Origin of the sequence: Vibrio cionasavignyae (genome assembly GCF_050337155.1) — a bacterium.
Classification (GTDB): domain Bacteria; phylum Pseudomonadota; class Gammaproteobacteria; order Enterobacterales; family Vibrionaceae; genus Vibrio; species Vibrio nomapromontoriensis.
In genome coordinates, this window is record NZ_JAKJSR010000031.1 from 1 (window position 1) to 57,671 (window position 57,671).

Consider the following 57,671-nt stretch of genomic DNA (forward strand, 5'->3'; position numbering starts at 1 on the left):
TTGGTTATAACCAGATAAACGGTTATAACCAGATAAACACACTTGAGTCGCCGCGTTGGGAAAACAGCGAAACAAGTATAAAACACCCTGGAGGGGTTCCCGAGTGGCCAAAGGGATCAGACTGTAAATCTGACGGCTCTGCCTTCGATGGTTCGAATCCGTCCCCCTCCACCATATTTAGTTTATTTGGTTATAACCAGATAAACACACTTGAGTCGCCGCGTTGGGAAAACAGCGAAACAAGTATAAAACACCCTGGAGGGGTTCCCGAGTGGCCAAAGGGATCAGACTGTAAATCTGACGGCTCTGCCTTCGATGGTTCGAATCCGTCCCCCTCCACCATATTTAGTTTATTTGGTTATGACCAAATAAACGCACTTGAGTTACTGCTTTGGGAAAACAGTGAAACAAGTATAAAACACCCTGGAGGGGTTCCCGAGTGGCCAAAGGGATCAGACTGTAAATCTGACGGCTCTGCCTTCGATGGTTCGAATCCGTCCCCCTCCACCATATAAAAAAAACCGACTCTTTGAGTCGGTTTTTTTTCGTCTGAACCTTTTAATATAAATACTGCCGAATATCATCACAAACCTAGAGCGGAGTGCTACATAGAACAACTCGCCTTACATTGTAAGAAATGTAAACTAATACAATAAGTTAACTTACTCCCGCTTACAGCAACTCTTGAATGTTCGATGATAAGATCTCTCATGTCCTAATAACAATATCCAATGAGAAATCAGAATGAAAAAAACACTATTAGCACTTTCCTTGATCATAAGCTCTGTGTCTGCATCATCCATGGCGAGCGAAGGCTTTTATCTTGGCGCCGCCTACTCAAAGATGAATTATGACGCAGCGTTTGTGGCCAGCAATGAGGTCGAAAATGGCTACGCCGTAAATGGTGGATACGACTTCCCTATCGGCAGCTTTTTCGTGATTGGTACTGAAGTTGAGTACAAGAACTTAGGCTCGACAACAGAATCCATCGGCAGCGACTACTATAAGCTGTCTATGACCTCTTATGGCGTTAACGTGCTGCCAAAGCTCTACATCGGTGACCACTTCTACGCGCTGGCTAAATTCGGTTTTCATAAAATCAATTCCGAAATAAGCACTAACGTTACGACTGATGCTACCGCGGTATCTGACACCGCTTCGGTATATGGATTGGGCGCAGGATACGATATTTCCCCAAACTTTGCTATTCAAGCAAGCTACGAGATCCACAATATTGCTGTCTACAATACGTCTTCCGCCAACATTGGTGCAAAGTTTAACTTTTAATTCTTAATGGTTAACAACGCCTCACAAGTAGGCCATCAACGAATGGGCTACTTGTGATTTTTTAAAACAAAGGACCGTAAGTAACTTTAAAAATACAGGGGCGTGTAAGTAAATTTGAGGCTATTCACTTACCACACGTTCAGACAGCGGCTGGTAATACTCAATCACATCGACATCTATGCCGTTTAATTGAGTAAAGGCATTAATTTCTCGAACTGGACGAAAGCCATTACTCTCCAATACCTTTCTAGAGCCTAGGTTAGTGGTTACCGCGTGTGCACGAACCTCTGTCAGTAAACTTGATTCACGTAATTGCTGGAGCAATAACCTCAGAGCCGATGAAGCAATACCTTGCTTAAGGTAATTGTGTCCGATTCGATATCCAATCTCTGCCTGAGTGGGTGTGGACTCTTTAACATTGACATTAATACGACCGCAAATAGCGCCTGACGGTGTCTTGATTAACATAGGAAACATTAAACCAGCGCGATGATATAGAAGGAACTCTTGTGTCTGAGCTCTAACACCCTCGAGAGAATAAAAGCCATCCTCACGGGGAGGAACATGTTGTTCAAACCACGCTTGATTTTCTGTTTCGAATGCCAGCAACGCCGCGCAATCATTAAGGTGAAGCAAGGTTACCTGTATGCCTTCCATCGCTTATCCCTCGTCAATACAGTATTAACATAGACAGGTTGGGTAGTCCGTCTAAAAGACCTCATTGACATGGAAGTAAAAAGTACCACCATGCTCACCATAACCGATGTCGGCACGAACATTCACCGTATCTTTAATCTTCAATCGAAAGCCTGTCCCTGCGCTCGCGAGGGTATTGTCCCATAAGCCTGACACATCATTGGAAACCGTACCTGCCGCCCCCCAGAATACGACTCCGACACGCCAATAGACAGGCAATCTGTATTCAACTTGCCCCATCATCATTTGGTTGTCACGGTAACGCCCAAGAATGTACCCACGCATCGCATCTGAGCCGCCGAGATCCGGAAGATGATTCCATGGTACTTCACCCGACGTTAAATTGGCCTGAACTTGCCACGCAAGCAGGCCTGGCATCGGCGCCAATGCCAAATACTGCGATGCCTTTAATGAATACTTGCCAAAGTTTTCTGAGTTGGTGGTGTCGTGATACAAGCCAATATCAGCCTGCAATAACGTGCCTCGAGAAGCATTGGTGACGTTATCGCGTGAGTCATACACATTCGAAACAAACAGCCCATAGCTGGTGTTATCGGTAAGCTCTGATGCGACCCCCTCTTGAGTAGGCGTGTCAGACTTTATTTCATGCGGCTTGACCGATTTGATGTTACCGCCAAAGCCAATAAAGTAATCACCAGAAACACGGTTAAGCCAAGTCGGCTTAATGTCTATGACCTGTTCTTTAAAGTTGACGAGATTACCGTCTTGCTGACCATTGTCGTAGCCTTGGCCGTAGTATGTGGCCGCATCATCAAAGATTTTAAGATCTGTATAAAGACGATTATCGCCGCCATTATAAAAATGCTTATTACTTAGCGTGATCCCAGCAGAGCCGTTTGAAGAGGCATACGGATTCACAACCAAAGATGAAGGTTGCCCTGTGCCATCCGTTTCATCACCGTATAAGCCAACGTACAGTAACCCTAACCCTAGCCCTTGTTCTGGTTTGTAGAATACCGCGGGAATATAACTGGAATTTAATCCTTTTGATGAATCATATTCCGACTCGGCACCGAACACATCCAGCACTTTATCTAGTGCGTCAGTGGTTGCATTGGGCTCTGCCTCAAAAAGGGGGACAACGTCTTTAGAAGCTGCGGTAGCCTGACTGATGCCGATAAAGGAGAATCCAAAAAGAAGAGTAGAAAATAGATTGCGCATAAATTGAGTTCTTAAATTCATCACTGATTGAGACAAACGAATGTGTCGAAGTATACGGGAAAATAATCCAAGACGTGCAAATATCCAGTCAATTGCGGCAACGATGCGCAAATGACTGCTGCCAGATATAAAAAAACCGTGGCCTTTGCCACGGTTTCATTCGGGTAATAGCAATGACAGAAACGCTAAACTCTAGGGGTTGCGTTATGAGCCAATGCTTACCTTAACCTTGAATACCCACTATCAACCATGGTGCATTCGGCGCTGTCAGATCACGCTCTAGATGCCAGATATCCTCGATATCTTCCTCAACACCCTCGGCAGCATCACGGTAACGACCTGAGAACTGTAGGCTTAGTTGAGCTTTATTTGCATCATAGTCACCACGTACAATTTCAACATCCACGTACATAACGTCAGTGTGTTGTTCACCTTCAAGTTTCGCACGCTCTGCCATTAAGTCTTGTAGCAAGCTTGGCGATACATACTCTTCAATAGTATGCAGTTCATTATGGTTCCACGCACCTTGTAGGATTCGGTAGTGCTCACGAGCACCATTTAAGAACGCCGCAGAATCAAAGCCTGGTGGGTAATTATGAGGAATATCACTTTGTCCAGCCGCACCAAAACCACTGCCTGTTGCCGCGCCCTGAGGCTGCTCAAAGCTTTGGAAGTTTTGTTGTGTTTGCTGCTTTTGCTCAAACGGATTGCGTGCGCCGTTGCCGCCAAATGCTGGCTGCTGTCGCTGCTGGTTCATACTACCCTGCTTAGCGCCGAGCATGCCTCTCATTAATTTGAAGATAACAAAAGCAATCAGACCCATAATCAAAATATCCATAAATTGGATACCTTCAAACGCGCCGCCAAAGAATGCTGCCAATAAACCGCCAGCGAGAAGACCACCTAATAGTCCTCCCATCAGCCCTTTCTTACTGCCTGCTTTATTTTGATCCTGTCTTACCGTATTGGTGTTCTGCTTTTGTTGTTTTGGCGCTGGCGCCGTTTTAAAGCTTTTACCAAACGATTTGCCGCCACCGAATTTCTTCGCTTCAGCAACAGGATTCACCGTTACTGCAAGTACGAGTAACGCGATGAAAGAGAATAAACGTTTCATTCTGTACCTTTTTTATTATTACGCAAAATCGTAGACTCTACGGTAGGGAATACGATGGTTAACGAATCATATACTGAGCTTAGCACTAAAGGAAAGCATCATATGATCCGACTTGTTTCAGAATATTGCACGTTTGTTGCAAACATCGTAGAAATTACTGAACGATTTAGCGATGATCTCTTCTTATACAAGGCTTCATCAGTTGACGCTGGTAGTGCCTCACTCTAAAATAGTGAACTGTGTTCAATTCGATTATCACTATCATGGCCCGTAGAAACGATCATACAAGGGAAGAGCTTGTCCAGCTAACACTTAGCACGGTCAAAGACTACCTTAGCGAAAACTCACATCACACGCTTAGCCTGCGAAAAATCGCCACGCTGATCGGCTATGTGCCAAGCACCTTGGTCAACGTTTTTGGTAGCTATAACCTTCTATTGTTACGAGCCGTTGCCGAAACACTCGATGACTTATCAAGTGAAGCAAAAAATGTGGTTGAGAATGCTCAAAATCCAGAAGAAGCGCTTTATGCTTTAGCGGCTTGCTATCACGATTTTGCCAAGCAATCGCCTTATCGTTGGCAATTGATTTTTGAACATAATATGAACGGTGATCGTCTACCAGAATGGCAAGCACAACGTATCGATGGAATGACCGCTATGCTTGAAGGTTTACTCTCTGTTCATAGACCCGATAAATCTCACTCTGAGGTACTAAAAGCCAGTCGTGTGTTATGGGCTGGCGTACACGGTATTACATTACTGAGTGTTGATGATAAATTTTTCTCTGCCGAACCTATCGACGGCAACGAGCTTATTCGAGATCTGATCTCGAAATACCTACAAAGCTGGTAACACCACAAGGAACGGCAATGCCACACTCGAAATCAGGCTCTTTGCTCTCGCAAAGGCGCTTTTTACCCTATTTCATTACTCAATTTTTTGGCGCTTTCAATGACAACATTTTTAAAAATGTATTGCTATTGTTCGTTGCGTTTGCCGGTCCCCAAGTACTACCGGTATCGAGTAACTTATTTATTAACCTAGCGGCGGGTCTATTCATTCTGCCCTTTTTCCTATTCTCTGCCTCTGCGGGGGTGCTTGCAGATAAATACGAAAAATCATGGTTTATTCGTAAAGTTAAGCTCATTGAAATCGCCATCATGTGCTTGGGTGCCATCGGTTTTATCACACAAAGCTACGGTATTTTGCTCTTTTTGCTGTTCCTTATGGGGACACAATCGGCATTTTTTGGTCCAGTGAAATACGCATTGTTACCTCAACAGCTAAAGCCTAATGAGCTCCTTTCTGGCAACGCCCTCGTTGAAACGGGAACATTTATTGCCATTCTTGTAGGGACACTAGGTGCTGGGATTATTGCTTCGGCTGAGCATGCCAACTATGTCGCGGCAGCGAGTGTCGTTATTTTTGCTATCGCAGGTTACCTATCAAGTCGCTACATTCCAGAAGCCGCCGCCAGTGCTCCTAACTTGAAGTTTCGTTGGCAGCCAATTAAACACACCAAAGAAACGCTGAAAATTGCTCATCAAGATCGTGTGGTATTTCAGTGCATCATGGCGATCAGTTGGTTCTGGTTTTTAGGGGCCACTTATCTAACCCAATTCCCCAATTTCACTAAAAACCATCTCATGGGTAACGAAGCGGCCGTGTCTTTTCTACTGGCCCTATTTTCTGTTGGCATCGCGTTAGGCTCTATGCTGTGTGACAAGATGTCTAGAAACCGCATTGATATTGGTATCGTGCCAATCGGTAGCCTTGGCATCACCATTTTTGGGGCGCTCATGGCCTATGCTGTTCCAAGCCATTTACCGCAGTTTGATACGTTTTCCATGTTTGTTGCACACTCCGAATTATGGCCTGTTTTTGGTTTCTTGCTGATGCTAGGTATTTCTGGTGGCCTCTTCATTGTGCCGCTTTACGCACTAATGCAACAACAAGCGAAAGAAACAGAACGCGCTCGAGTGATTGCCGCCCTTAATATCTACAACTCGCTGTTTATGGTAGGCAGCGCCGTTTTAGGTATCGTCACCTTGTCAGTGCTTGAATTAACAATCGTGCAGCTGTTTCTTGTTCTGGCATTATTGAATTTTGCAATGGCGGTTTACTTGTTTCGACAAGCGCCTGTTTTTGTCGTTTGCTCTATCGTCCGAGGTTTAACGGCATTGCTTTACCGAGTCAATCTAAAGAACCTTCACCACATACCTAAAGAAGGCGGTGCATTGATCGTTTGCAATCACGTCAGCTATATGGATGCGGTGGTGGTAACCGCTGCCTGTCCACGCCCAATGCGCTTTGTTATGGAAGAAGATTACGCCAACTTTAAACCAGCACGTCGCTTCTTTAAGGGCTTAGGTGTCATCCCAATTTCTGCGACCAAACAAGGCTCCATTCGCCGAGCCTTTGGTGAAATTGAAGAAGCATTACGTCAAGGTGAAGTCGTGTGTATTTTCCCAGAAGGACGCCTTACCCCAGACGGTGAAATGAACGAATTTATGCGTGGTGTTAACTTGATTATGAAACGCTCTCCCGTTCCCGTCATTCCAATGGCGCTTAAAGGACTATGGGGTAGCTATTTCAGTCGCCACAAAGGGCGTGCTTGCAAAGGTCTACCAAATCGATTCAGAGCCAAACTGGAAGTTGAAACGGGTGAACCGGTAGAACCTAGAGAGGCAAGCTGCCAAGTAATGTTTGAAAAAGTGTCTACGCTGCGTGGCCAATATCGCTGATTAACGCGCTACATGTTCAGTATTATTGAACGCTAGTTCACTAATATTAGATTTTTCTATCCAGTCAATAACGATAGGATGGCAATACTTATATTCGCCATCCTATTTATTTACGGTTACCCATGCTGACCTTGCTTCGATCATCTCCGCTGTTTTTTCTAGCCTTACTTGTTTGCCTCACCCCTTGGGTCTCATCACCAATCGCATTGATTCTGGGTTTTCTGCTCACAACCTTCAGCTTAGTTCCACGTGGGTTGCCATTGGCAAAATTCACCAAAACGCTGCTCGCCTACTCTATTGTCGGACTGGGGTTTGGGATCCATCTCGATCAGGCCATTCAAGCCACTAGCCATGGTATCGGCATTATTGTAACGACTATTTTCGGCACGCTAATCATTGGTTGGTTTCTTGCCAAACGTATGGGTGTTGAAAAACAAACCGGATATTTAATTGCTTCCGGGACGGCGATATGTGGCGGAAGCGCCATCGCCGCTGTCGCGCCCGCGATTAATGCCGATGACGAAAAGATTGGCATTGCGCTCGCCACCGTATTTGTGCTTAATTCTGTGGCTCTGTTTGTATTTCCAGTCATTGGTCATGCGTTACAGCTTGATCAGCACACCTTTGGTACATGGGCGGCCATCGCCATCCACGATACCTCTTCTGTTGTAGGGGCAGCATCGGCGTATGGTGAAGAAGCCCTGACAACCGCAACCACGCTTAAATTAGCTCGCGCGCTATGGATTGTGCCTGTCGCTTTTATTAGCGCACTGATTTTTAGCAGTAAGCAAAAGAAAATCACCATCCCTTACTTCATTGTGTTTTATTGCGCCGCGATTTTAGTTAGTGACTACTTTCCACAATTTGACGTCGCCTACCAAAGCATCTTCGCACTTTCGAAACAGTTATTGGTGGTGTGCTTATTTTTGATTGGCTGCAGCATTTCTGTTGATAAACTCAAGCAAGCCGGAAGTAAACCCATGATCTTTGGTGTTACTCTGTGGCTATTGATTTCGACGATTTCGTTGGGTTGGCTGATGACCGGTTTTGCGTAGTTAATCAGAAGTTACACCGCAAAGATAACCCGCGTCTTTGTTAGCTATGTCGAAATCATCACACGATAGCCAAGGTATCGTGTGATCCAATTCTGAGTCTAAACGCTTAAAAAAGAACTCATATACTTTAGGGTTGGTTACCGGTTTACCCAATGCGATTGATTCTATCGAAACAAAATCCCCCTCCGATGTGATAGCGGGCATCGTTGCGCCTTCTTGACGTCCAATGCTCACTTTCACATCCACTCCCCCATTGGCTTCATACGCCTTTACTATCCAGTTATCCGCCCCGTTTTGCGTCGACAAAATAACATATCTCCACCACTCTCGGCTCGCAGACAATTGGTCATCAGGGTACGTAAATTCGAAATCATGATCAGATTTTTCTAAAACCGATCGGGCGGCATCAAGTGCTTGGTTTTTTGTCACTCCATCATAATGACGCGTCGTGACTTGGTGCCACTCCGAACGAGACAACTGGGGTGCGGTTGCACAACCTGTCATAATAATTGCGGTCACAGCCAAGATAAAAATGGTTCTAGAGTGCATTCTTGTTACCTATTGATTTATTGCGATTGTTTTCAATTGGTACCACTGAAGTCTGAACGACTCCCGATACTGGGAGTCTTCACTTTTTTGGGGTACCATCCATCTTTTTGCCACTATGCCGTCGGCTCTCTATCTCTCATTATCTAAATCTCTAAAATTGATAACCAACATCGACCAACCATTGACCAGACTTGAATCCGTTCGTTTCTTTTGAGTAACTAACACCAGTCATAATGTGCTCGTTGAATTCCCCTTTCACTCCGACTGAAGCAACAAAGCTATTATTAGTTTCGTTTTGTCCGCTTCCTTTTATCTTATCCCACGACCAACCTGCAGTAACATAAGGCTTAACCACGACAGAGTTTGAAACGTGATAGGGCATCCCATAACCGATAGCAGCTTGATATCGGTCTAAATCAACCGAGTGACCATACTTTTTCTCAGCATCGGAGTTAGAGTTCAAATTTCCTGATGTTGTTGTGACTCGAAAATCAGTAAATAGGCTCTCTTTTAGCGAGGGGACGAGATAGCCTTGAGAGAAAACCGAGTAGCCTTGTAACGTACTTCCATGGCTGTTGTCGGTTGCATACCCTGCGCCTACCGTGATGCCTGAAAAAAAATCTTTCATTGTGGCCGCTTGGCTAAGCGTTGATACAACAGAGAGTGATAAAAAAGCAACGGTTGCTTTGTTCATGTTACATACCTCATTTTATTGGCTTCCCCTAGTATTTCGCAGGGCGAACGATTAAAAGAGGACCATCTACTTTTTGACTATTCACCTTTTTTATTTTGATCTACACTTTTGCCTACATTCCGTATTATTCGAGGTATTTTGTGGACAAGTCTGGCAACGTCATTCAATTACAACGCCTTAAGCAATTGGAGCAACGGTTTCATCTCACCCGCGCCATTGTAGATAAAAATCAGCTATCAGACGTGTTCGTATGTTCAACGCGGAATGTCACTAAGATAATGAATAACCTAGCGTCTTTAGGTTGGGTAGAGTGGCACCCGGGGAAAGGTCGTGGCAATAAATCTACGCTGTTAATTCTGTGCTCGTTTCAGGACCTACTCACTGAGCAATTGAAAATAATGATACAAAATGGCGGGCTAAACGAAGCTTTTAAGTACGCGACTATTTTTCACTATCAACATATTTTCAAACAAAAACTGCCAGAATGGTTAAAAGTATATTCTGATGACCTTGAGCGCTCTGATGAACTCAATGGATTGGTGGGTTATTCATTACCTCCTTGCCACCCTATGACGATGACAGAACTTCAGTCTGGGATATACGTGAATGCGATGTTTGATACGTTAATCCGATTCAACTCTGTAAGCGATACCTTTATTCCTCACTTAGCACACCAGTTCTACCAATCGAATAACACTTACTTTTTTCGAATTCGTCCGGACGTCTATTTCCATAATGGCGAGTTACTGACACCAGAACATGTAAAGAGCCACATGATCAAACTCACCAAACATACACCGTTATTCACGAGTGTAAAATCGGTGTCAGTCAACAAACGTTGGCTTGAAGTCACTTTGCATCATGATGACCCGATATTTTTGCATGCGTTAGCTGACATTCATTGTAGTGTTTATTTGGATAATGAGCGTGACCCAGAGTTTCCATTTGGCACAGGATGCTATCGCTGGGAGACTCGCCTTCCTGAACACTGGTCGCTAATTAAGAACGAGCAATACTTTGGGGTACACGGGATACTAAAACGAGCGGATTTCTGGGTGGCGGATTCGAATATGACTGACCAGCTTGAACAAAATAATATCAGTGTTCAAACCGAGGTTGCAATGCACAGTGAAAAGGAACGACAAGCCCACTCAAAGCGTACCACCCATTACCGACTAAAAGGGTGCCAAGCGGTGTGTATTGCTCACCATGTTCCCGTTCATGTCCGAGAACAACTGGCATCAAGGTTAAAACGTACCTCACATCAGCACTTTTCTACCTCTCAATCAACCCAACTGTCGTGTCAGAATCTGTTTGGCGACGACTTTAATACATCAACATATTTGGCAACGAGTGATCTAGACTCAAATGAACACTCCGCATTAGGGGGGGAAACAATAACCTATTGGAATAATGAAAATAGTGCCTTAGCGGCAATGTTAGAGAGCCTATCAAGTACTGGGGCGACTCTAAAACCCACCAATGAATTAAGCGAAGCGGATGTCTGGCTAAACGACTATTTGTTTGGTCATGACATATTACTTGACCAGTTTTATTGGTTGCTTGCTAATAAAATGACTGAGCAATTACTTCCTCCCGTTCTTCATAAGCAATGGAAAGATGCGATTGCACATTCCAGCCACTTATCTCAGCTATTTTTAGATATTGAAGAAGTATGTAAGCAGAAACACTTCATTGTTCCTCTGTGGGGGAAAACCGTTTCGTTCACCACCCATGAGTCACTTCGAGGAGAAAGTACGGATTCGCTCGGTCTGATGAATTTATCTCACCTATGGTTTGATAAGCGCGATCATCAGCGTTAAAAGTATGTCATTACAATGGATGAGCAACATGGCATGCATCGTACCGTTTAAATGCCGAATTGATTGCGAATAACCGACTAACATACATGCGAAAAAAGTATCGTTTTTTTATTCATTTACTGCTGAGCATTGATTGAGGCGGTTTAGTCGACGATGTTGTACGGCGCTTTACACTAACGAACAACACAACGGTGAGAATGAATGCGGTGAGCTCCGCCATTGCCCGTGGCAGCCCTTCCGTGGAGAGTGCCAGTAAAATCTGCAGCACAATTGCTATTCCAAGAGTTATATTCATTCCATTTGCTCACGTCATTATCCTAGAGACATTATGGTGAGCAATGACCAAAGAGAAAATTCCGTTTTGGACTATGAAATAACCACATAGTCAGACTGCGCGCTTGATAGCCAGATTTTAACTTGTGCCCTTGATATTTTAATACCTGACGACGCCAATGATTCTGGTAGATGATAATACGCGACAGGATATTTAAACGTCTCTAAACCAGTGCCTTTAAGTCGTTGGTTCATTACTAACTTTTCATCTGAGCTCCATTCGCATGGACTCATTTCTGAGTCATCACTATTAATATTTGCGCTTTGTATTACGGCAACGGGACGCGCACCAAACTCATCGCAGCCAACAGGTACGATAATGGCCTGAATAATATTGGGAAGTCGATTTAATACCGCTTCTATCTCTTCACAGTGGATATTTTCCCCACCTGAGATAAACAAATTGTCTGCTCGTCCAGTCACAAGCAGCTCATGATTTTCACTCCAGCGCCCCAGATCCCCGGTATCAAACCACCCATCCGTTAATGCCAGCGCTCGAAGGTGTCCTTGATAGAAGTAGCCTTGAGACAATACTGCCCCTCTGACCTGTATGCGCTGATCTTGTAACTTAACTTGTCGATTGGGTAAGGCGGTACCAGAAGAATACTGTTGGTCAACGAGCTTGGCCGTGACGGTTGATGCGGTTTCTGTCATGCCGTACCCCATCCACATTTCAATGCCCAAAGCTTGAGCTTGTTGGATCAAATCTGCAGGGATATGACTGCCACCCAGTAACACGCGTTTAAGCTGATTGGGAATACGCTGATCGATAATTCGTTTCAGCTGCGTGACAACCAAAGACGCATGACTGACATCCACGATGTCTTGGCTAAATACACCACTGGCAAGTTTTAACTGTGCACCGACGGATAGCCAACGCCAGATAATCGCCAAACCGGAGACGTGAAACATAGGTAGGCTAAGCAGCCAGCTGTCGGTGTCACGATACGTAAACCGCTCTAACAATCCTCTTGCGGATGCTAGGTGCTGCTCAACCGTGTGAACGACCGCTTTAGGTTGACCGGTCGATCCTGAGGTAAAAATAATCGAGGCGCGTTGGTTTAGATCAGTATCGCTGAACACCTCAAGTGACGGCCTTTTCTCAAGGTGCGATTTATTCTTGAGTGAATGTAGACGTATTGAACAACAATCTCTTGTGAGATTCTGCGCAGTAAAATCGATACCAGAATCTGAGCAGTCCCATAGGTAGGCTTTCTCGTTCGCTTTGTATAGCGTCTCTAGCCTGTCATTAATATTTGATGATGCTGACACCAATGCCGGTATCGCACTATGAGCGATACACGCCAGATAAGCGAACACAAAATCAACTTCTGATCGCCCTACTAGGCATACCACGTCGTGAGCTTGTACGCCTTCGTCAATTAAGTATTGTTGGTATTCCTGCACCGTATTCTGGATCTGCTGCCAAGTGTAAGGGCGATTCACCGTCACTAACGCAGTATCATTGGGCTTATGCTTCGCCCACGTTGTCCACAAATTCACGCGCTCATGGTCTCCATAGCCTGCCACTTGGTTACGACTGCCAGTACAACGTCTGCTCATCGAGTGTTACGACCGGAAGCCGACATTTTGGCCACGTCACTTCAAGTTGGGCGGCGAATAACTGCATTGTATCAAGCCCCGGCGTTTCGTTTGGAAGTTGCCATTGAGAAAAACGAGCCAGGTGATTAAGACCGATACTGCTTTCTAAACTCGAGCTAATGACGACTTGGATACCTTGCTGATGCGCCGCTTCAATCAGAGCGATGCACTTCTCTAAGCTACCGACCAAAGTAGGTTTAATAATCAGCGTTTTTACGCCGGTTAACGATTGGACCGAAAAATCCGATGCTCTCACTGCTTCTTGTAACGTTTCATCCCACGCAATCGCTATTCCGGTATCAATAGCAAAAGACAGACTATCTCCCGGTGTCTTGCAAGGTTCTTCGATAAAGTCGATACGCTGGCGCAGAGATGGGGCGATATAAGAGGCAAATTTGGTCGCTTTTTCAACGCTCCACGCTCGATTAGCATCCAGTCTCAACGTCAAATCTGGTATGGATTCTAAGAATAGGCTGACGATCATACCATCACGGATCGCTTCATACATACCTACTTTAATCTTTGCGACTTTACGACCGGGCATCGTATTGAGGATAGGAAGAAGGTCATCGGGATCACCAGAACACAACGGCGCCGCCTGATAGTTGCCACTGATCGGTAAACGATTAGACAGCTCCATGGCTGCGCAAGATAAGCCAAATGCCACTGAAGGAAAGCACTCGTCAAGGTCAAAGTCGGGATGGTCTTCTTTCACCCATGATTCAAGGTATTGCTGCGCTTGAGTGCCAGCTTCTTGTATCGATTCCTGACTAAAACCCGGTAGCGGTGCGATCTCGCCCAACGCCTGTTTGCCGCTTTCAATCAGTTCAACAACCCACCCTTCACGTGAGGTAAGTTTGGTATCTCGTAAGATCACGCCACTGTCCATAGGTAGCGTGTAGCGATAAAGCTTTGCTTGTCTCATGGTCAACATCCCGCGTTTAAATAGTAGTTTTGATCAATTTAGAAGTATTGAAGGTAGCGGTCGTCGGCCGCTCTTCCTATCAAAAAGAGCGGCATAACTACCGTTGTCGCTTAAGGGTTACGTGGAAATTTATGGAAATCAGGACGACGTTTCTCATTAAACGCATTGCGCCCTTCTTGTCCTTCTTCCGTCATATAGAACATCATCGTTGCGTTGCCTGCAAGCTCTTGCAGACCAGCTTGACCATCGCAATCGGCATTTAATGCCGCTTTAAGGCAACGTAGTGCCATTGGGCTGTGTTGCAGCACTTCACGAGACCAACGGATCGATTCTTTCTCTAGATCAGCAACCGGCACCACCGTGTTAACCAGCCCCATCTCCACGGCTTCTTGAGCATCATAAAAACGACACAAGAACCAGATTTCACGCGCTTTCTTTTGGCCAACGATACGCGCCATATAAGAAGCGCCCCAACCGCCATCGAACGACCCTACTTTCGGGCCAGTCTGACCAAACTGAGCGTTGTCTGCGGCAATAGTTAAATCACACATCATATGTAATACGTGACCGCCACCCACAGCCCAACCTGCTACAGCAGCAATCACTGGCTTAGGACAGGTGCGGATCTGACGCTGAAAGTCGAGAACATTTAAGTGGTGCGTCCCCGTATCATCTTGGTAACCACCGTAGTCACCACGAACGGACTGGTCCCCACCGGAACAAAATGCCTTTTCACCCAAGCCCGTTAAGATAATTACACCAACATTTTCATCATAGCGCGCATCGGCTAACGCACGGATCATTTCTTGAACGGTACGAGGCGTGAATGCATTGTGAACTTGTGGTCGTGCAATAGTAATTTTCGCAATACCATCTTCAGATTTGTGATATTGAATATCTTCAAAGTCACAAGTAACGTCAGCCCAATTTACGGGTGCATAAAGTTCTTCTTCGGTTAATCCAACTGTTTTTGCCATGGTATGTTCCAATGTTAGCCACCGTTTAGTTCGGTGTGTTTATATACTTGAGCAGAGCTGAGGTAAACGCCTTAGGGTGCTCTTTATGAACGTTATGTCCCGCATGCGGAACCACGTGATGATTTAGGCCGCTAAGCCTTGCCAGTGCAGTGAACTTAGTATCATTTGCACCACTGATGAATAACGGCGTATGACCGGAGTCAAAACTCAGTTGTTGCACTTTGTCTAGTAAGTACGGCTGCCGCCCTAATGAGGTGCTATCAAGCATCGCACTTAATTTGTTGCCTAGGTTAACACTTCGCTTCACGATCAAAAGTTGTCTTTGCTCATGATTTAATGAAGAAAACACCGGCTGTTGGTACCAGTCGGCTAAAACCTCTGCAATTTTTTCATTCTGAAAGCGTCTTGCCCAGACTTGATCCGCCATTAGGCGTTGCTGACGCTCATCATGGCTTTGCAGGCCAAAATTGCCGCCTTCAATGACCAGCCCTAAAATTGGGTTTGTACACCATGTCTCTGGATGGTCCATCGTTAAGCGATACATCAGCAATCGCGCCCCCAATGAATAGCCAATTAGACACACGGGGGTCACTGGGTCAATTTGGTATTCATCTAAAGCACGTTGAATTGCCATACCCAGTAACGAACTTGCCTCTTCAAACCCAGAGCATGTGACGTGGGCACTTAAGCCATGTCCTGGCAAGTCTAGGAGCAAACGTGGGTAATCCGTCAGCTCATCGGTGACGTTACACCAATCATCGGTCGAACCAAGAAAGCCATGCACAAAGACCAATATAGGTCGATGCGTGTGCGGTTGGCATCCCGGCAGGAACCGCGTGCTCAGTAAATGAGAGTTTAGTAAATGATCGTTATTCGGCATGATGCAAGTGCGGGAGTTTCAACGCTTTCACCTGCTGGGCAAGCGAACGAATGTGACCGCCGACTTCTTCGCTAGGCGTGTTCACTTCCACTAAGAGCGTCTTTGTACCGTTCGCTAAGTGATTAAGCAGCGTCGACTCAAGCTCATCACTTGATTGAGGCTGGCAATACTGCAACCCAAATTGCGCAGCCGCATGCTGGAACGTGAAACCATGAGGCATTTGATAGCAAGCGACTTTTTGCTCCACAGGAACCGGAAGTAAATCAAAAATCGCGCCACCATCATTGTTCGTGACCACTATGACGTTCGGCTTCGTTGAATGACTAAACAACGCTAACGAATTCAAATCATATAAGAGCGAGGTATCACCGAGATACATCACAATTGGCGACTCTTCGGCACGAGCAACACCACTCGCCGTCGCCACTAGCCCATCAATTCCTGACGCGCCGCGATTGCTATAAGTACGACGTCCATGAATCGAAGACACCATATCAACAAGCCGAACAATAAGGCTATTACCCAAGAACAACGGTATCCCTTCGGGTAAACCCTGCGTACTTTTCGCGACATCCAATTCACTTATTGTTTCACTCGGAGCCGATAAATGTTGGGTCGCAGAGGCAAACCGAGTCAAATCATCTCCCCAGTGTGCATATTGAGGTGACGTTAACATCGCCAATGCATCCCCTAGCCACTGCTTTATATTCACCGACAAATGTGTCATCGGCAAATGGTCAGGGTTGATACGATCCCAATGCTCACTGAGCAAGACGCAGCGGGTGCCGCTGGTCACTTGTTCCTTTAACCATTGGTTAAGCCTTTTAGACACAAACCTGGCACCAACTTGCAAGACAAAATCGGCTTGTGAAAGATGCTGATGTGCTACTTGATTTTGCAACCAAAGATCATAATGTTGCCAATCGCCACCTTGACCCGATTGAGGGTCAAACAAAATCGGCCACCCCAACGATTGAGCCAACGCGGCCGCCTGATTGGCGATAGTCAAGCTCGTATTCCCAACAAGAATGACCCCTTTTTTCGCCTCTAGACCCAGCCTATTTACGCTCTCACTATAATCACCAACGACAGGTAATTCATATCGCACATAAACATCATCACTTGCCAGCCAGCTTTTGATTGAGCCTCGATACGCCTCAAACATCGATTGGTCTTCCCCGCCGTACAATGGCTCTGGGTAAGGACAGTTGATGTGAATGCTTCCACCATTTTGCTGTTGCGAGACAAACGCCGAATCAATGGTGGTTAGCAGCCAATTTAATGAAACAGCGGTATTAGGAGAAGGCAACCCGACATATTTGGTCACGTGATGAGAAAAAATACCCGTTTGCACTATGGCTTGGTTTGCGCCGCACTCCACCAGCTCGATCGGACGGTCAGACGTCAGCAATATCAGCGGTTCTTTGGTCAGCATAGACTCGGCAACAGCAGGCAGTAGATTAGCCACCGCAGTGCCTGACGTGACAATAACCGCGACCGCGTTATTGGTCGCTTTTGCTAGCCCCAGCGCGAGAAAACCCAACCCACGTTCATCAAAATGGGTATGCAAGGTAAAACCACCGTGTGCGACCGCTTCTAATGTTAACGGTGTGGAGCGAGAGCCGGGAGCAATGCAAAGGTGGCGTACCCCTTGTCGATACAGCGCCTCCAACATGACCTTTGTCCACACCCGATTTAATGCGGCTTGGTGTGCCATCATGATGCCACTCCAAGTAACGGATGCTCTGTAATCAGGCTAAGCAAGGTCGACATTTTTTTATCCAGCTCTTGCCATTCGTGCTCAGCAACAGAACCGGGAACAATGCCTGCGCCCGCAAACAGTTGCAATTGGTCTTCAACGATCAGTGCACTACGAATCGCCACACAAAACTCGGCACCATCGTGACTAAGATACCCGACAGAGCCGGCATACCAGCCACGAGCAAAAGGTTCATTTTGCTCTATGTACTGCATCGCAGCCTGACGCGGTAAACCCGCCACCGCCGCCGTTGGTTGCAACGCTTGCAACAACTGCACGCCATTAATTCCGGCCTTAAGTTGGGCATGAATGTTACGTTTCAGATGCTGAACTTTTCGCAGACGAACCAAACGAAGCTCTTCTTCTATCGCAACCATGCGTGAATGCGGCGCCAAGCTTTGCTGAATATCATCCACGACATACTGATTTTCATTAATATTTTTAACGTCTTGGGTTAGCCAGTTAGATAATTGCATGTCATGAGAGGCATTCCCTCCTCGACCTATCGTTCCAGCTAATGCTTCCGTCTCCAGCTCTTGCCCGCGGCGTCGATACAAACGTTCGGGTGTTGACCCAACAAAGCTATGCTTGGGAGACAGCGCCATTAAAAAGTGAAAGCTATGATGGTTGTTCAAATAACTGGCTTTTAACAGTTGAGCGGGAGAAATTGGCGTTTGCAGATCAATTGACGTTTTGCGTGCCAGTACCACTTTTTTAAATTTATTGTGCTGAATTCCCTGCAACACATCATCAACTAACTGACCCCATTTTTCTTCTGTAGGGGTGTGCGTCATCGCTACTACCGAGGTAGAAATAGGAGGCAAGTCCTGATGGGAAACAATCAGCCGCTGGAGAGCTCGTATTGATATATCAACGTTTGTCCCGATATTGACTGCTAAGCGCCAGCCTTTATCAAAACGAATCAATTCAATTTGCGGTAAAAAGAAGAAAGCAGGCATGCAACGGCGGTTCTTGGCCGTATGACCATCAAAAGAACGTCCACCCCATACACGCTGATTGTGGCCTAAAATCGCATACGCAGGAGCTGGTTCAGAAAACGTATGCAACTGACCTAACGCCACGACTTCTTCACGGGTGTCTCGCGACTGCCAATAGAATTTTGGGTAATGAGGTTGCACATCTAACCAGTCAATACTTGATGACTTGGGTTTACCATCCAATGGTTGCTCGAGACGCTTTGTACCCGGCGGTACACTCTTCAACTTATCAAGAAGCTGGATAATAGCTGGTTCTAAATGAGACAAATCAACCTCAAAACGATTTCTTTAATTTAATCAGTAATACAGAAGCTACTGTATTTATACCTACAGGATAGATCAAGCGCCATTACCCTAATTTGCTAGCCACGTGTTGTAGCACGTCACAACCAGATTTATATCAACACTTTATTTGTGCGTTTTCTTAGATTTTTATTCTAAAAAAACGCAATCTGGTGTAATTTGGTAAAGAAATTATCGGATTTTTAGGAACATAACAATGAAAAATATCGAGATGTCGTCAAAACTCGATAATGTCTGCTACGACATTCGAGGACCAGTACTCAAACATGCTAAGCGCATGGAGGAAGAGGGGCATAAAATCCTGAAACTCAATATTGGAAACCCCGCCCCTTTTGGTTTTGACGCCCCCGATGAAATCTTAGTCGATGTGATAAGAAATTTACCAACATCGCAAGGTTATTGTGATTCCAAAGGTATTTACTCCGCTCGTAAAGCTGTGGTGCAGCACTATCAAAAGAAAGGCATTCACAGCCTCGACGTTGAAGACGTCTATATCGGCAATGGCGTATCTGAGCTTATTGTAATGGCGATGCAAGCTCTGTTAAACAACGGAGATGAAATGTTAGTTCCCGCTCCTGACTATCCTTTATGGACAGCAGCGGTTTCTCTGTCTGGTGGCACGCCCGTTCACTACCTCTGCGATGAGGAAGCCGATTGGTACCCAGACCTAGATGATATTAAGAAAAAGATTACACCGAAAACACGCGGTATTGTGCTTATCAACCCGAACAACCCTACGGGTGCAGTGTACAGTCGCGACTTTTTGCTTGAAGTGATCGAAATTGCTCGCCAGCATAAGCTGATTATTTTTGCTGACGAGATTTATGACAAAGTTCTTTATGATGGCGCAACACATATTCCAGTAGCAACGCTTGCTGAAGATGTACTGGTTCTAACCTTTAATGGCTTGTCTAAATCGTACCGTGTTTGTGGCTTCCGTGGCGGTTGGATGTTTTTAACAGGACCAAAAGAACATGCGGTTGGTTACATCGCCGGTTTAGAAATGCTCGCTTCCATGCGACTTTGTGCCAACGTGCCTATGCAACACGCCATACAAACAGCGCTTGGTGGATACCAAAGTATTAATGAGCTCATTCTTCCCGGCGGTCGATTACTTGAGCAGCGAGATCGTGCGTACGATCTTATTACGCAAATTCCGGGTATTTCTTGTGTGAAACCGAAAGGTGCCATGTACCTGTTCCCAAAAATTGACACTAAGATGTACAACATCAAAGATGATCAACGCATGGTACTCGACTTTCTCAAACAAGAAAAAGTACTGCTAGTACAAGGCACTGGCTTTAACTGGCCAAAGCCCGATCACTTCCGCATTGTGACACTACCACATGTCGAAGACCTTGAATTGGCCATTGGGCGATTTGAAAAATTCCTGACAACATATAGCCAGTAACTCTTTCATATTATTATTAATAAGCCTATTCTTATTGAATGCCGCACTGTGAGGTGCGGCGTTTTATTAGGGAGTATGTGCAATGGAAGACAGTTGTATCAAAGAAAGCCATTTTTTTGCCCACTTAGCGCGGATGAAGCTCATACAACGCTGGCCTTTAATGCGTTCCGTATCCAACGAAAACATCTCCGAGCATAGCCTTCAAGTCGCGTTTGTCGCGCATGCACTGGCGATAATAAAAAACAAAAAGTTTGGCGGAAAAACCAACCCTGAACGCATCGCGATCTTAGCGATGTATCACGATACTAGTGAAGTGTTAACCGGCGATCTCCCCACCCCAGTAAAATACTACAATCCTGAAATCGCCAAAGAATATAAAAAAATAGAAGCTGCGGCCGAATTAAAACTTCTGTCCATGCTGCCTGAAGAATTTCAAGATGATTTTAAGCCTTTTCTTGTCTCCACTAGTGCTTACGAAGAAGACACAAAAATCGTCAAACAAGCCGATTCTCTTTGTGCTTACCTCAAATGTCTTGAAGAACTCAGTGCGGGCAATCACGAATTTGCATTGGCGAAAAAGCGACTCGATCAAACGCTTAAGTCCATAGCGACCGAGGAAATGAATTACTTCCTATATACCTTTGCCCCGAGCTTTGAATTGTCACTCGATGAAATCAGTTAATCTGCCTCAAAATTAGGTGCGAAAACGACAAGACAAAACGAACAAGCAAACAAACAAACAAACAAACAAAAACACAATAACTCCATCGCTGACCGCTTGAAAATAGCATGATGGAGCGTAATGAGAGTGGTAACCCTATGCAGCTAGAACAACCGTTGATTTGGCAATCCAGGCACAGTGATGAGCACAAGCTACGCCGTAATGACCATAGGGACCCTTACCAAAGAGATAGAGCCCGAGTCCTGCATTCCGCCGCTTTTCGTCGCCTACAAGCTAAAACACAGGTGCATGGTACTGGAGGCAATGACTTTCATCGAACCCGCCTGACGCACTCACTTGAAGCGGCACAAATTGGCTCTGGTATCGTTTCACAGTTGCGACAAAAACAGCCTGAATACGTAGCCATTTTACCCAGCGATGCATTGATTGAAACCCTATGTCTGGCGCATGATATTGGCCACCCCCCATACGGGCATGGTGGCGAAGTTGCACTAAATTATATGATGAGAAACTTTGGCGGTTTTGAAGGTAACGCGCAAACATTCCGCATCGTGTCCCAACTCGAACCTTATACCGAACATAACGGGATGAATTTAACTCGTCGAACGTTACTTGGTTTACTTAAGTACCCCGCATATTTGAGCCAAACCTGCGCAAGAATTCAGCCAGAGCCAGTCGCACATCAACGTCAGCTTAAAGCCAAAGACTGGTCACCCGCTAAAGGCATTTATGACCAAGATAACGCGCAATTTGAATGGGTCACACAGCCACTCAGCCAAGGTGACCAATCGCAGTTACAACAAATGCGTACACCACTACCGAAATGTCACCAGCACCACAAAACCAAATTCAAATCTCTAGACTGCTCTATCATGGAATTGGCCGATGATATTGCCTATGGCGTTCACGACCTCGAAGACGCCATTGTGCTTGAGTTAATCAGTAAAGAAACTTGGCGAGCGAGTATTGAAGGTCAACTTTCCCTACAAGCTAATTCATGGTTTGCTCAGCATTTTGATGCCATTACTGAGTTGCTATTTTCTGGCAAACACTACCAAAGAAAAGACGCTATTGGGGGCATTGTAAACGCGTTACTCACGAGCATTTGTATCACACCGCACGCTGATATTGCCTTTGATTCGCCTTTGCTTCAGTTCAATGCCTACTTAGAGCCTGAAATGGCGCATGTACTCGCCATCCTCAAGCAATTTGTTAGTGAGCACGTCATACAAGTGCCACGGGTTCAGATTTTCGAATATAAAGGTCAGCAGATTATTATGGATCTTTTTGAAGCGTTCAGTGCGGATCCAACACGCTTGCTACCAGAGTCCACAAAAGAGGTTTGGCTGAGTACCGAAGGGAACAAGGCAAAAGAAATGCGTGTGATCGCTGATTATATCTCTGCAATGACCGACGGCTATGCACAAAAAATGCACCTACAATTGTTTGCGGCGCATTCGCATTGATCACGGCCATTTATCGGCGTTGGCAGACTAGTCGTAGTTTCGCTCAAAAACACCCGGTGGCATCTGCGAGATATGAAACTCAATCATTTGGTTAAAAGCAAAGATTAGCGTGGAAAAATCTCGTTCGGGTTCGAGTATAGACAAAATATGGTAGCCAGCTTCCACTGTTGACAAGGCATTACTCGTTGGGGCTTTTCTGATACGATAATCACCCTCAAGATCGGTCGGCAATTGCACCAATGGCAGCTTATGAAGGTTCTTCGATAGGGTCCAAATCTTATAGGCCTTTTTCCATGTACCATCTAATAAAATAATACGAAACGGTCGAGTATCATGGATTTGATCAAGCTGCTCTAGTGGCTGAGATTGCTCACCGAGAAATAACACGCAACTTCGAAAACTCTCGTCTGCCAATAATGCATTAAGTGCAGTATCATCTGAAAAGTCTTCACCGATGAATACCTGTGTCGAAGGTAAGGACAACTGCAATATTTTAGCCGTACCCAGTGGGCGTTTTTCCTCAGTTGAGTGCTGTAAAATAATCAATTCAGATCGGCTGTTAATCGATGTAATCCATTGACAGATACAGGCACGCTTTGCCTTAAAACATTTAGGACAATATCGCAACATGACCTTTTCTTTCGTCATAAGACTGGCTCTCATCTTACTACTTTGCATGGTGTTACAAATACCCGAGATCCAAAATTGGGCAATGTGGCATCGTGAAGCTATTTGTAACGGTGAATGGTGGCGGATAGTAACAGGAAACTTCTCTCACACCAACCTTGCCCATTTAGCAATGAATATGGCAGGTCTCATCGTCATTTGCTATTTGTTTAGACCTTCCGAAAAAGCACTGTATGCTCTGTTAGCACTATTATCCGTCTCGGTTGGTGCAGGATTACTGTTAACGAGCCTTGACGCTTATCTAGGTCTCTCTGGCGTCTTACATGGCTTATTTGCTTACTGGGCATTAACCGAATGGCTATCAGGAAAAAAGAGCAGTGTTTGGCTGGTACTGGGCGTTTGCATCAAGGTCGGCTGGGAAGCGGTGTTTGGTGCATCGGCCTCGACCAAAGACTTGATTGCTGCCAATGTGGCAACCGAGGCCCACGCTATCGGCATGGGCGCTGGTTTTACGTTCGCGTTATTGTACTGGTTGTATCAAAAACGTCATTTACAATAAGATTCTGGCACGGTTTTTTTCAACCGTTGCAGGCCCCACGCCTTTCACTTGCGTCAGATCATCAATGGTTTTGAAGTCACCGTGCGTATCGCGATACTCAACAATACTTTTTGCTTTTTCAATACCAATGCCGTTAAGCAACGCCGCAATTTCTTCTGGTGTTGCTTGATTCACATTAACGGTAATTTCGATACCTTCTAACTTATCGGCTTTGGCGGCGAAGCTCGTTGATAGCGGACTCAATGCACACAATACAATAAGCCAAACTGACAGCAATAATTTCATTTCTGATCCCTCTCTGATTAGTGATTCCTCAAAATACACTCAGTATCAAGAATAACCAGATGACAATACGTAAAATAAAACGGGCCGCTTTCGCGACCCGTTTTTATTCTACTATCAGTTGCATTGTTTTCGTGATCTCACAAGGGTTTCTCATGAATTCAACGAGATACTCAGCAACATTTACTCAGAAACAATGAAGTACTCAATCTCTGTGTTTTTACGCAGAATCGTTAGCACTGATGCTAAGTCTTGTTGAGTTGCAGCACGCTCCATCTGAGCACTAATTTGCTCGTTATACATAGGATCAGCATTTGACGCCACTTTACTCAGCTCTACCACTACGACATTGCCGTCCGCGTCTTTCGCTTGAGCAAAGGTCAACGCGCCTTCTGCTGGTTTCGTCATTGCAAAGACGGTACCAGCCAGTGGTGAACTACGATCAATCGTTTCAAGCTCACCAAAGCTTAACTGGTTCGCCGTCAGAGCGTCAGTGTTGCCTTCTTTGAGTTCGTTAACGAGTTGAACGCCAAGCTCCATTGCCGCTTGCTCACCTTTCACGCTTGCTAGCTGTGAGGTCACTTGTGCTTTCACTTCCTCAAGAGGTAATACTGTTTCAGCACGAATGTCTTCTACACGAACAACCACAATATGTTCTGGAGCGACTTCCATTGCCTCAGAATTCAAGCCGTCTTCCTTCACTTCAGGTGATTGAAGAGCTTGTACTACTGACTGGTTCTGTAGAACGTCTGGCAATTCTGATAGTGAGATAAAGTCTGTTGTTACTACATTTTGCTTAATTGCAGCAGCAGCATCATCAAGTGAATCTGGGTATTCAAAGGCGATTTTTTCCAACTCGTTTTGTAAGTTATAAAAATCATCAACCGCAAGTTGATCAACCAACTCTGCAGAAATTTCATCTTTGACTTCAGTTAAAGGCTTAGACTCTGAAGCTTTGATTTCATCAAGTTTAATGATGTGATAACCAAAGTCAGATTTCACTAACGCTGTCACGTCACCGACATTTTTAAGCCCAAACGCGGCTTCTTCAAATGCAGGGTCCATAACGTCACGCTCGATCCAACCTAAAGAACCGCCTTCTTCAGCACTGCCGATGTCTTCAGATTTCTCTTGCGCCAACGTTGCAAAGTCAGCCCCTGCATTCAATTCATCTAAGAGAGCTTGTGCTTTAGCTTCGTCATCACCTTGAACCAAGATGTGACTCACTTTACGCTGCTCCGACGTAGAGTACTTATCTAGGTGCTCATCGTAGTACTGCTGAATTTGCTCGTCTGAAATTTCAACGTTGTCTTTTAGGGCTTGAGCAGATAATTCAACGTAAGACACTTTTAGCTGTTCAGGGCGAGTAAATTGCGCTGGGTTAGCATCGTAGTACTGCTGAATTTCTTCGTCAGTAATCTGCGCTTGCTGTGCAAACTCTGCAAGAGAGAGCGTCAACGTCTTAATGTCTCGAGTTTGAGTCAATAGCTGGCTTTGTAACTCGATTTCGCTAGGAAGCGTGAATTCACTGCCTTGTAAAGCAGAGAGAAGTTGGTTACGCACTAAATCTGTACGTAGGTATTCAGCAAAGCTATCTGCACTAAAACCTGCACGGCGTAGCGTTGCTTGATAAATATCTTGGTCAAACTTTCCGTTACTTTGGAATTGAGGCATTTCTAAAATCATTTGGCGAATCTGATCGTCACCAATTCGAAGGCCCAAAGACTCTGCGTGTTGCTCAAGTAGCACATCGTTAATCATGCGATCAAGAACAGACTTGCGGAACGATTCCACATAATTTGGATCAGCCAAGAGCGTCGAGAAATAGTCGCCCATTTGAGATTGCATTCGATTACGCTCATTTTGGTAAGCTTGCTCGAATTCGCCACGACCGATCTCAACATTGCCAACTTTTGCTGCGGTGTTACCACTGCCACCCGCGATGTAGCTGCCTACGCCCGCAAATACAAAAGATAGGATGATGAGTCCAAGGATAATCTTAACAGCGATACTGTTCACGCCTTCGCGCATTCGCTCCATCATAATTTTATTACTCTCCAGATAGGAAGGTTTATCTTCTACTGAATAGGATAATATCAGAAAAAGAAATGCGCATCAGTAAGATGCGCATATTTAACAAAGGTTGGCCTTTTTAGCCAATCAAACCCCAAAAAGGTTCGATTTTTGCTCAGTTGGTAATCAATTTGCTTCCAACTGTAACAATTGATTAGTTACAAGCGTCTTTCAGCGCTTTACCAGCTTTAAACGCTGGCACTTTTGCTTCTGCGATTTGGATTTCATCACCCGTCTTAGGGTTACGACCAGTACGTGCTGCACGAGTACGCACGCTGAAAGTACCAAAGCCAACTAGCGCAACTTGGTCACCATCTTCTAGCGTTGTGCTTACTGCTTCAATAAATGCATCTAGCGCACGTCCAGCTGAAGCTTTAGATAGGTCTGCGTTCTCTGCGATTTTTTCTACTAATTGAGTTTTGTTCACTGTGTTTCCCCTTAGTGTTACCGAGTTATTATTTTGAAAAAGGTAACGTTAGTTCCGTTCTAGTAATAAAAGACCCTAAGCCTTGTCTATCAAGGGTTCAGAGTTACATAGCTAAAGTTAGTGCGACAAAAAAACGCTGACAAGCTTTTTTTACTTATCAGCGTATTTCTTTTACCTAAATTTGGAGCACATCACTATTTTACAGGCTCAAATGCGACACCAAGTGGTGAACGCTCTAGCGCAACTTCCAATACATCATCAATCCATTGCACTGGAATGACTTTCAAATCGGCAATAACGTTGTCAGGAATCTCTTCTAGATCACGTTCATTATCCTTAGGAATCAGCACGGTTTTAATACCGCCTCGGTGCGCTGCAAGTAATTTTTCTTTCAAACCACCAATCGGAAGTACTTCGCCACGAAGGGTAATTTCACCCGTCATTGCCACTTCAGCTTTTACCGGGTTACCCGTTAAGCTAGACACTAAAGCGGTACACATTGCGATACCCGCACTTGGTCCATCTTTAGGCGTCGCCCCTTCCGGAACGTGTACGTGAATATCACGTTTTTCATAAAAATCGGTATTAATACCCAATTTTTCTGCACGAGCACGTACTACTGTCATTGCTGCCTGAATAGACTCTTGCATGACATCACCCAGCGAACCGGTTTGCGTCAACTTGCCTTTACCTACCATGGACTCAGTTTCAATCGTAAGTAGATCGCCACCAACCTCCGTCCAAGCAAGACCCGTTACCTGACCAATACGATTGCTGTCGTCAGCTTTACCAAAGTCGCAACGTTGTACACCAAGGAACTCTTTCAAGTTATCTTGATTAACGACGACTTTCTTCAGGTCCTTGTTAAGCAGAATATTCTTCACCGCTTTGCGACAGATTTTTGAAATCTCGCGCTCCAGACTACGTACACCAGCTTCACGGGTGTAGTAACGAATAATGCCGATAATCGCCGAGTCTTCAATCTCGATTTCGTGTGGTTTTAAACCATTACGCTGTACCTGCTTCTCCACCAAGTGACGACGAGCAATATTTAGCTTCTCGTCTTCGGTGTAGCCTGACAAACGAATTACTTCCATACGATCAAGCAAAGGACCAGGAATGTTCATTGAGTTCGACGTTGCAACAAACATCACATCGGACAGATCGTAATCCACTTCTAGATAGTGGTCATTAAAGGCATTATTTTGTTCTGGGTCGAGTACTTCAAGCAATGCCGATGAAGGGTCGCCTCTCATGTCAGATGCCATCTTGTCGATTTCATCTAACAGGAACAATGGGTTTTTCACGCCCACTTTTGACATCTTCTGAATCAGCTTACCTGGCATTGAGCCAATGTACGTGCGTCTATGGCCGCGTATCTCTGCTTCATCTCGAACCCCGCCTAATGCCATACGTGTATACTTACGGCCTGTAGCTGACGCAATAGAGCGCCCTAGCGATGTTTTACCAACGCCCGGAGGACCAACTAGGCAAAGGATTGGTCCTTTAAGCTTGTTGATACGGTTTTGCACCGCAAGATACTCAAGAATGCGCTCTTTAACACGTTCCAAACCGTAATGGTCTTCGTTAAGCGTTTCCTCAGCTTTCGCCAAATTCTTTTTCACTTTAGAGCGTTTCGCCCAAGGTACGCCGACCATCCAATCAATATAGCTACGAACCACTGTCGCTTCAGCCGACATTGGTGACATCATTTTAAGCTTTTGCAGCTCTTGTTCTGTCTTTTCTTTCGCTTCCTGAGGCATTTTAGATTCTTCAATCTTTGCCTTCAGCGCTTCAAATTCATCCGGTGCATCATCTAAATCACCAAGCTCTTTCTGAATCGCTTTCATTTGCTCATTCAGATAGTACTCACGTTGTGATTTTTCCATCTGCTTTTTAACGCGGCCGCGAATACGCTTCTCAACTTGCAGCAAGTCTATTTCAGACTCCATCTGCCCCATTAAGAACTCTAGACGCTCGGATACGTCAAGTAACTCAAGCACTTGTTGCTTATCCACTAATTTCAGTGGCATATGCGCAGCAATCGTATCCGCTAGACGTGCAGCCTCATCGATACCACTCAATGACGTTAGCACTTCTGGTGGGATCTTTTTGTTTAGCTTAATAAACCCTTCGAACTGATCAATAGCACTGCGAACGATAACTTCTTCTTCGCGTTCTTCAAGCTCTGGGGTAATGAGAAATTCAGCGTCCGCCATGAAGAATTCTTCATCACGGTATTGGTTAATTTTGGCTCTTTGCTGACCTTCGACAAGGACTTTTACCGTGCCGTCTGGAAGTTTTAATAATTGAAGAATAGTGGCAACGGTGCCAGTGGTGAAAAGATCTTCAATGGTGGGTTCTTCAGTATCTGCTTCTTTTTGAGCGACGAGTAGGACTTGTTTGTCATTATCCATTGCCGCTTCTAAGCAACTAATGGACTTTTCGCGGCCAACAAACAAAGGAATTACCATGTGTGGGTAGACCACAACGTCGCGCAGAGGCAATACCGGGATTTCGATACGCTCGGAACGTTCCAAGTTCATATTATTCTCTCTTCCGCTTAGTATTATTTTCTGTATATGGGGGCGTATTCGTTGGATTCAATAAAAGAATAAAAAAAAGGAGGTATCAAATACCTCCTTTCTTTATCACTCTTGCAAATTAGTCTGCACTTGCGACCTGATTATCATTATTGCTGTAAATAAGCAGTGGTTCTGACTCACCATTTATTACACTTTCATCAATAACAACTTTGCTCACACCTGTTGCAGATGGTAGCTCATACATCGTTTCTAAAAGGACACCTTCTAGAATAGAACGTAAGCCACGAGCACCCGTTTTACGCTCCATTGCTTTTTTCGCAATCGCACGCAAAGCGTCTTCACGGAATTCAAGCTCAGCACCTTCAAGGTCAAATAATGCACCGTATTGTTTCGTCAGCGCATTCTTTGGTTCATTCAGTATCTGAATCAACGCTTCTTCATCAAGTTCCGTCAATGTAGTTGTAACGGGTAGACGACCGATGAATTCAGGTATAAGACCGTACTTCACCAAATCTTCAGGTTCTACCTGCTTGAACAACTCACCCGCCGTTTTGGTTTCATCTTTAGAGCGTACTTCTGCTCCAAAGCCAATACCAGCTCCCGTCGCAACACGCTGGTCGATAACTTTATCAAGACCAGCAAACGCACCACCACAAATAAACAGAATCTTCGATGTGTCTACTTGTAGGAATTCTTGTTGCGGGTGCTTACGACCACCTTGTGGTGGAACGGAAGCGATGGTGCCTTCAACGAGCTTGAGTAGTGCTTGCTGAACACCCTCACCTGATACATCACGGGTGATCGATGGGTTTTCTGCTTTACGCGAGATTTTATCAATCTCATCGATATAAACGATGCCGCGCTCAGCTTTGGCTACGTCGTAATCACACTTTTGAAGAAGTTTTTGAATGATATTCTCAACATCTTCACCCACATAACCCGCTTCGGTTAATGTGGTGGCATCAGCCATTGTAAATGGTACGTCTAGGAAACGAGCAAGCGTTTCAGCAAGTAGCGTTTTACCACTACCCGTTGGACCGATAAGCAGAATGTTACTCTTACCTAGTTCAACACCATCAGCTGTCGTATCACCATTGCGAAGACGCTTATAGTGATTATATACCGCAACTGAAAGCACTTTTTTTGCGTAGTCTTGACCGATTACATAATCATCGAGGTGCGCGCGAATATCTTTTGGCGTTGGTAACGCTTCAGATTCTTTTTTCGGCAACACATCTTTAATTTCTTCACGAATGATGTCGTTGCATAAATCAACGCATTCGTCGCAGACGTAAACAGAAGGGCCCGCAATTAGCTTGCGAACTTCGTGCTGACTTTTGCCACAGAAAGAGCAGTAAAGCAGTTTACCACTACCACTCTCTTTGCTTTTATCTGTCATTCGCTAACCTCTTAGCCTGTACTTTCTATGATTTGAGTGTATATCAATTTGGACCAAAATGCGCCCGAGAATTAATCATTCTAGGCGAACAATTTGGTCTATTTACAATCAAACCGTTATGGATCAACCTCGTTGGGTCAATACCTCATCAATAATGCCGTATTCAGCCGCTTGTGCCGCTGACATGAAATTATCGCGATCCGTATCTTTTTCAATCACTTCTAGTGGCTGACCTGAGTGCTCAGCGAGTAGCTTATTCAGCTTCTCTTTAATCGTCAGGATTTCTTGTGCGTGGATTTGAATATCCGACGCTTGCCCTTGGAAACCACCAAGTGGCTGGTGAATCATGACGCGAGAATTTGGCAGAGCAAAACGCTTACCTGGTGCACCACCCGCCAATAGGAATGCACCCATTGAACAAGCTTGACCAGTACATAACGTACTTACATTCGGTTTAATGAACTGCATCGTGTCGTAAATCGACATACCCGCCGTCACACTACCACCAGGTGAATTGATGTATAGGAAGATGTCTTTGTCAGGATTTTCTGATTCTAAGAAAAGCAGTTGGGCAACCACAAGGTTTGCCATGTTGTCTTCCACTTGACCCGTCAAGAAAATGATTCGTTCTTTTAGTAATCGCGAGAAAATATCATAAGAGCGTTCACCACGGGAAGTTTGCTCAACAACCATAGGTACTAGCGCGTTCATAATTGGCGACATTGCATTTTTTTCTTGGTAGCTCATATTCTTATGTCCCTAAAATAAATGGCCCGGATGATAAACATCATACGGACCATTGTTAGCAGAGAAGTCGACTCTAAGTCAACCTTCTATACAAGATATTGCTTATTGAGCTGGTTGCTGATTCATTAGCTCGTTGAAGCTAACTGCTTTATCAGAAACTTGTGCTTTAGCAAGAATCGCATCAATCGCTTGCTCTTCTAGTGCAACGTTGCGCATGTTGTTCATCATTTGCTCGTTTTGCTCGTAGTAAGCGATAACTTCTGTTGGATCTTCGTATGCTGTTGCCATTTCAGCGATAAGTGCTTTCACTTTCTCGTCGCTTGCTTCTAGCTTCTCAGACTTGATTACTTCACCAAGAAGAAGACCAACAACTACGCGACGCTTAGCTTGCTCTTCGAACAATTCACGTGGAAGTTGCTCAGCTGCTTCAGGGTTGCCACCGAAACGCTGTGCTGCTTGTTGACGTAGGCCAACAATTTCTTGGTCGATAAGTGCAGAAGGAACGTCCATTTCGTTCTCTTTTACTAGACCGTCAAGTGCTTGCTCTTTGATGCGGTTTTTGATCGCTTGCTTAAGCTCACGTTCCATGTTCTTACGAACTTCAGCTTTAAGTGCTTCAACGCCACCTTCAGCTACACCGAACTTAGATACGAACTCGTCAGTTAGCTCAGGAAGCTCACGCGCTTCAACTTTGCTTACTTTGATTGCGAATTTCGCCGCTTTACCTTTTAGGTTTTCAGCGTGGTAATCTTCTGGGAAGTTTACGTCGATTTCAAATTCCATGCCGGCAGTCTTGCCTTTAACACCGTCTTCAAAACCAGGGATCATGCGACCAGCGCCCATCTCTAGTGGGAAGTTCTCAGCTTTACCGCCTTCGAATTCTTCGCCATCGATAGAACCAACGAAATCGATAGTTACGCGCTTACCGTCTTCTGCAGCTTCTTCAACTTCAGCCCACGTAGCTTGTTGCTTACGTAGAGTGTCGATCATTTCTTCAACGTCAGAGTCGTTAACTTCAGTTGCTGGCTTTTCAACAACGATGTTTTCTAGGCCTGCTAGTTCAACTTCTGGGTAAACTTCAAACGTTGCAGCAAAAACAAGGTCTTTACCCGCTTCATTTTCAACAGGAGCGAATGTAGGTGCGCCCGCTGGGTTGATTTTTTCAGAAACGATTGCTTCGATGAAGTGGCGTTGCATTACTTCGCCCATTACGTCTTGACGTACTGCTTGGCCGTACATTTTCGCAACCATTTTCATCGGCACTTTGCCTTTACGGAAGCCATCAAAACGACGGTTTTTCGCGATGTTGCGTAGTTCAGCTGTCACTGCATCTTCGATGTTTGCAGCAGGAACAGTAATGTTTAGACGGCGCTCTAGGCCCTCTAGAGTTTCAACAGTAACTTGCATTCTATAAACCTCAGTTTGGCTCAGCTTTAGCCGAGCATATGAGCATCCATATCAGGTAAGCGATATGACTATCAGCTTAAACGATACTTCTGCTTCATCCTTGTTAGTGCACTAATGCACCTTCTAAATGGGTATCGATAATCATCAAACATGTTTCATGACTACCGGACTAATAAGTGACGTCTTCTTTTTTATGAAGTGTAACTTCGAAGGCATCTCCAATTAGTCTCAGGACAAAATTTCAGACGCGACATTCTAGCGATCTCAATCTATGGTGTCGAGTCGAACTCCAATCAATCGGTGGTTTTGTCACTAATTACTCAACGAAACGAACAAACCGAAGAGTTTCCTCTCGGTTCCAACCAGAAATGGGGACAATATTGCCATTTTCAAGAAAATAAACGTTTTTTTTTGTCAAACCTTTAAAAACGCGAACTAAGTCCACTTTCCCTCCTTGCTACCTCTCAGTTCATATAACTTTTTCGCCACATTTCGATCAAATTCGTTAACCTATGCACAAGCAATATGACGGAGGTGCTATGCGATTAAAACAGATATTATTCGGCCTAACCGTCCTGTTTGTTATCCTTTCCACACTCGGGGGAAAATGGTACTGGCAACACAACTTTGCTTTACTTAAAGAGCAGCATGAAAGCTGGCTCAGCCGATTTGTGGAAAATATCGACAGTAAACTCGACAAGTATCGGCATATCCCGCAACTTTTATCCCAAGATAAAGAACTTGTTGATGCCCTACTGACGCCAAACAACAGCGCTCAGCTTGAAATCACCAATCGTTACTTATCGCAGGCCAATCATGTTGTCCAAGCTTCTGACACCTATCTTATCGACAAGTTCGGCAATACCATTGCTTCAAGCAACTGGCGTCTTAAGCACTCTTTTATTGGTAAAAACTTCGCATTTCGGCCTTACTTTCAACAAGCGATAAGAGGACAACAAAGCACGTATTTTGCCTTGGGTTCAACCTCTGGGCAACGTGGCTACTATTATTCTTATCCCGTGACCTACGCCGCTGAACATATTGGCGTGGTCGTGGTTAAAATGGATCTCTCCACCATAGAGCGAAACTGGCAAAGTGATACCAGTATCTATGTCGCGACCGATAATAATCATGTGGTTTTCATGTCAAGCCAAACGGAATGGTTGTTCCACAGCTTAGCTCCGCTGTCTGCGGGTACCTTGAACAACATCAAGCGCTCAAGACAGTATCTCTCTACGTCTATTCCCGATCTCGGTTTTAAGGGTTTGTTGACGGCAGATTCGAGTATTATCACCAAACCAAACAACAATCTGTTTACTCAGAGTTACTTAATGAGCCAACGAGATTCCGGCGTGCCCAATCTCACCTTGAGGGTACTCACGCCACTTTCTACGCTTTACATCGATATATTAGCGTTTGTGTTTATCCTGTTTCTTTTATTTGTGACCGCTTATTTGATTATGGTAGTAATTGCTACACGCCAATCTAAACATCGACAAATTGAACGCCTTCAAGCAGAAGCAAAGCAAAAGCTGGAATTTCTGGTGATGGAAAGAACCTCAGAACTGCATGTTGAAATAGATGAACGAGTCAAAACCGAAAAAGCGCTCCGCAAAACACAAGATGAACTGATACAAGCCGCAAAGCTGGCGGTACTTGGACAAATGTCGGCAAGCATTAGTCATGAGCTGAATAACCCGCTCGCAGCCATTCGAAGCTTTGCTGAAAATGGTCAACGGTTTATCGAAAAGCAAAAAATTGACCGCGCGGAAGATAACTTAGCCAGAATTGTTGCGTTAACGGAGCGTATGGCAAAGATAAGCCAACAGCTTAAATCCTTTGCCAAGCGTAGTGACGCCGATGAACTGTGTGAAGTCAGCCTAGCACCCATTATTTTTTCCACGCTTGAGCTAATTCAGCCACAATTAAAAACCAGCCAAGTGGTCCTTAATTACACGGCCACAGAAGATGAAATTCTGGTGTGGGTCAATCCGATTCAAGTCGAGCAAGTGCTGATCAATTTAATCACCAACGCCATTCAGGCCATGGCGCAACATGAGACTAAGCAACTCAAAATTTCCATCCAGACGCATGACCATAACGTCGAAATCCATATCGATGATTCTGGACCTGGGTTAAACGATCATATCCTTAGCGAGCTATTTGAACCTTTCTACACGACCAAAGATAATGGACTGGGGCTTGGGCTTTCAATCTCCCAACAGATCATCCACAACCTCAATGGGAAAATCTCAGCGACCCACTCTCCTCTAGGTGGCGCACGTTTTACCGTTTCACTTCCCACCCGGCATGCCGAGACAAAGAAGGAATAACCTATGAGCCATGTGTTTTTTATCGACGATGAAACCGATATTCGCATTGCTTTACAGCAAAGCTTTGAGCTAGCCGATATCAACGCGCAGTGCTTTTCTTCAGTCGAAGACGCTCTGCTAGCGCTACAACGACAAACGCCTCCATTGGCGATTATTTCTGATATTCGCCTTCCCGGTTTATCTGGGATGGATTTGCTAAATACCATTACGCATCAACACCACAGTATTCCGGTTATTTTAATTACGGGGCACGGTGATATATCTATGGCAGTGCAGGCCATTCAAGACGGGGCCTATGATTTTATTGAGAAGCCATTCTCTGCCGATAGACTCATAGAGACCACGTTGCGCGCCATTGAAAAGCAGCAATTAACTTTAGAAAATGAACGCTTAAAGCAGTCCTTAAAAGTGAGCCAAACACTGGGCCCAAGGATCATCGGCGACACTAATATTATTCAAGAACTAAGGCAGACTATTACTGCAGTAGCCGACACCAGCGCTGACATTTTGTTATTTGGTGAAACCGGTACTGGCAAAGAACTGGTCGCGCGCTCTTTGCATGAACAAAGCGCACGACGAGATGCAAACTTCGTTGCTGTCAACTGTGGCGCGGTACCAGAAAACCTAATAGAAAGTGAACTATACGGCCATGAAAAAGGCGCATTCACAGGTGCAGATTCTGCACGCATCGGAAAGTTCGAACACGCTCAAGGAGGCACGCTGTTTCTTGACGAGATTGAGTCAATGCCAATACAAGCGCAAATCCGTCTCCTCCGAGTATTACAAGAAAGAGTCATCGAGCGAGTCGGTTCCAATAACCTAGTCCCTCTGGACATCCGAGTTATTGCTGCAACTAAAGTGGATCTCAAAACAGCCGCAGCTCAAGGTACCTTCCGTGAAGATCTCTACTATCGTCTTAATGTCGTCACGCTGCAACTCCCGCCACTGAGACAACGCAAGGAAGACATACCCGCGTTATTTCATCACTTTTTATTGGTTGCCGCAGCTCGTTATGGAAAAGCCGCCAATGCACTTCCTGCTACCGATTTACAAACATTGATGAGTCAAGACTGGCCGGGAAATGTGAGAGAGTTACGAAACTGCGCAGAACGATTCGTACTATTAGGAAAACTAAGTAATTCCGCTGACGCTAACCAAGCGAGCACAGACGCGCCACTTACCACGCAAGTCGCCGACTTTGAAAAAGCACTGATAGAGCAAGCTTTAGCTAGCTGTGATGGCAGGATCAACGACACGATGAACATTCTACAAACCGCAAGAAAAACGCTATATGACAAGATGCAAAAATATGGGCTAGACAAGAATAATTATAAAAATGACTAAGGCAACACAACGGTGACCACACAAAAAACCAAACAAATAAACTCGAAATTGGTTTAGCGGTTTCTATACTGAAAACATGAGTAACAAAATGTTAACATAGTATATAGAGAGGTTGCCCATGGGTGAAAAAACAACCGTTCCAGCCATTACCGAGACCATTGAGATTGATGGCGTCTATTATGTCGAGCAACGAGAGTATCAGGATCGTAGAAAAAAACCGACGCAACGGGTCTTTTATGAGCGACGCTCACAGCCAGATTCCCGTCTAGACAACATCAAACACATCGACGAAGAGGTTTAACCCTCTTCGCCTCACGGTGTAAGCCGTCTTCGATGTTGTGATGTTATTTGGTAATGATCTCCGGCCCCATCAATAGCGTTGGAAGCCACGTAGAAACCCAAGGTACATAGGTGACGATAATCAAGAACAGGAACATCACACCTACCCATGGCAGTGCGGCTTTCACTACACTCATCATCGACATTTTCGCCACGCCAGCCGTCACAAACAGATTTAATCCCACTGGCGGTGTGATCATGCCTATTTCCATATTCACCACCATCATGATCCCTAGGTGAATTGGGTCAATACCAAGCGCTATTGCAATAGGGAAAACCAATGGCGCGACAATAATCAGAAGCCCGGAAGGCTCCATGAATTGCCCACCAAGCAATAGCAAAATATTCACCACAATAAGGAAGGTAATCGGTCCGAGTCCTGCTGATAGCATAGATTCAGTGATCATCTGCGGGATGCGTTCTTCAGTTAACACATGCTTCAATATCAACGCATTGGCGATAATGAACAACAACATGATTGTCAGCTTTCCTGCTTCATAAAGCGTATGTTTGGTATCTTTATGAACAAAAGTTTGCACTATCTTCACGAGCACTGGCTGACGGTTTTCTTTATCAGCAAACGGCCCCATGTCTTTATAAATAAAGTTGGCAATCAGAAATGAATACACAGCAGCAACGGCAGCAGCTTCGGTTGGTGTAAAAATACCGCCATAAATCCCGCCTAAGATGATCACCACCAACAACAAGCCCCAACTTGCATCTTTGGCCGCATCAAAAGCTTCTTTCCACCCCACAAACGGTTGTTTGGGCAGTCCTTTCACTCGTGCGGCAATATAGATGGCAATCATCAACATGAGACCAGCAAGTAGCCCAGGAATGACGCCCCCTAAGAACATTCGTCCGACAGACACGTCCGTCGCCGCAGCATAAACTACCATCACGATAGAGGGTGGAATCAGTATTCCTAGTGTCCCAGCATTACAAATAACGCCAGCGGCAAACTCTTTGGTGTAGCCATTTTTAATCATCCCTGCAATAACGATACTACCAATGGCCACCACTGTAGCCGGTGACGACCCAGACAGCGCTGCAAACATCATACAAGCAACAACCGACGCCATGGCCAAGCCACCACGAAATGAACCCACCATTGCAATAGCGAAACGAATAATACGCTTCGCCACGCCGCCCGTAGACATAAAGCTGGATGCTAAAATAAAGAACGGGATCGCTAGCAGCGTATAGTGACCAGCAAAGGCATTAAATAAGGTTTGGGCGACTGATGCTAACGACGCATCGGAATGCATCAACAAAAATAAAATGCTCGACAGTCCAAGCGAAATGGCAATTGGCACGCCCACCAGCATGAAAGCAATAACCATTAAAAATAGAAATAAAATTGCCATAGGTTACTGCCCCTTATCCTTGGTATTGCCTAACGTACTGTGCTTGCTAGATTCACTGGCTGCTATATTTTCGAAGGCGTTATTTTCAGCCATCTCAGCCTTTAGCGCCTCTAAATCTTCTTCGGCTTCGTGACCCGCAATCATGCGATCCATTTTTCCTGTCACAACCTGATAAGCAACATGTAAGAAACGATAAGTCAGCATTGCCATGCCGATTGGTAGCGCCATATAAGGGATGAATCGAGGCAGTTTCTCGTAACGCTCGCCTTCATTGAGCCAATCAGCCAAAAATTGCAACATCTCAGGCATAGGGATATCGTCGGTTTCATACCACGCTCGCTCGGTGACAAATGGATACCAATAATTCCAAGAGCCGATTAGCAGCAGTATCGAAAACGTTAAGCAACTCAGTACCGCGATAATGGCGCACATTTTACGCCACTTAACGGATACCATATTGATGATGACATCCACGCCAATATGAAAATGTTTTTTAACACCATACGACGCGCCAACCAGTACCATCCACGCGAACATAAAGACGGTTAATTCAAGTGCCCAAAGAATATTGCTGTTAAACACATAGCGAGAAATAACATTGGCGAAAGTCAGCAGCGTCATCGCACCAAGAAAAAAGGCGATCAACGCTTCTTCAAATGCATCGGTCACCTTACCGATTTTTGTCGTTATTGATTGTTCCATGTGAACCATCACTTTTAATAAATAAGGAGAAGAGAAGTTGGCCTTGCGTGGACAAGGCCAAACTTGGGTTTGATGGTATTACTGTTGATTCGAGGCTAATGCTGCATCAATCAGCTCCGAGCCAATATCTTTCTCAAACTTTGCCCATACTGGTTGTAGAGCTTCCACCCACAACTGGCGCTGTTCTGGCGTTAACGTTCGAACTTCCCCACCCGCTTCAATGATGTTGTTTTTGTTAGCTAAGTTAACCTGGCTGGATTCCGCATTGCGCGTTTCTGTCACTTCTTTAATGATAGTGCCAAGCTGGTCGCGAACATCGTCGGGTAGCCCTTTCCAAAAATCATTCGACGTCACGACTAAATAGTCCAAAATACCGTGGTTAGTCTCAGTCACACCATCTTGAACTTCAAAAAACTTTTTGCCGTAAATGTTCGACCATGTGTTCTCTTGTCCATCAATAACCTTGGTTTGCAAGCCACCATACACTTCTTTAAATGACATTTTTTGCGGATTTGCACCAAGCTGTTCAAACTGCGCCACTAATACATCGGATGCCTGAACACGGAACTTTAGCCCTTTCGCATCTTCAGGTGACAATAGCGGTTTGTTCGCTGACATTTGCTTCATACCGTTATGCCAGAACGCCAGACCTTGTAAGCCTCGGCGCTTCATTGCATTTTTTAGTTTGTCACCAGATTCTGAGTTCTGGAAGCGGTCTACGGCGTTCACGTCTTCAAATAGAAAGGGGAGATCAAAAATGCGGTATTTCTTCGTGAACTTTTCAAACTTAGACAATGATGGCGCAGCAAGCTGCACATCGCCATTCAGCATCGCTTCAAGCACTTTATTGTCATCATAAAGTGTCGAGTTTGGGAAAACCTGCATACACGCCTTGCCGTTCATCTCGGTATTCACACGCTCTTCAAGTAACGATGCCGCGATGCCTTTTGGGTGTTTGTCGGTATTCGTTACGTGGCTAAACTTAATAACAATTTCACCCGGATCGCAATTAGCGGCCGCATTGAAACTCGCAACAGACAGGATGGAAACCGTAAGTAGGGATAGAGGCTTTAACATTCTTATTCTCCTTGGATTGAAGCAGTCCCTTCAATGGGTACTGATACTTCTATAGAGCAAGTTGAATGCCAACCATGAAATATAACTACATTTCAATGATTTAACCGAAAGCTCACATCTAAATACCGAAATAGACTAAGAAAATGGGGGGGAAATGACCCATCAGTTACGTTAGAAAGGGTAAACAATGACTCATTTTGTAAAAGGAACACACGCTTGATTTGCGGCCAACGAAAGGCAATAGGATTTGACCATTTTCACGCTATTTTTGAATAGGATTGCTTCTTCGTCAGCAGCCAACGTACGCCATAACTCGCTATTCCTGCGCAAGCAGGAATCTACTCACAGCGTTTAAAGAATCACAGCTACTTCCCCCCTAACTTGAATGGAGCCGGATAATAGCTAAACATACACACTAGGTGATGTCAGGTCTGCCCTATATATCATGGTGTCATCAATAAGGTTTGACCTTATTAACGTTTTTAACAGCAAAGATTCGTTACACTCGCAGCCTTTCTATGCCCTGCGGAGTTCGACGTGGCAACCATCAAAGATGTAGCGGCACTTGCCGGAGTTTCAACAGCAACCGTTTCACGCGCCTTAAACCGCACCTGTTATGTCGAGCCAATCACCTTGGAACGCGTAGAACGAGCAGTAAAAGAGCTCAACTACCATCGCGATGCACGAGCAACCGCTCTGGCGAGCCGAAGCAGTAATACTTTGGGCTTGTTAACCGGTAACTTAGCCGACCCATTCTTTGCTCTGGTTGCAAAAAGCGTTGAAGAAGTCGCCCGTACCAATGGTTACCAGCTCGTTGTAGTTAGCGGTGGACATAACGCCCAACGAGAAAAAGAAGGCCTAGACTTTCTTATCAGCCAAGGCTGTGAGGCGATGGTCATTCACTCAAAAATGCTCGATGACACGACGCTATTGCGTTACACCGCTCAGTTACCCGCCATGGTATTGCTCAACCGCACCATCGCCCAAATATCGAATCGCTCGGTATGGGTAGACAATAGACTAGGCACACAAATATCGGTACAGCACCTGATCAAGCTCGGGCATAGGAAAATAGCTTACGTCTCTAGCGACCTACCCATAGAAGACAGAACCGACCGACTGGAAGGCTACCGAGACGCCATGAAAGCGGCCAATATCGAAATACAACCCAACTGGATCATCAGCCAAAACTTTAGTGAGTCGGGTGGTGAAGCGGCTGGCGACATCTTAGCAAGCCAATGCTCAGAGGTTACCGCAGCTGTCACCTTTAATGATGTGATGGCCGCAGGCTTAATGACCAGTCTGCAGGACCAAGGTATCTCTGTACCCAACGATATTTCAGTGATCGGCTTTGATGACGTCTTACTCGCTCGCTACCTTTACCCGAGATTGACCACAATGCACAACCCTATCGATGAAATGTCGACCTACGCAGCCAACCTCGCAATTAAGTTGAAGTCAGCGGGGTACGTACCGCCGACACAACATAAATTCGAAGCAACCTTGGTTGAAAGACAGACCGTTAAGGCAATCAAGCGCTAAAATGAGACAAAATGTGACCAAAATCTCATGTACACACCTCATGTAACCGCTTACATGAAAACAATGCTGAAGTCGCACTTTCGATCTCAGAGCACGCTTATTATCCATTCCGAACAAACCCTACATTCACCTGAGGACAACTAATATGAATAACTCAAAGCCTCTACCATCGTTCGGATTAGCATTAGCGCCTATAGCCGTTATGTTTGCGTTGCTTGCTATTGGATACGGTGTGTTAGGACTTCGCATTGAGGTTCTACTACTGATTTCTGCCACTTTCACCGCATGTATTGCTTGGAAAATGGGCTATAACTGGGATGACATCATCAACGCTATTGTTGAAAAACTCGCCAAAGCAATGCCTGTAATATTGATATTGGTTTCAGTGGGCGGTCTAATTGCCAGCTGGATGATCAGCGGCACCATCCCATACATGGTTTACTGGGGACTTAAAGTCATCAGTGCTGAATACATTCTAATTGCAGCATTTTTCGTCACTTCTATCGTCTCGGTATGTACAGGTACTTCATGGGGTTCTGCAGGTACGGTTGGTGTTGCATTGATGGGGGTTGCCGCAGGCTTAGATGTGTCACTTGCTGCCGCAGCGGGCGCTGTTGTCTCTGGTGCCTACTTTGGCGACAAGATCTCTCCTCTTTCTGATTCAACAAACTTTGCACCTGTCGTTTCTGGCACCACACTATACGAACACATTCAGCACATGCTTTACACGACACTGCCTGGTTTTGTGATTGCTTCTGTTGTCTTCTTCTTCGCAGGACAAAGCGCTGATGTTGCAAACATTGGTCAGCCAGAGAAAGTAACGCAAATCCTTGCGGGGCTGGACAGCCTTTATAACTTCAGCATCTTCCTTATCATCCCGCCAGTTATGATCCTTTGGGGTGCATTAACTAAGAAACCCGTTCTGCCACTGATGTTAGGCGCTTCAGCACTAGCGATTGTACTGGGCATGGTTTTACAAGGTTTCTCGCTACAACAAGGCTTCCAAGCTTATGTTGACGGCTTCAATGTTTCGTTATTCGAAGCAAATGGAACAGCGACTGACGGGCTAATCCCAGACGTATCAAAACTGCTTAACCGTGGCGGCCTGTTCTCAATGATGAGCACCATTCTACTGGTTTTCTGCGCCTTCTCTTTTGCTGGTATTTTAAGCTTAACGGGCGCGTTGAATGTAGTACTGGGTCGTTTCCTACACCTCATCCACTCAACAGGTCAACTTATCGCATCAACAGTGATTGCAACCATCACAGTCGTATTCACAACCTCTGACGGTAAATTAGCACTTCTTATCCCTGGTGAATTGTTCCAGAACGCTTACCGTAAGATGGGACTCGACACCAAAAACCTATCTAGAACCATCGAAGATGCGGGCACTATCATCGAACCACTGGTTCCTTGGACTGCCGCTGGCATTTACATGGCAAGCACGCTAGGTGTTGCAACGCTAGATTACCTACCTTGGGCAATCCAGTGCTACACCGGTGTCGTTTTCGCTCTGATTTATGGTTTCACTGGATTTGGTATCGCACAAGCAAAGCCAGAACAAGCAGAAGACACGCGACAAACTTCTACTATTAACAACGCTGCACCCGCTAACAACACAAAATAAGGCTCGCTTCCTATGAATTCTTTCGACAATACGATTAACCGCCGAAATACAGGATCGGTAAAGTGGGACTTTATGCAGCAGAAGCTTGGCTTAGAAGGCACCGACTTACTGCCAATGTGGGTGTCTGACTATGACTTCCAAGCACCTCAACAAGTATTAGATCGCTTAGCACAAGATGTCTCGCATGGTATTTTTGGTTACTCAGAACGTCAGGATGACTACTACCAAGCCGCGATCGATTGGTTTAAAAACCAACATCAAACAGAAATTAAACGAGAGTGGATTACAACGGTGCATGGCGTTTTACCCGGTATTGCTATGGCATTACAAATGCTCACGCAAGTGAATGACCAAATCGTTATTCAAAGCCCGGGCTACGGTTCATTCCGTAAGATCATTGAACTAAATGATCGTAAAGTGCTGAACAATCCGTTGATAGAATCGGGAGGTCATTACCAGCTTGATTTCGCACATCTGGAAGACTGCTTTGCGAGTGGCGCCAAAGCATTGATTTTCTGCAACCCACACAACCCGACAGGTAGAGTATGGAGCGAGCAAGAAATCATGCAAGTTGCCGAGCTTTGCCAAAAACACGATGTGTGGCTAATCAGCGATGAAATTTGGAGCGACCTAACACTAGCACCGAATGCTTTTCATTCGACGTTAAATTTGCCAAAAGCACTGACTGACAAGCTCATTGTCGCAACAGCGGCCAGTAAAACCTTTGGTTTGTCATCATTGAGAATTTCAAACTTTATCATTCGAAATCCGGAGTTGAAGAATCAGTTTGTTCGCCGCTTGGATGCCCATGGCATGGATTGCTACAACAGCCTATCGATGTCAGCAGCGACCACTGCATATCAAGAGTGTGATGCTTGGCTAGCGGAATTAAAACAATATTTACAAGGCAACATCGAAACACTGCACGGATTTTTGAAAGCAGAATTACCTTATGTTCGTTTTGTAAGACCTCAAGCGACTTACCTTGCATGGCTTGACTGCCGAGCAATGAACATAAGCGATGCTGAGCTTGAACAAAAACTCATTGGCGCCGGTATCGTACCGAGTATGGGGTGTGCGTTTGGCGAAGAAGGAACGGGGTTTATTCGCTTGAACCTAGGCTGTCCTGCTGAGGTGTTAGAAGATGCATTAACGCGACTTAAAAAAGCGCTTAGCATCAATATCGTTTAAGAAGACTTAAACGATATTGCATTCAGAAGATAATCCCTATTAACAACGTTAATGGGGATTTTTTATGTCTGAGCAAAATTTAGCTATGGCGCACGAGACCATTTAAGGTCCGGAGAATTCTTAATCCGTCATCAATGGCATTCAGCGTGAGCAATTAGAGTCAGTATCAAAGGACAAAATAGTTCGATCGGAAATGTGGGTTCTTCACACTATTTTCATCAATTTGAATCCTAAAACTTGATTATTTGTAAGTGTATTACGATTACCAAGGTTAAGGCGATGGCAATAAATATTGATCAATTTCAAAAACGTTTTTGGACAGAAGCTTGTTAGCGATTCTTCTAAATTAGAAAACTACTAATAACTACAAGTATCTCAAGCCATCATTCAAACGGTACAGGCGAAGACTCACCTTTACCATCAAACAAAACAACCATTTCTGTTGTGCTCGATGGGTTCATCACCACCCATCCATTTGGATCCGCATCTTCATTTGGTGAACAATCCATCCGGTAAGAATAACAACCAACAGTAAACATAACTTGAATACGCTCTTCATCTACGATGACCTGCATTGAAGCTCGAGTAGGCTGGTAGTCTTTATAATAGTTTTGCAAAGTACGCATTTTTTTCTCGGCTAATTCAGCGTCAATTGGCGCATCAATACGGTAGTAGACTAATTCATCATCATAACTCCAACCTTTACTCCACATACCTTTGATGCGTGATGGGACACCCATTTTACCGATATCAGCACTGGCTCCAGGGTAGCCATTGACAGCGCCATAACTAAAGCCAGTCCACCCCCCTCCTGTGGTTTGGATAGACACGTCACTCATAACATAAAAATCACTAAGGCTCCCCGCGTTACCGATGGTCGCTTTTATTAACGGTTGCTTTTCTTGACAGCCACTCAAGGCGCCCACTGCTATGACGAGTATCGTGATTAAGTGCTTAGACATTGTCCCAGATTCTCCGCTCTGGTGTTTTCTCTGTTTTTTCATCTGTTGTGATGCCATTTATAATTATTTCAGCTACCGTCTTATACGGGAGGTTCATGAGAGCGGTGGATATAGCTGTCAAAGGTAAGCATTGGTTGAAGCGTTGTCTCCCAATCTTCCGTGGTTATTTCTCCCAATGGCTTGGTTGATAATTCACTCCATAAAGATTGACAAAGCTCATCGGTGACATAGTCAGGAGTTAGGTTTTCCTGATAATCACCGTCAAGCCAATCAATGCCAACCATTGCTCCTTGCTGTTTCATGCGCTCAAGGGCTAGCCCCGCTATAGCATTACTCACGGGTTTAAAGTGATAAAAATAAAGCGTGTTATCTTTTTCTTTAACCTCACCGTAGTGGCCAAATCGTTGTCGGCATGTCTTCTTCCATTCGGCGTCTTTAACTTGGCGAGTGCGCTCTATCATCGCAGCCTTATCTAGACTTCCCCCTGGGTATGAAAAATTAGCGTGCACGATATCAATGGTTTCTGATTTAAGTTTGAAACCTTATTAGAGATTCTTCTAAATTAGAAAACTACTAATAGCTACAAGTATCTCAAGCCATCATTCAAACGGTACAGGCGAAGACTCACCTTTACCATCAAATAGAACAACAACATCCGTATGGCCGGTAGGAGACTTAACGACCCACCCTTCTGGATCACTATTTCGAGCAGAGGAGCAATTATCATAAGGTTCATGACACTTTTTAGTGAACATCACTTGAATGCGCGCCTCGTCAACAACCACCTGCATTACCCCACTTTTTCGTTCGTGGTTTTCATAGAAGTTCTGCAAAGTACGCATTTTTTTCTCGGCTAACTCAGAGTCAATCGGCGCATCAATACGGTAGTAGACTAATTCATCATCATAACTCCAACCTTTACTCCACATACCTTTGATGCGTGATGGGACGCCCATTTTACCGATGTCAGCACTCTTTCCAGGATAGCCATTGACAGCGCCATAACTAAAGCCAGTCCACCCCCCTCCTGTGGTTTGGATAGACACGTCACTCATAACATAAAAATCACTAAGGCTTCCCGCGTTACCGATGGTCGCTTTTATCAACGGTTGCTCTTCTTGACAGCCACTCAAGGCGCCCACTGCTATGAAAAGTATCGTGATTAAGTGCTTAGACATTATCCCAAATTCTCCGCTCTGGTGTTTTCTCTGTTTTTTCATCTGTCGTGATACCATTTATAATCGTTTCAGCTACCGTCTTATACGGGAGGTTCATCACCGTATCATGAGAGCGGTGGATATAGCTGTCAAAAATAAGCGTTGGTTGAAGCGTTGTCTCCCAATCTTCAACGGTCAGTTCTCCCAATGATTTGGTTGATAATTTAGCCCACAAAATTTGGCATAGCTCATCGTTCACATAGTCAGGAATCAGATTTTCAACATACGCCCTTTCGATCCACTCAATCCCTACGTTTTGAGCCTGTTGCTTCATGCGCTCAAGGGCTAGTCCCGCTATAGCATTATTCACGGGTTTAAAGTGATAAAAATAAAGCGTGTTATCTTTTTCTTTAACCTCACCGTAGTGGCCAAACCGTTGTCGGCATGTCTTCTTCCATTCGGCATCTTTAACTTGGCGAGTGCGCTCTATCATCGCAGCCTTATCTAGACTTCCCCCAGGGTATGCAAAATTAGCGTGCACGATATCAATGGTTTCTGATTTAATTTCGTTACGGTTGTAGGTACCGCTCACCGGAAAGCCCACATAGTCAGGGAGTCCCTTTTTCTCATATTGCTCAATCGAAGGGTAGCCTCCCCCCACATCGGTATGACATCCTGGGAAGTATTCTTGGTGGAAATTATCGGGTAACCAATTATCGCGACTCAGTGAAGTTAAAGGGAAGTTTTTCCGATATTCATGTTCTGCAACCAACTGCAAGACCGTGGTGGCCATCGTCGGCTCAAGACCCAACTGAAAATTACCTTCATCGTTATTCCCTGCTAAGTAAAACGACCCTACGGTATCAAATAACCCTAAGAACCGTACACTAACACCTTTGGTATCGTCTCGCTCATACCCCCCTTCTTCAGAAAACGTTTTGTTGGTTTCATTACCCAGTAGATGAGGGTGAATTGTGACATCCGTTTGCTTACCCGTGATCTGTCGATGGTAATCGGGTAAACCTTGATACAGGGCATTAACAAAGTGACGAGACAATGCCGCACCGCGGCTAAAACCGATAACATCAAAAACGACATGGGTGGCGGCTTGGTATCCGCTTGATTCATCCGTTGCGATATCTCGTAATGTCGACAACAAACTTTGCCATTTGTAAAACGCACCATTTTCACCGTCCACATAGTTGAGCAAGACTTTGCCGCTAATGCCTGCAATTGCATCAGCAAAGTCTCCACCAAACGCCTGCTGAGCACTCACCCCAAGTGCCTGCTCTGGACCGGTTTCATCTTTTTCTGCATCTATGATGGAGGGGCGCTGACTGTCGTCTTCAATGTCGGCGGTGCCGACACCGGATACGTAGATTGCTGCTGATTCACCTTGAATTTGCGGATAAGCCGCAAACAAACGCGCCACATTACTGCGTGACTTATTTCCACGCAGCTCTTTGTAAGCGTCATTCTTATCGTTGGCCCCCGTGCCATCAAAAAACACGCCGATACGAAAGAGCTTTTCAGGGCGAAGATTGACGACCGGAATACCTTTTGCAACGATACTGGGACTATTGATAGCGACAATCTCTGTCCCATGTAATAAACGGCCAGGGTATGAGTAATGGCACTCCAGTGGCGAATAATACCGTTCGTTATGGGTTTCCTTACCTTGCCCTGCATCCACAAGCTCTGAAATATTCAATGCAAGCCCTTGTTCGTTGAGCCATGCTGAGTTCACCGCTGAAAACTCATCTTGTGTTAACTTACGAGGTAGATAGAGTAAGTGCTGGTTGTCCAATATCTGATTATCTATACGCCATTGAATCGGGATCGCACTTTGCCAAGCGGTAGGGCGAAGCTCATCGCTAAGTGTGAGTTCATCCGAATAGGTCAGGCAGAACCGGCAATTACCATTACCGATGATTTTATACTCTTGAACGAGCTTTCCTTCACTAAAGTGGTAATAATATCCTTGAGTGGCAAGCCCTAGTCGTTCACCAAACTGTACGGCTGGCATCACTGCGAGGAAGGCTTCATTGAGCGCGTTCGTCCCTTTAGGCTTGGCTAAAACGTTGGGTATGGAAAGAGGTACCGAAGTACCTCGCGATGACAGTGCTAGCGTCCTTGGTGCATCCTCTTTTACGTTGGCCACCAATTGCATGCTGTGCTCGTTTTCTTGCTCACTCCAACGAGAATGTATTGGCGATGTCCTCGTCTTCGCTAACGCCACATCCCATCCAACATGTGCATTAAAAGACGATTGAGAGCAAGAGAGCTCAAAAGCGTATTCAAGCTCCGGTCTTTGGTCTTCTTCTGTATGACTGACGGTGGTTTGGGCGCTTGCGAGTTGAGGCTCTTGTTGCACTGGTGGGTAGTACGCACTTTTATAAGAAGAGGCAGACACGGAAGATGCCGCGTTGACTGCCACCCACCTTTCTGATTTTAATTGGGACTTTAATACGTTGAGGTAAGCATTTGGGCCTTGTCCCACAAAAGGAGCAAGTATTCGTTGCAACTCATCAGGCAGCGTATAGTGAAATTTTGATATTGAACCACCGTCAGTCAAGTAGCTTGTTAGCTCATCGGCAGAGACGGACTGACCACCTTGCTTTTGATGAAACTCTACTACTTTTATATCCGATATACTCATGACACTTATTCCTATACAAGTCCGACTAATTACTGGCGAATAAATAGTCGTATCTTACTGAATAATATGGTGTGTGTGTGCCGTTCTTCCCTGTCATTATGACTGAATTACCTAATAGTCAGTGTCAACGGATGAAAATATTAGAAAAAATAAGTTAAATGATACACCGATTAAGTGATTGGTTATTTGCTGAAAGAAGAAATAGGCCAAGCCTCGTCAAACAACGAGCCGCGGTGTAGCGTGTGATTCGGTGAGCGTTGTCGTAGATTCCTTCCGACGTAGGCACACGGATAGTGGAATGACGGTATTTGAACTTGGGTACTTACAGTCAGTAACACCGAAGGCATTTATGAATTAGCGGCACACCTAAACGTTGAGTAACGACTAAGCGATACCGGGCGGAGGCGGGGTATTACCCCCCCCTGCTTACCTAAATCGCCGCTTTTACCGCTTTGGCTAGCTTCTTCGCGGTCTTTTTAGGGTCGGCATTTGGATCATTAAAAAAGTCCGTCACGACATCGAAGATAGCACCTTGCACGTAACTCGTTGTCGCCATTCCTTGTGACACACTCGGCACCAGATCACCGCTCTTTTCTGCCATTTTAAAACTCTCCAATGAATCCAGTGAGCATTGGTCGAACTTAGACGTGTCTAAATCCGTTCTGGCGGGTAATGAGCCTTTTTTAAGATTAAAGGTTTCTTGAAAGTTTTTGTCTAAGATTGCGGCGGCGAGTGCTTTCTGGGCATCCACATCACCACTGTCTTTTAAATCAAAAAAGGCAAAGCTATCAATGTTGTAAGCAAATTGAGCCGCCGTGCCCGGAGCTGGCGCGCAGATAAAATCCTTACCGGGTACTTTACCTAACGCGATAAACTCACCTTTTGCCCAGTCACCCATTATCTGCATTGCGGCTTCACCATTGGCTACCATGGAAGTCGCGACATACCACTGACGCTCTGGTGCATCGGCATCCATATACTCACGTAGTTTCTTAAATTTAACGAGCGCTTCCACCATTTTGTCGCTTGCCAACATGTCTAGGTCAAGTTCAACAAAAGCCTTTGTGTAACCTTCTGTTCCCAACACACTTAAGGCGATGGTTTCAAACATGGTCGCATCTTGCCAAGAACCCACACCGTTTGATAACGGTAAGTAACCTGCCGACTTAATTTTTTCAGCTACAACAAAAAATTCATCAAGAGTGGTAGGCACACTCACCCCTGCTTTTTTTAGTACCTCAGGGTTCGCCCACAACCAGTTCACTCGGTGGATGTTGACGGGCACCGCCACGTACTCACCATCAAACTTCATGATATCGGTGACGATTTTCGGGACTTTTGTGTCCCATTCCCCTGCTGCAGCCACATCGTCCAAGTTGGTTAAAAAGCCCAGGCTTCCCCACTCTTGAATATCATGGCCCTTTATTTGTGCAGCCGATGGCGGATTGCCCGATACGGCGCGCGTTTTGAGTACCGTCATTGCAGTTTCGCCACCACCGCCCGCTACAGCGAAATCTTTCCAAGTATGACCCTGCTCTTCAAGGCGCTGTTTCAACGGTTGTACTGACTTTGCTTCTCCGCCTGACGTCCACCAGTGCAGCACTTCGACTTCTCCCGCATGAGTAAGAACGGGCAATAGAGCCGAGGTGGCCATCGATAGTGTCAGTAGCAGCTTGTTTATTCTCATTGTCGTTCACATCGTCGTCGTACAACACTCGCAGTCCACGAGCTATCTAGGGTGGAATAGATAGAAGTTAATCAGTTTTCACTAAGTTTCTAGTTTATGACTAAGCATCTAGTTTTTACTACGCTTCTAAGTTTATTACTAAGCTTCTAGGTTTGGCGGGATGAAGACCTGTACCTCTAGGCCGCCAACATCTGCGTTTCGCATGATTAAATCCCCGCCTAAGCCGTGGAGAATACTGCGGCATATCCCGAGTCCAAGGCCGTGCCCATCTTTATCTGTTGCCAATCTCACATACGGCTCAAAAACCGCTTCAATTTTCTCTTTCGGGATACCCGGCCCTTTGTCTTGAATCGTCACGATTATCCAATTCGGTGTTTCTTCAACGTTAATGAATGCTCTATCCCCGTACTTAACGGCGTTATCCACTAAGTTGGTTAGCACTCGCTTAATCGCAAGTGGTTTGGCAATAAAAGGTTCAATCGGCTCGGACGTGACCGATACTAGCGTATGCACTTGGTTATGCATTTCAGAAACACTACGGATAATCTCATTAAGGTCGATATAAGCGTTATTTTCATGCAGATCCGTGTCACGAACGCACTGCAGCGCACCTTTTACCATCATTTCGAGTTCATCGAGATCAAGATTGAACTTGTCACGCTTAGCGTCATCATCGAGCAACTCAGCACGCAATCGCAATCGCGTGATTGGTGTTTTTAAATCATGAGAAATCGACGAAAACAGATGTTCACGATCGGCAATGTACTTACGAATACGCGTCTGCATGCGATTAAAGGCACGCGTTGCCGTCACAAGTTCTGTCGCGCCTTGTTCAATGAGTGGTGGCTGGTCAATATCCATGCTCATATCATTCGCCGCTTTTGCTAAGCGCCGTAATGGTTTCACCTGCGCTCGAACCAGTAAAAATGTGAGTAGCAATAGCAATGTGGTAGAGGTGATCAAAAACACCATTTGATCTTGAGTCAACATCGTATCATCGAGCTGGATATAAGGAGACGGTAACAACGCGGCAATATACAACCACTCGCCTTGGGCAATTTTTAACTGCACAACAAGCACTGGAGGATCAAGCGGTCCAAGCGTTAGTGTATGGTGCGCCCATGACTTGGGTAAGTCATTGAGAAAAATATCGTTTTTTAATAATCTTAAATTTTCTGCTTTAGAGAACTCAACACTAACCGCTTGAATCGACGGTAGTTTTTCATTCAATACGTCGCTGACCGATGTCATCGAGGCCAGCTTTAAAGGCGTGTCTGGAATCGGGTCGACGATAAGCTCTTCTTTATTAAACGATACGAAGAAGCGTGTTCCACCCATATTACGGATTTGGTCTAGAACAATATGTCGGTATTTGATGGGCAACTTTTGAAAAAAGGTCACCGTCGATGCAAACATGTTTGCCATGCTAGCGGAAGTATCTCGGATCCCCGCCAGCTCATCTTGTTTGGTTTTTTGATACCAGATAGCGGTTAGAACGCCCTGCGAGCAGACCACCGCTAACAGGGTTAATAACAACGTACGAGCAACAAGCGTATTAAGGTTAAAGCGTCTTAACCAGCGGGAACGAGACATCAGGAATTTACCATTCTAACTTAGCGCCAATTTAACTAAGTACTATTTTAACTAAGCACCATTGTATCTAAGCGCCATTGTAACTAAGCGCCATTGTAACTAAGCGCCATTCGCAACAAGTTACGGTTGGAGCCATCGCCAACACTAATAACCATACTCAACCGGAACGGAAAGAATATATCCGTTACCACGCATCGTTTTAATGTAATGTGGGTACTCGGCACTTTTGCCTAATCGATTACGGATTCGGCTCAGTTGCACATCAATCCCGCGTTCAAACGGTAGCGCTTCTCTGCCGCGAGTCGCAAATGAAATGGTGTCCCTATCCAACACTTCGTTGGGCTTAGACAGAAACAACATCAATAACGCAAAATCACTACCAGACAAATCATGATGGCGATTGGTCACCCGATTCACCATACGTTGCGATAATGTATCAAGACGCCAGTCACCAAAATCAATCGTTCTTGGTGGCTGTTCATCGCGATCTTCATGAATGTGAGCTCGTCTCAATAGCGCTTTAATACGCGCCATCAGTTGACGAGGGCTGAACGGCTTAGCAATGTAGTCATCAGCACCAATTTCCAGACCAATAATCTGATCCGTTTCATCTGAAACGGCCGTCAGCATAATAATCGGCACTTGCGAGTCACGGCGCACACGTTGACACAACGTAAAGCCATCATCACCAGGTAACATGACGTCCAGTAAAATTAAGTCTGGATAGCCTTTGGCTTTAATGAACAACTCCATTTCAACACCATCTTCTGCTGTGGTGACCTGAAAACCCGACTTACTCAAATACTCATCAAGTAATAAGCGGATCTCCTCATCGTCATCTACGACAAGAATGTGTGTCTTTGGTTGCATTTCCAATCCTTAATGATTACGTCACAGCCTATAGTGTAAGGCTTTGCGGTTTTATTTATCATCGCTTCATTAATAAAATTAACATACGAATCTTGACCAAGATCACGAAAGTGATACTTAACAAGCCATGTAAAAACTGATAGCACAAAAAGTATTCAACTTTATGAAGAGCAACTGATCTCCATTTTTTTCCCCCAGTTTGGTGGGGGCGCCGCTAAGGCTGCTGATTCGGGATGTTCATCGTAGGGCGTTGTTAATACCTTGAACAGTGTATTAACTAAGTGAAAATTGCCCTGCTCCGCCTCTTCGATGGCTTGTTGAGCCAAATAATTACGCAGTATGTATTTGGGATTTACCGCGCGCATTCCATCACAACGTTCATCAACAGATAACGGCTCTAGCGTTGCCCGAGCCTGATAACGTTGCAACCATTTTTCTGCTTCAGTTTTATCATTGAACAAGTCCAGTACTGGTGTCTTTCCGCTAGTATCTAGGTTAGAAAGCGTTCTAAAGAACAGCGTAAAATCGACCTGATGACGCTCAATAAATTCAAATGCATCATTAAAAAACACACCATCTTCGCTCTGTTTCGTCAATAACCCAAACTTGGCGCGCATCTGTTGGCTGTATTCGCTCTGTAAGGTAGCGGTGAACCCTTCAAGCGCGTTATCCAGCTCCGCTCGCTCGATAAATGGTGACAATGCATGTGCTAAAGCGGTTAAGTTCCACAACGCAATGGAAGGCTGATTGTCAAACGCATAGCGCCCCTGATAATCGGAGTGATTGCAAATATAGCTAGGCTCATAGTCATCGAGAAAAGCAAACGGTCCGTAGTCAAACGTTTGTCCTAGCACCGACATGTTATCGGTATTCATCACACCATGAGCAAAACCAACCGACTGCCACTGGGCGATCATCTGCGCAGTTTTTGTCACGACTTGATTGAAAAAATACGCATAAGGGTGAGCCTGATTCAGACTGTCTGGAAAATGCCATTCAATCACCTTATCTAGCAGTAGTTTTAGTTCGCTATGTTGTCCGGTGTAAAAGAAATGTTCGAAATGACCGAAGCGAATATGCGTTTCCGCAACCCTCACTAGCATCGCTCCCTGTTCAACACGCTCTCGATAGACTAGAGTCTCGCTGACCATCATGCCCAATGCTCGGGTTGTTGGGATACCTAGCCCATGCATGGCTTCACTACATAAATACTCTCGAATCGTTGAACGAAGTACTGCCCGCCCATCTCCCATCCGAGAATACGGTGTTTTCCCCGCCCCTTTAATATGAATGTCTTGATAAACACCATTTTTGTCTTCTATCTCACCAAGGAGTAATCCACGACCGTCACCTAAATCAGGGTTATAGACCCCAAATTGATGTCCAGCGTATTTCATTGCCAGCGGCGATAGGGAATCAATGGACTCCATTCCAGACAATACTGCTAATAGCTCTGGGTAATCATCAACGTGCCGCGGCAATCTTAACTGCGTGGCAAGATCACTATTCCAAGCCACCCATTGCGGCGCCAAAAGCGGCGTTGGATTCACGGGAGTATAAAAGCTCGCGGGAAATTCAGTAAAGCGCGTGGAGAGATGAATACTATCCCAAACCGACATAGGTAAACCCTTTTACAGCAAATATGGTGTAATTAGAGTATAGCGATAAGATTGTAATAAAAAAGCAACAAAAAGAAGGGTCTTTTGCCTAGAGGAGCACCCAGAAGCCAATGTTTAATTGGAATTTGAACTGTCCTCTAAGAAAGCAGGTAGGGTTAGATTAGCGCGAGAATGGCAACCACTGAACCTAGTGAAAATAAGCAAGTACGGCTAATCACGCCAAAATTTGAATGTTGGATCATTTCATGATGCATAGGCAATTTCTCCTTTTTATTACACTACAATTACAATTTAGTACGAAGTGGCCATTTATTCAATATTATTGATGCAAATCTTTGAATTCGTACCAACAAAATAATACCAAACACGATAAGTACAGCGATAACCATAGAGAAAAGCGAGAATTAGGTGTGTCCCAATTCTCGCTTGAGCATTAAACAACCTCTATCTATTCAAAACAGATCGTTAACCTTATTTCCGTGCCAACCACTCATTTTAATGTGAAAACTCGGGCTGTTTTTCTAAACGAACCGCTGATACCTTAAATTCCGGGATTTTGGCATAAGGGTCCGTTGCGGTGTTGGTAAGTTTGTTCGCCGCCGATTCTGCAAAATGGAATGGAACAAATACCACGCCAGCTTGCATCCGCTTAGTGACAAACGCAGGCGCTGATATTTCGCCACGGCGAGATACCAACACTACCGGTTCACCATTAGCGATACCAAGACGCTCTGCATCTTCAACACTGATCATCACTCGTGGGCCCGCTAGATTATCTAATCCTTTCGTTTTTCTCGTCATGGTTCCGGTATGGAATTGCTCGAGTAGTCGCCCCGTTGTTAATGTCAGCGGAAACTCTTCGTCCGGCAGTTCTGCCGCGTACTCAAACGCTATCGCCGCCATGGCGCCTTTACCACGAATAAATTGGTCTTTATGCATGATACGAGTACCAAATGGTTTCACATCATTACACGGCCATTGCAGCCCATTACCACCAATCGACTCCCATCGAATCCCTTTATATTGAGGGGTGACCTGCGATATTTCTTCGGTAATATCTTGCACCGTTTGATAATTCCATTCTCCGCCCATCGCGTTAGCGATATCTTGGATAATTCGCCAATCTTCCATAGCATCACCCGGCGCTTTAACTGCCGGTACTAAACGCTGTACCCGTCTTTCGGTATTAGTAAAGTGCCCGGCTTTTTCTGCAAACGAGTATGATGGTAAGACGACATCCGCTAACGCCGCGGTTTCAGTTAAGAAAATGTCTTGAACCACTAGGAAATCTAAGGCTTTTAAACCCTTAAGTACATGAGCTTGATCAGGGTCGCTCAGCACTGGGTTTTCCCCCATAACGTACAAGGCTTTCATATCACCGTCACAAGCGGCATCAATAATTTCAGTTAACGTCAAACCCTGTTCGGTCGGCAATGTGTCGCTTTGCCACGCCTGAGCAAACTTTTCTTGAACATCAGGACGTGTCACCTTTTGATAGCCTGGATAATCTGTCGGCAATGCGCCCATATCACACGAGCCCTGCACATTAGATTGGCCACGAAGTGGATTAATACCGCCCCCTTCTACCCCAACATTTCCACATAACATTTGTAAGTTGGCGATCGAGCGAACGTTGTCGTGCCCTGTTGTATGCTGAGTGATACCCATTGAATAGAATACTGAGCTCACGCTTGCAGTACCTATTATCTTGGCCATTTTTTCAATGTCTGCTTTCGGTACGCCAGTAATCAGCTCTGCATTGCTTGAAGAATACGTTGGCTTACTGACCTCCGCGAGTAGCGCCTCATATCCTTCCGTTCGTTCGGCAATATACGCCTCGTCTTGCCAACCATTAAGTACGATTTGATGCATGATGGCATTGAGTAACATTACATCGGTACCCGGACGATGGCGCAGGTAAAGCTCAGCATGATCAGCCATATCAATACGTTTTGGATCCGCAACAACCAAGCTAGCGCCATTCGCGACTGCCTGCTTAATATGAGAGCCAATAATAGGATGGGCGGCACTGGTATCTGAGCCAATAATAAAGATCACATCCGAATGTTTGATGCTCGGGATATCATTGGTCATTGCCCCGCTACCAAACGCCGCCTCTAACCCTGTAACGGTAGAAGAGTGACAAAGTCGCGCACAGTGATCGATATTATTGGTGCCAAACTCACGGCGTAGCAGCTTTTGAAAGGCATAGTTATCTTCATTCGTTGTTTTTGCCGATGAGAATCCGGCAAGACTATCACTACCATGCATAGCTTTAATTTTGGCAAACTTACTGGCAACGTAATCAATCGTCTCCGGCCAAGACGCAGGCTGAAGCTGGCCTGACTTACGGATCAACGGCGTAGTTAATCGCTCATCGCTGCCAATGAAATCAAAACCAAATCGCCCTTTTACGCACAGCATACCTTGGTTCACTGGCGAGGTTTTATCCCCTTTCACATAACGAATGGTATTACTTGCGGCATCCACATACAGCTCGACTCGGCAGCCAACACCACAATAAGTACAAATGGTTTTGACTGGTGTTAGCATCTCTATTCGGCTATGGGATTTATCACGCTTATCCACCAGCGCCCCTGTAGGACAGACTTGAACACAAGCACCACATTGCACACAGTTGCTGTCACCCATTAAAGCATTCTCCGGAAAGCTAGGACGGTGTGACGACTCTGAGAAATTCAAAATACCGTGTACTGACTCCGTTTGACACGCATGTACACAGGATCCGCAGCTGATACAACGGTTGGCATCAAATACAATGAATTCACTCGATTTGTCTACCGGAAACATTTTGCGTTCGTTGATATCAATCTCACGATAATCAACCTGATATTCTGTGGCGTAATCCCGAAGGTCGCACTGGGTATTAGCTTGGCAACCACACTCTAGACATCGCGCTGCTTCAGAAATGGCGCGTTCAGTGTCAATATCCAACTCCACTTCTTGGTATGTGGTTTGGCACGCTTCAACATCCAGCTGCTCAGCTTGCGCTCTCGGTCCCGCGTGCTCTTTCAAGTACTCGGTTTGTCGCA

Annotated in this window: 46 protein-coding genes, 3 tRNA genes and 1 pseudogene (1 of these 50 running past the window's edge); 18 read left to right on the top strand and 32 right to left on the bottom strand. The window is 45.2% G+C overall.

What is annotated here, in order from left to right; genetic code table 11:
• Nucleotides 1-89 precede the first annotated feature (89 nt).
• The 4 genes from L4D74_RS21900 (at nucleotide 90) to L4D74_RS21915 (ending at nucleotide 1,287) form a co-directional block, all read left to right on the top strand.
• A tRNA-Tyr gene (locus L4D74_RS21900) sits at nucleotides 90-174 on the top strand.
• Between the two features lie 83 nt (nucleotides 175-257).
• Nucleotides 258-342 (top strand) — tRNA-Tyr (locus tag L4D74_RS21905).
• A gap of 83 nt (nucleotides 343-425) precedes the next feature.
• Nucleotides 426-510, top strand: a tRNA-Tyr gene (locus L4D74_RS21910).
• A 234-nt stretch (nucleotides 511-744) separates the two neighbouring features.
• Entirely contained in the window at nucleotides 745-1,287 is a 543-nt protein-coding gene (locus L4D74_RS21915; RefSeq protein ID WP_428754618.1) for an outer membrane beta-barrel protein, read from the top strand.
• A 120-nt stretch (nucleotides 1,288-1,407) separates the two neighbouring features.
• On the opposite strand, the gene L4D74_RS21920 is transcribed toward L4D74_RS21915, so the two are convergent.
• The 3 genes from L4D74_RS21920 to L4D74_RS21930 form a co-directional block, all read right to left on the bottom strand.
• Nucleotides 1,408-1,944 (bottom strand): GNAT family N-acetyltransferase, encoded by a 537-nt coding sequence (locus tag L4D74_RS21920; RefSeq protein WP_428754619.1) that lies wholly within the window; start codon nucleotides 1,942-1,944, stop codon nucleotides 1,408-1,410.
• Between the two features lie 51 nt (nucleotides 1,945-1,995).
• Nucleotides 1,996-3,165, bottom strand: a complete 1,170-nt coding sequence (locus tag L4D74_RS21925; protein ID WP_428754620.1) for a BamA/TamA family outer membrane protein — start codon at nucleotides 3,163-3,165, stop codon at nucleotides 1,996-1,998.
• A 223-nt stretch (nucleotides 3,166-3,388) separates the two neighbouring features.
• Nucleotides 3,389-4,279 (bottom strand): Tim44 domain-containing protein, encoded by an 891-nt coding sequence (locus tag L4D74_RS21930; protein ID WP_428754621.1) that lies wholly within the window; start codon nucleotides 4,277-4,279, stop codon nucleotides 3,389-3,391.
• Between the two features lie 263 nt (nucleotides 4,280-4,542).
• Between L4D74_RS21930 and L4D74_RS21935 the strand changes: the two genes are divergently transcribed.
• The 3 genes from L4D74_RS21935 (at nucleotide 4,543) to L4D74_RS21945 (ending at nucleotide 8,080) form a co-directional block, all read left to right on the top strand.
• Entirely contained in the window at nucleotides 4,543-5,133 is a 591-nt protein-coding gene (locus tag L4D74_RS21935; protein WP_428754622.1) for a TetR/AcrR family transcriptional regulator, read from the top strand.
• 17 nt (nucleotides 5,134-5,150) lie between these two features.
• Nucleotides 5,151-7,025, top strand: a complete 1,875-nt coding sequence (locus L4D74_RS21940; RefSeq protein WP_428754623.1) for an MFS transporter — start codon at nucleotides 5,151-5,153, stop codon at nucleotides 7,023-7,025.
• A 122-nt stretch (nucleotides 7,026-7,147) separates the two neighbouring features.
• Nucleotides 7,148-8,080 carry a YeiH family protein gene (locus tag L4D74_RS21945; protein ID WP_428754624.1) on the top strand — a complete coding sequence of 311 codons (933 nt, stop codon included), beginning with the start codon at nucleotides 7,148-7,150 and terminating at the stop codon, nucleotides 8,078-8,080.
• Here the strand turns inward: L4D74_RS21945 and L4D74_RS21950 are convergent, their stop codons facing one another.
• A complete protein-coding gene (locus L4D74_RS21950; RefSeq protein ID WP_428754625.1) occupies nucleotides 8,081-8,629 on the bottom strand; it encodes a hypothetical protein in 549 nt (182 codons plus the stop codon). It abuts the gene before it with no gap.
• A gap of 151 nt (nucleotides 8,630-8,780) precedes the next feature.
• Nucleotides 8,781-9,323 carry an outer membrane beta-barrel protein gene (locus L4D74_RS21955; protein WP_428754626.1) on the bottom strand — a complete coding sequence of 181 codons (543 nt, stop codon included), beginning with the start codon at nucleotides 9,321-9,323 and terminating at the stop codon, nucleotides 8,781-8,783.
• 140 nt (nucleotides 9,324-9,463) lie between these two features.
• Here L4D74_RS21955 and L4D74_RS21960 point away from each other — a divergent pair, with 140 nt between their 5' ends.
• Complete coding sequence (locus L4D74_RS21960; protein WP_428754627.1) at nucleotides 9,464-11,146, top strand: SgrR family transcriptional regulator; 1,683 nt, start codon at nucleotides 9,464-9,466, stop codon at nucleotides 11,144-11,146.
• A gap of 112 nt (nucleotides 11,147-11,258) precedes the next feature.
• Here L4D74_RS21960 and L4D74_RS21965 read toward each other — a convergent pair whose 3' ends face one another.
• The 7 genes from L4D74_RS21965 to L4D74_RS21995 form a co-directional block, all read right to left on the bottom strand.
• Nucleotides 11,259-11,441, bottom strand: coding sequence for a hypothetical protein (locus tag L4D74_RS21965; protein WP_265675902.1), 183 nt, complete (start codon nucleotides 11,439-11,441; stop codon nucleotides 11,259-11,261).
• A gap of 71 nt (nucleotides 11,442-11,512) precedes the next feature.
• Nucleotides 11,513-13,042: an o-succinylbenzoate--CoA ligase gene (gene menE / locus L4D74_RS21970; protein ID WP_428754628.1), complete on the bottom strand. Its 1,530-nt coding sequence runs from the start codon at nucleotides 13,040-13,042 to the stop codon at nucleotides 11,513-11,515.
• Nucleotides 13,014-14,006: an o-succinylbenzoate synthase gene (gene menC, locus L4D74_RS21975; RefSeq protein WP_428754629.1), complete on the bottom strand. Its 993-nt coding sequence runs from the start codon at nucleotides 14,004-14,006 to the stop codon at nucleotides 13,014-13,016. The genes menE and menC overlap by 29 nt, the downstream gene beginning before the upstream one ends.
• 110 nt (nucleotides 14,007-14,116) lie before the next feature.
• Nucleotides 14,117-14,983 carry a 1,4-dihydroxy-2-naphthoyl-CoA synthase gene (menB, locus tag L4D74_RS21980; protein ID WP_428754630.1) on the bottom strand — a complete coding sequence of 289 codons (867 nt, stop codon included), beginning with the start codon at nucleotides 14,981-14,983 and terminating at the stop codon, nucleotides 14,117-14,119.
• A 25-nt stretch (nucleotides 14,984-15,008) separates the two neighbouring features.
• A complete protein-coding gene (gene menH, locus L4D74_RS21985) occupies nucleotides 15,009-15,863 on the bottom strand; it encodes a 2-succinyl-6-hydroxy-2,4-cyclohexadiene-1-carboxylate synthase (protein WP_265675906.1) in 855 nt (284 codons plus the stop codon).
• Nucleotides 15,853-17,583 carry a 2-succinyl-5-enolpyruvyl-6-hydroxy-3-cyclohexene-1-carboxylic-acid synthase gene (gene menD, locus L4D74_RS21990; RefSeq protein ID WP_428754631.1) on the bottom strand — a complete coding sequence of 577 codons (1,731 nt, stop codon included), beginning with the start codon at nucleotides 17,581-17,583 and terminating at the stop codon, nucleotides 15,853-15,855. Before menD ends, menH begins: the two co-directional genes overlap by 11 nt.
• Entirely contained in the window at nucleotides 17,580-18,887 is a 1,308-nt protein-coding gene (locus L4D74_RS21995) for an isochorismate synthase (protein WP_428754632.1), read from the bottom strand. The genes menD and L4D74_RS21995 overlap by 4 nt, the downstream gene beginning before the upstream one ends.
• A gap of 232 nt (nucleotides 18,888-19,119) precedes the next feature.
• Between L4D74_RS21995 and L4D74_RS22000 the strand changes: the two genes are divergently transcribed.
• The 3 genes from L4D74_RS22000 to L4D74_RS22010 all read left to right on the top strand — a co-directional run bounded on the left by L4D74_RS22000 (nucleotide 19,120) and on the right by L4D74_RS22010 (nucleotide 22,482).
• Nucleotides 19,120-20,334, top strand: a complete 1,215-nt coding sequence (locus tag L4D74_RS22000) for a pyridoxal phosphate-dependent aminotransferase (RefSeq protein ID WP_265675909.1) — start codon at nucleotides 19,120-19,122, stop codon at nucleotides 20,332-20,334.
• Between the two features lie 97 nt (nucleotides 20,335-20,431).
• Nucleotides 20,432-21,016: a 5'-deoxynucleotidase gene (yfbR, locus tag L4D74_RS22005; protein WP_428754669.1), complete on the top strand. Its 585-nt coding sequence runs from the start codon at nucleotides 20,432-20,434 to the stop codon at nucleotides 21,014-21,016.
• Between the two features lie 110 nt (nucleotides 21,017-21,126).
• On the top strand, nucleotides 21,127-22,482 hold the full coding sequence (locus L4D74_RS22010; RefSeq protein ID WP_428754670.1) for an anti-phage deoxyguanosine triphosphatase: 1,356 nt from the start codon (nucleotides 21,127-21,129) through the stop codon (nucleotides 22,480-22,482).
• A 27-nt stretch (nucleotides 22,483-22,509) separates the two neighbouring features.
• Here L4D74_RS22010 and L4D74_RS22015 read toward each other — a convergent pair whose 3' ends face one another.
• A complete protein-coding gene (locus L4D74_RS22015) occupies nucleotides 22,510-23,112 on the bottom strand; it encodes a tRNA-uridine aminocarboxypropyltransferase (RefSeq protein ID WP_428754671.1) in 603 nt (200 codons plus the stop codon).
• On the opposite strand from L4D74_RS22015, the gene rrtA reads away from it, so the two are divergent.
• A complete protein-coding gene (rrtA, locus tag L4D74_RS22020) occupies nucleotides 23,111-23,668 on the top strand; it encodes a rhombosortase (RefSeq protein WP_428754633.1) in 558 nt (185 codons plus the stop codon). The two genes, L4D74_RS22015 and rrtA, sit on opposite strands and share 2 nt — an antisense overlap.
• On the opposite strand, the gene L4D74_RS22025 is transcribed toward rrtA, so the two are convergent.
• The 7 genes from L4D74_RS22025 to tig all read right to left on the bottom strand — a co-directional run bounded on the left by L4D74_RS22025 (nucleotide 23,660) and on the right by tig (nucleotide 32,549).
• Nucleotides 23,660-23,953 (bottom strand): ComEA family DNA-binding protein, encoded by a 294-nt coding sequence (locus tag L4D74_RS22025; RefSeq protein WP_428754634.1) that lies wholly within the window; start codon nucleotides 23,951-23,953, stop codon nucleotides 23,660-23,662. The two genes, rrtA and L4D74_RS22025, sit on opposite strands and share 9 nt — an antisense overlap.
• 180 nt (nucleotides 23,954-24,133) lie before the next feature.
• Complete coding sequence (gene ppiD / locus L4D74_RS22030) at nucleotides 24,134-25,993, bottom strand: peptidylprolyl isomerase (RefSeq protein WP_428754635.1); 1,860 nt, start codon at nucleotides 25,991-25,993, stop codon at nucleotides 24,134-24,136.
• Nucleotides 25,994-26,177: 184 nt separating this feature from the next.
• Nucleotides 26,178-26,450 (bottom strand): HU family DNA-binding protein, encoded by a 273-nt coding sequence (locus L4D74_RS22035; protein ID WP_102470995.1) that lies wholly within the window; start codon nucleotides 26,448-26,450, stop codon nucleotides 26,178-26,180.
• Between the two features lie 194 nt (nucleotides 26,451-26,644).
• Nucleotides 26,645-28,996, bottom strand: coding sequence for an endopeptidase La (gene lon / locus L4D74_RS22040; RefSeq protein ID WP_428754636.1), 2,352 nt, complete (start codon nucleotides 28,994-28,996; stop codon nucleotides 26,645-26,647).
• Between the two features lie 118 nt (nucleotides 28,997-29,114).
• Nucleotides 29,115-30,395 (bottom strand): ATP-dependent protease ATP-binding subunit ClpX, encoded by a 1,281-nt coding sequence (clpX, locus tag L4D74_RS22045; RefSeq protein ID WP_265675916.1) that lies wholly within the window; start codon nucleotides 30,393-30,395, stop codon nucleotides 29,115-29,117.
• 123 nt (nucleotides 30,396-30,518) lie between these two features.
• On the bottom strand, nucleotides 30,519-31,142 hold the full coding sequence (gene clpP / locus L4D74_RS22050; protein ID WP_250618449.1) for an ATP-dependent Clp endopeptidase proteolytic subunit ClpP: 624 nt from the start codon (nucleotides 31,140-31,142) through the stop codon (nucleotides 30,519-30,521).
• A 102-nt stretch (nucleotides 31,143-31,244) separates the two neighbouring features.
• Nucleotides 31,245-32,549 (bottom strand): trigger factor, encoded by a 1,305-nt coding sequence (tig, locus tag L4D74_RS22055; protein WP_428754637.1) that lies wholly within the window; start codon nucleotides 32,547-32,549, stop codon nucleotides 31,245-31,247.
• A gap of 539 nt (nucleotides 32,550-33,088) precedes the next feature.
• On the opposite strand from tig, the gene L4D74_RS22060 reads away from it, so the two are divergent.
• The 3 genes from L4D74_RS22060 to L4D74_RS22070 all read left to right on the top strand — a co-directional run bounded on the left by L4D74_RS22060 (nucleotide 33,089) and on the right by L4D74_RS22070 (nucleotide 36,527).
• Nucleotides 33,089-34,882, top strand: coding sequence for a sensor histidine kinase (locus L4D74_RS22060; RefSeq protein WP_428754638.1), 1,794 nt, complete (start codon nucleotides 33,089-33,091; stop codon nucleotides 34,880-34,882).
• A 3-nt stretch (nucleotides 34,883-34,885) separates the two neighbouring features.
• A complete protein-coding gene (locus tag L4D74_RS22065; RefSeq protein WP_428754639.1) occupies nucleotides 34,886-36,226 on the top strand; it encodes a sigma-54-dependent transcriptional regulator in 1,341 nt (446 codons plus the stop codon).
• Between the two features lie 118 nt (nucleotides 36,227-36,344).
• Entirely contained in the window at nucleotides 36,345-36,527 is a 183-nt protein-coding gene (locus tag L4D74_RS22070) for a hypothetical protein (RefSeq protein ID WP_428754640.1), read from the top strand.
• A 43-nt stretch (nucleotides 36,528-36,570) separates the two neighbouring features.
• Here L4D74_RS22070 and L4D74_RS22075 read toward each other — a convergent pair whose 3' ends face one another.
• The 3 genes and pseudogenes from L4D74_RS22075 to L4D74_RS22085 all read right to left on the bottom strand — a co-directional run bounded on the left by L4D74_RS22075 (nucleotide 36,571) and on the right by L4D74_RS22085 (nucleotide 39,711).
• The gene (locus L4D74_RS22075; RefSeq protein ID WP_428754641.1) at nucleotides 36,571-37,932 is read right to left on the bottom strand and encodes a TRAP transporter large permease; all 1,362 of its coding nucleotides are present in this window, start codon (nucleotides 37,930-37,932) and stop codon (nucleotides 36,571-36,573) included.
• A 92-nt stretch (nucleotides 37,933-38,024) separates the two neighbouring features.
• A pseudogene (locus tag L4D74_RS22080) lies at nucleotides 38,025-38,634 on the bottom strand (TRAP transporter small permease); the annotation flags it as partial.
• A 78-nt stretch (nucleotides 38,635-38,712) separates the two neighbouring features.
• Entirely contained in the window at nucleotides 38,713-39,711 is a 999-nt protein-coding gene (locus L4D74_RS22085) for a TRAP transporter substrate-binding protein (RefSeq protein WP_428754642.1), read from the bottom strand.
• Between the two features lie 537 nt (nucleotides 39,712-40,248).
• Here L4D74_RS22085 and L4D74_RS22090 point away from each other — a divergent pair.
• The 3 genes from L4D74_RS22090 (at nucleotide 40,249) to L4D74_RS22100 (ending at nucleotide 44,071) form a co-directional block, all read left to right on the top strand.
• Nucleotides 40,249-41,253 carry a LacI family DNA-binding transcriptional regulator gene (locus L4D74_RS22090; protein WP_428754643.1) on the top strand — a complete coding sequence of 335 codons (1,005 nt, stop codon included), beginning with the start codon at nucleotides 40,249-40,251 and terminating at the stop codon, nucleotides 41,251-41,253.
• 145 nt (nucleotides 41,254-41,398) lie between these two features.
• Nucleotides 41,399-42,880 (top strand): Na+/H+ antiporter NhaC, encoded by a 1,482-nt coding sequence (nhaC, locus tag L4D74_RS22095; protein WP_428754644.1) that lies wholly within the window; start codon nucleotides 41,399-41,401, stop codon nucleotides 42,878-42,880.
• Nucleotides 42,881-42,892: 12 nt separating this feature from the next.
• Nucleotides 42,893-44,071: a MalY/PatB family protein gene (locus L4D74_RS22100; protein ID WP_428754645.1), complete on the top strand. Its 1,179-nt coding sequence runs from the start codon at nucleotides 42,893-42,895 to the stop codon at nucleotides 44,069-44,071.
• Between the two features lie 383 nt (nucleotides 44,072-44,454).
• On the opposite strand, the gene L4D74_RS22105 is transcribed toward L4D74_RS22100, so the two are convergent.
• From L4D74_RS22105 to fdhF, 9 genes are all read right to left on the bottom strand, one after another.
• Nucleotides 44,455-45,075 carry a hypothetical protein gene (locus tag L4D74_RS22105; protein ID WP_428754646.1) on the bottom strand — a complete coding sequence of 207 codons (621 nt, stop codon included), beginning with the start codon at nucleotides 45,073-45,075 and terminating at the stop codon, nucleotides 44,455-44,457.
• 38 nt (nucleotides 45,076-45,113) lie between these two features.
• The gene (locus tag L4D74_RS22110; protein WP_428754647.1) at nucleotides 45,114-45,542 is read right to left on the bottom strand and encodes a hypothetical protein; all 429 of its coding nucleotides are present in this window, start codon (nucleotides 45,540-45,542) and stop codon (nucleotides 45,114-45,116) included.
• Between the two features lie 90 nt (nucleotides 45,543-45,632).
• Nucleotides 45,633-46,211 carry a hypothetical protein gene (locus tag L4D74_RS22115; RefSeq protein WP_428754648.1) on the bottom strand — a complete coding sequence of 193 codons (579 nt, stop codon included), beginning with the start codon at nucleotides 46,209-46,211 and terminating at the stop codon, nucleotides 45,633-45,635.
• On the bottom strand, nucleotides 46,204-48,849 hold the full coding sequence (locus L4D74_RS22120; RefSeq protein ID WP_428754649.1) for a DUF2235 domain-containing protein: 2,646 nt from the start codon (nucleotides 48,847-48,849) through the stop codon (nucleotides 46,204-46,206). The genes L4D74_RS22115 and L4D74_RS22120 overlap by 8 nt, the downstream gene beginning before the upstream one ends.
• Before the next feature lie 430 nt (nucleotides 48,850-49,279).
• On the bottom strand, nucleotides 49,280-50,536 hold the full coding sequence (locus tag L4D74_RS22125; RefSeq protein ID WP_428754650.1) for an ABC transporter substrate-binding protein: 1,257 nt from the start codon (nucleotides 50,534-50,536) through the stop codon (nucleotides 49,280-49,282).
• A 138-nt stretch (nucleotides 50,537-50,674) separates the two neighbouring features.
• Nucleotides 50,675-52,129, bottom strand: a complete 1,455-nt coding sequence (locus tag L4D74_RS22130; RefSeq protein ID WP_265675927.1) for an ATP-binding protein — start codon at nucleotides 52,127-52,129, stop codon at nucleotides 50,675-50,677.
• Between the two features lie 144 nt (nucleotides 52,130-52,273).
• Entirely contained in the window at nucleotides 52,274-52,999 is a 726-nt protein-coding gene (locus L4D74_RS22135; protein WP_428754651.1) for a response regulator, read from the bottom strand.
• Between the two features lie 161 nt (nucleotides 53,000-53,160).
• A complete protein-coding gene (locus L4D74_RS22140) occupies nucleotides 53,161-54,618 on the bottom strand; it encodes a protein adenylyltransferase SelO (protein WP_428754652.1) in 1,458 nt (485 codons plus the stop codon).
• Between the two features lie 495 nt (nucleotides 54,619-55,113).
• Nucleotides 55,114-57,671, bottom strand: partial view of a formate dehydrogenase subunit alpha gene (gene fdhF, locus L4D74_RS22145; protein ID WP_428754653.1) — the 3' portion only. 1,558 nt of this gene lie beyond the right edge of the window; 2,558 of the gene's 4,116 nt are visible here — the last part of the coding sequence; its start codon lies off the right edge, out of view — the gene reads right to left on this strand; the stop codon is at nucleotides 55,114-55,116.

What these genes read in the sequence shown, in the direction of transcription:
- menC (WP_428754629.1), bottom strand. Translation starts at nt 14,006, where the DNA reads ATGAGACAAGCAAAGCTTTATCGCTACACGCTACCTATGGACAGTGGC.
- L4D74_RS22010 (WP_428754670.1), top strand. Translation starts at nt 21,127, where the DNA reads ATGGAGCGTAATGAGAGTGGTAACCCTATGCAGCTAGAACAACCGTTG.
- lon (WP_428754636.1), bottom strand. Translation starts at nt 28,996, where the DNA reads ATGAACTTGGAACGTTCCGAGCGTATCGAAATCCCGGTATTGCCTCTG.
- L4D74_RS21925 (WP_428754620.1), bottom strand. Translation starts at nt 3,165, where the DNA reads ATGCGCAATCTATTTTCTACTCTTCTTTTTGGATTCTCCTTTATCGGC.
- menH (WP_265675906.1), bottom strand. Translation starts at nt 15,863, where the DNA reads ATGCCGAATAACGATCATTTACTAAACTCTCATTTACTGAGCACGCGG.
- L4D74_RS21920 (WP_428754619.1), bottom strand. Translation starts at nt 1,944, where the DNA reads ATGGAAGGCATACAGGTAACCTTGCTTCACCTTAATGATTGCGCGGCG.
- L4D74_RS22015 (WP_428754671.1), bottom strand. Translation starts at nt 23,112, where the DNA reads ATGTTGCGATATTGTCCTAAATGTTTTAAGGCAAAGCGTGCCTGTATC.
- L4D74_RS22100 (WP_428754645.1), top strand. Translation starts at nt 42,893, where the DNA reads ATGAATTCTTTCGACAATACGATTAACCGCCGAAATACAGGATCGGTA.
- L4D74_RS22070 (WP_428754640.1), top strand. Translation starts at nt 36,345, where the DNA reads ATGGGTGAAAAAACAACCGTTCCAGCCATTACCGAGACCATTGAGATT.
- L4D74_RS22135 (WP_428754651.1), bottom strand. Translation starts at nt 52,999, where the DNA reads ATGCAACCAAAGACACACATTCTTGTCGTAGATGACGATGAGGAGATC.
- L4D74_RS21965 (WP_265675902.1), bottom strand. Translation starts at nt 11,441, where the DNA reads ATGAATATAACTCTTGGAATAGCAATTGTGCTGCAGATTTTACTGGCA.
- L4D74_RS22105 (WP_428754646.1), bottom strand. Translation starts at nt 45,075, where the DNA reads ATGAAAAAACAGAGAAAACACCAGAGCGGAGAATCTGGGACAATGTCT.
- L4D74_RS22120 (WP_428754649.1), bottom strand. Translation starts at nt 48,849, where the DNA reads ATGAGTATATCGGATATAAAAGTAGTAGAGTTTCATCAAAAGCAAGGT.
- L4D74_RS22060 (WP_428754638.1), top strand. Translation starts at nt 33,089, where the DNA reads ATGCGATTAAAACAGATATTATTCGGCCTAACCGTCCTGTTTGTTATC.
- L4D74_RS22125 (WP_428754650.1), bottom strand. Translation starts at nt 50,536, where the DNA reads ATGAGAATAAACAAGCTGCTACTGACACTATCGATGGCCACCTCGGCT.
- L4D74_RS21945 (WP_428754624.1), top strand. Translation starts at nt 7,148, where the DNA reads ATGCTGACCTTGCTTCGATCATCTCCGCTGTTTTTTCTAGCCTTACTT.
- L4D74_RS22075 (WP_428754641.1), bottom strand. Translation starts at nt 37,932, where the DNA reads ATGGCAATTTTATTTCTATTTTTAATGGTTATTGCTTTCATGCTGGTG.
- menD (WP_428754631.1), bottom strand. Translation starts at nt 17,583, where the DNA reads ATGATGGCACACCAAGCCGCATTAAATCGGGTGTGGACAAAGGTCATG.
- rrtA (WP_428754633.1), top strand. Translation starts at nt 23,111, where the DNA reads ATGACCTTTTCTTTCGTCATAAGACTGGCTCTCATCTTACTACTTTGC.
- L4D74_RS21930 (WP_428754621.1), bottom strand. Translation starts at nt 4,279, where the DNA reads ATGAAACGTTTATTCTCTTTCATCGCGTTACTCGTACTTGCAGTAACG.
- L4D74_RS22130 (WP_265675927.1), bottom strand. Translation starts at nt 52,129, where the DNA reads ATGTCTCGTTCCCGCTGGTTAAGACGCTTTAACCTTAATACGCTTGTT.
- L4D74_RS22140 (WP_428754652.1), bottom strand. Translation starts at nt 54,618, where the DNA reads ATGTCGGTTTGGGATAGTATTCATCTCTCCACGCGCTTTACTGAATTT.
- menE (WP_428754628.1), bottom strand. Translation starts at nt 13,042, where the DNA reads ATGAGCAGACGTTGTACTGGCAGTCGTAACCAAGTGGCAGGCTATGGA.
- menB (WP_428754630.1), bottom strand. Translation starts at nt 14,983, where the DNA reads ATGGCAAAAACAGTTGGATTAACCGAAGAAGAACTTTATGCACCCGTA.
- tig (WP_428754637.1), bottom strand. Translation starts at nt 32,549, where the DNA reads ATGCAAGTTACTGTTGAAACTCTAGAGGGCCTAGAGCGCCGTCTAAAC.
- L4D74_RS21940 (WP_428754623.1), top strand. Translation starts at nt 5,151, where the DNA reads ATGCCACACTCGAAATCAGGCTCTTTGCTCTCGCAAAGGCGCTTTTTA.
- clpP (WP_250618449.1), bottom strand. Translation starts at nt 31,142, where the DNA reads ATGAGCTACCAAGAAAAAAATGCAATGTCGCCAATTATGAACGCGCTA.
- L4D74_RS21915 (WP_428754618.1), top strand. Translation starts at nt 745, where the DNA reads ATGAAAAAAACACTATTAGCACTTTCCTTGATCATAAGCTCTGTGTCT.
- L4D74_RS22025 (WP_428754634.1), bottom strand. Translation starts at nt 23,953, where the DNA reads ATGAAATTATTGCTGTCAGTTTGGCTTATTGTATTGTGTGCATTGAGT.
- L4D74_RS22000 (WP_265675909.1), top strand. Translation starts at nt 19,120, where the DNA reads ATGAAAAATATCGAGATGTCGTCAAAACTCGATAATGTCTGCTACGAC.
- L4D74_RS21935 (WP_428754622.1), top strand. Translation starts at nt 4,543, where the DNA reads ATGGCCCGTAGAAACGATCATACAAGGGAAGAGCTTGTCCAGCTAACA.
- ppiD (WP_428754635.1), bottom strand. Translation starts at nt 25,993, where the DNA reads ATGATGGAGCGAATGCGCGAAGGCGTGAACAGTATCGCTGTTAAGATT.
- nhaC (WP_428754644.1), top strand. Translation starts at nt 41,399, where the DNA reads ATGAATAACTCAAAGCCTCTACCATCGTTCGGATTAGCATTAGCGCCT.
- L4D74_RS21955 (WP_428754626.1), bottom strand. Translation starts at nt 9,323, where the DNA reads ATGAACAAAGCAACCGTTGCTTTTTTATCACTCTCTGTTGTATCAACG.
- L4D74_RS22115 (WP_428754648.1), bottom strand. Translation starts at nt 46,211, where the DNA reads ATGTCTAAGCACTTAATCACGATACTTTTCATAGCAGTGGGCGCCTTG.
- L4D74_RS22085 (WP_428754642.1), bottom strand. Translation starts at nt 39,711, where the DNA reads ATGTTAAAGCCTCTATCCCTACTTACGGTTTCCATCCTGTCTGTTGCG.
- clpX (WP_265675916.1), bottom strand. Translation starts at nt 30,395, where the DNA reads ATGACAGATAAAAGCAAAGAGAGTGGTAGTGGTAAACTGCTTTACTGC.
- L4D74_RS22065 (WP_428754639.1), top strand. Translation starts at nt 34,886, where the DNA reads ATGAGCCATGTGTTTTTTATCGACGATGAAACCGATATTCGCATTGCT.
- L4D74_RS21950 (WP_428754625.1), bottom strand. Translation starts at nt 8,629, where the DNA reads ATGCACTCTAGAACCATTTTTATCTTGGCTGTGACCGCAATTATTATG.